This is a genomic window from Glycomyces sp. NPDC050141, from assembly GCF_055586545.1.
In genome coordinates, this window is record NZ_JBVJHZ010000014.1 from 57,672 (window position 1) to 114,339 (window position 56,668).

The 56,668-nt window shown below is 70.7% G+C and carries 47 protein-coding genes and 1 pseudogene (1 of these 48 running past the window's edge); 34 read left to right on the forward strand and 14 right to left on the reverse strand.

The features are described from left to right. The 4 genes from ACZ60M_RS11015 to ACZ60M_RS11030 all read left to right on the forward strand — a co-directional run. Positions 1–876: the 3' portion of an aldehyde dehydrogenase (NADP(+)) gene (locus tag ACZ60M_RS11015; protein WP_465416980.1), read on the forward strand. It extends 621 nt beyond the left edge of the window; the window shows 876 of its 1,497 coding nt (coding positions 622–1,497); its start codon lies off the left edge, out of view; it ends in the stop codon at positions 874–876. Beyond that, positions 873–1,646 carry a sulfite exporter TauE/SafE family protein gene (locus ACZ60M_RS11020; RefSeq protein WP_465416982.1) on the forward strand — a complete coding sequence of 258 codons (774 nt, stop codon included), beginning with the start codon at positions 873–875 and terminating at the stop codon, positions 1,644–1,646. The genes ACZ60M_RS11015 and ACZ60M_RS11020 overlap by 4 nt, the downstream gene beginning before the upstream one ends. Before the next feature lie 57 nt (positions 1,647–1,703). Beyond that, positions 1,704–2,909, forward strand: a complete 1,206-nt coding sequence (gene lhgO / locus ACZ60M_RS11025; protein ID WP_465416984.1) for an L-2-hydroxyglutarate oxidase — start codon at positions 1,704–1,706, stop codon at positions 2,907–2,909. Positions 2,910–2,997: 88 nt separating this feature from the next. Next, positions 2,998–3,879, forward strand: a complete 882-nt coding sequence (locus ACZ60M_RS11030; RefSeq protein ID WP_465416986.1) for a pirin family protein — start codon at positions 2,998–3,000, stop codon at positions 3,877–3,879. Here the strand turns inward: ACZ60M_RS11030 and ACZ60M_RS11035 are convergent. Together ACZ60M_RS11035 and ACZ60M_RS11040 are read right to left on the reverse strand one after the other, a co-directional pair. Further along, positions 3,867–4,928 (reverse strand): LacI family DNA-binding transcriptional regulator, encoded by a 1,062-nt coding sequence (locus tag ACZ60M_RS11035; RefSeq protein WP_465416988.1) that lies wholly within the window; start codon positions 4,926–4,928, stop codon positions 3,867–3,869. The genes ACZ60M_RS11030 and ACZ60M_RS11035 overlap by 13 nt on opposite strands. 46 nt (positions 4,929–4,974) lie before the next feature. Next, positions 4,975–5,970 (reverse strand): hydroxyacid dehydrogenase, encoded by a 996-nt coding sequence (locus ACZ60M_RS11040; RefSeq protein ID WP_465416989.1) that lies wholly within the window; start codon positions 5,968–5,970, stop codon positions 4,975–4,977. 267 nt (positions 5,971–6,237) lie between these two features. On the opposite strand from ACZ60M_RS11040, the gene ACZ60M_RS11045 reads away from it, so the two are divergent. From ACZ60M_RS11045 to ACZ60M_RS11060, 4 genes are read left to right on the forward strand one after another with little or no spacing between them, the layout of a single operon-like run. After that, the gene (locus ACZ60M_RS11045; protein ID WP_465416991.1) at positions 6,238–7,563 is read left to right on the forward strand and encodes an ABC transporter substrate-binding protein; all 1,326 of its coding nucleotides are present in this window, start codon (positions 6,238–6,240) and stop codon (positions 7,561–7,563) included. Positions 7,564–7,621: 58 nt separating this feature from the next. After that, positions 7,622–8,584: a carbohydrate ABC transporter permease gene (locus ACZ60M_RS11050; RefSeq protein WP_465416993.1), complete on the forward strand. Its 963-nt coding sequence runs from the start codon at positions 7,622–7,624 to the stop codon at positions 8,582–8,584. Continuing rightward, on the forward strand, positions 8,581–9,426 hold the full coding sequence (locus ACZ60M_RS11055) for a carbohydrate ABC transporter permease (RefSeq protein ID WP_465416995.1): 846 nt from the start codon (positions 8,581–8,583) through the stop codon (positions 9,424–9,426). Before ACZ60M_RS11050 ends, ACZ60M_RS11055 begins: the two co-directional genes overlap by 4 nt. Continuing rightward, positions 9,423–10,103 (forward strand): hypothetical protein, encoded by a 681-nt coding sequence (locus ACZ60M_RS11060; protein ID WP_465416997.1) that lies wholly within the window; start codon positions 9,423–9,425, stop codon positions 10,101–10,103. The genes ACZ60M_RS11055 and ACZ60M_RS11060 overlap by 4 nt, the downstream gene beginning before the upstream one ends. On the opposite strand, the gene ACZ60M_RS11065 is transcribed toward ACZ60M_RS11060, so the two are convergent. Then, on the reverse strand, positions 10,032–12,410 hold the full coding sequence (locus tag ACZ60M_RS11065) for a hypothetical protein (protein WP_465416998.1): 2,379 nt from the start codon (positions 12,408–12,410) through the stop codon (positions 10,032–10,034). The two genes, ACZ60M_RS11060 and ACZ60M_RS11065, sit on opposite strands and share 72 nt — an antisense overlap. Before the next feature lie 227 nt (positions 12,411–12,637). Between ACZ60M_RS11065 and ACZ60M_RS11070 the strand changes: the two genes are divergently transcribed. The 5 genes from ACZ60M_RS11070 to ACZ60M_RS11090 are packed head-to-tail and all read left to right on the forward strand — an operon-like array spanning position 12,638 to position 18,359. Continuing rightward, positions 12,638–13,684 (forward strand): LacI family DNA-binding transcriptional regulator, encoded by a 1,047-nt coding sequence (locus ACZ60M_RS11070; protein ID WP_465417000.1) that lies wholly within the window; start codon positions 12,638–12,640, stop codon positions 13,682–13,684. Then, positions 13,681–15,285, forward strand: coding sequence for an FAD-dependent oxidoreductase (locus tag ACZ60M_RS11075; RefSeq protein ID WP_465417002.1), 1,605 nt, complete (start codon positions 13,681–13,683; stop codon positions 15,283–15,285). Before ACZ60M_RS11070 ends, ACZ60M_RS11075 begins: the two co-directional genes overlap by 4 nt. 11 nt (positions 15,286–15,296) lie before the next feature. Further along, positions 15,297–16,556, forward strand: a complete 1,260-nt coding sequence (locus ACZ60M_RS11080; RefSeq protein WP_465417004.1) for an ABC transporter substrate-binding protein — start codon at positions 15,297–15,299, stop codon at positions 16,554–16,556. Further along, positions 16,553–17,512 (forward strand): carbohydrate ABC transporter permease, encoded by a 960-nt coding sequence (locus ACZ60M_RS11085; RefSeq protein ID WP_465417006.1) that lies wholly within the window; start codon positions 16,553–16,555, stop codon positions 17,510–17,512. The genes ACZ60M_RS11080 and ACZ60M_RS11085 overlap by 4 nt, the downstream gene beginning before the upstream one ends. Further along, positions 17,502–18,359 (forward strand): carbohydrate ABC transporter permease, encoded by an 858-nt coding sequence (locus ACZ60M_RS11090; RefSeq protein ID WP_465417007.1) that lies wholly within the window; start codon positions 17,502–17,504, stop codon positions 18,357–18,359. The genes ACZ60M_RS11085 and ACZ60M_RS11090 overlap by 11 nt, the downstream gene beginning before the upstream one ends. Positions 18,360–18,398: 39 nt before the next feature. On the opposite strand, the gene ACZ60M_RS11095 is transcribed toward ACZ60M_RS11090, so the two are convergent. Further along, positions 18,399–19,460, reverse strand: a complete 1,062-nt coding sequence (locus tag ACZ60M_RS11095) for an LLM class flavin-dependent oxidoreductase (RefSeq protein ID WP_465417009.1) — start codon at positions 19,458–19,460, stop codon at positions 18,399–18,401. A 216-nt stretch (positions 19,461–19,676) separates the two neighbouring features. On the opposite strand from ACZ60M_RS11095, the gene ACZ60M_RS11100 reads away from it, so the two are divergent. The 8 genes from ACZ60M_RS11100 (at position 19,677) to ACZ60M_RS11135 (ending at position 28,625) form a co-directional block, all read left to right on the forward strand. Then, a complete protein-coding gene (locus ACZ60M_RS11100) occupies positions 19,677–21,518 on the forward strand; it encodes a choice-of-anchor M domain-containing protein (RefSeq protein ID WP_465417011.1) in 1,842 nt (613 codons plus the stop codon). 22 nt (positions 21,519–21,540) lie between these two features. Next, on the forward strand, positions 21,541–22,185 hold the full coding sequence (locus tag ACZ60M_RS11105; RefSeq protein ID WP_465417013.1) for a choice-of-anchor M domain-containing protein: 645 nt from the start codon (positions 21,541–21,543) through the stop codon (positions 22,183–22,185). Between the two features lie 99 nt (positions 22,186–22,284). Next, positions 22,285–22,911 (forward strand): choice-of-anchor M domain-containing protein, encoded by a 627-nt coding sequence (locus ACZ60M_RS11110; RefSeq protein WP_465417015.1) that lies wholly within the window; start codon positions 22,285–22,287, stop codon positions 22,909–22,911. Between the two features lie 103 nt (positions 22,912–23,014). Then, positions 23,015–24,103: a WxL protein peptidoglycan domain-containing protein gene (locus ACZ60M_RS11115; protein ID WP_465417017.1), complete on the forward strand. Its 1,089-nt coding sequence runs from the start codon at positions 23,015–23,017 to the stop codon at positions 24,101–24,103. Continuing rightward, a complete protein-coding gene (locus ACZ60M_RS11120; RefSeq protein WP_465417019.1) occupies positions 24,100–25,596 on the forward strand; it encodes an anchored repeat ABC transporter, substrate-binding protein in 1,497 nt (498 codons plus the stop codon). The genes ACZ60M_RS11115 and ACZ60M_RS11120 overlap by 4 nt, the downstream gene beginning before the upstream one ends. Beyond that, positions 25,593–26,993 carry a TIGR03773 family transporter-associated surface protein gene (locus tag ACZ60M_RS11125; protein WP_465417021.1) on the forward strand — a complete coding sequence of 467 codons (1,401 nt, stop codon included), beginning with the start codon at positions 25,593–25,595 and terminating at the stop codon, positions 26,991–26,993. The genes ACZ60M_RS11120 and ACZ60M_RS11125 overlap by 4 nt, the downstream gene beginning before the upstream one ends. After that, positions 26,983–27,744, forward strand: coding sequence for an anchored repeat-type ABC transporter ATP-binding subunit (locus ACZ60M_RS11130; protein WP_465417022.1), 762 nt, complete (start codon positions 26,983–26,985; stop codon positions 27,742–27,744). Before ACZ60M_RS11125 ends, ACZ60M_RS11130 begins: the two co-directional genes overlap by 11 nt. Beyond that, positions 27,741–28,625 carry an anchored repeat-type ABC transporter permease subunit gene (locus ACZ60M_RS11135; RefSeq protein WP_465417024.1) on the forward strand — a complete coding sequence of 295 codons (885 nt, stop codon included), beginning with the start codon at positions 27,741–27,743 and terminating at the stop codon, positions 28,623–28,625. Before ACZ60M_RS11130 ends, ACZ60M_RS11135 begins: the two co-directional genes overlap by 4 nt. Here ACZ60M_RS11135 and ACZ60M_RS11140 read toward each other — a convergent pair. Together ACZ60M_RS11140 and ACZ60M_RS11145 are read right to left on the reverse strand one after the other, a co-directional pair. Next, positions 28,586–29,701, reverse strand: a complete 1,116-nt coding sequence (locus ACZ60M_RS11140) for a hypothetical protein (RefSeq protein ID WP_465417026.1) — start codon at positions 29,699–29,701, stop codon at positions 28,586–28,588. The genes ACZ60M_RS11135 and ACZ60M_RS11140 overlap by 40 nt on opposite strands. Then, positions 29,661–31,562 carry a glycosyltransferase gene (locus ACZ60M_RS11145; protein WP_465417028.1) on the reverse strand — a complete coding sequence of 634 codons (1,902 nt, stop codon included), beginning with the start codon at positions 31,560–31,562 and terminating at the stop codon, positions 29,661–29,663. The genes ACZ60M_RS11140 and ACZ60M_RS11145 overlap by 41 nt, the downstream gene beginning before the upstream one ends. A gap of 105 nt (positions 31,563–31,667) precedes the next feature. Here ACZ60M_RS11145 and ACZ60M_RS11150 point away from each other — a divergent pair, with 105 nt between their 5' ends. Further along, positions 31,668–32,045 (forward strand): HsmA family protein, encoded by a 378-nt coding sequence (locus ACZ60M_RS11150; RefSeq protein WP_465417030.1) that lies wholly within the window; start codon positions 31,668–31,670, stop codon positions 32,043–32,045. Here ACZ60M_RS11150 and ACZ60M_RS11155 read toward each other — a convergent pair. Next, entirely contained in the window at positions 32,032–33,447 is a 1,416-nt protein-coding gene (locus ACZ60M_RS11155; RefSeq protein ID WP_465417032.1) for an aminopeptidase P family protein, read from the reverse strand. The two genes, ACZ60M_RS11150 and ACZ60M_RS11155, sit on opposite strands and share 14 nt — an antisense overlap. A gap of 197 nt (positions 33,448–33,644) precedes the next feature. On the opposite strand from ACZ60M_RS11155, the gene ACZ60M_RS11160 reads away from it, so the two are divergent. Beyond that, positions 33,645–35,426 carry an immune inhibitor A domain-containing protein gene (locus ACZ60M_RS11160; protein WP_465417034.1) on the forward strand — a complete coding sequence of 594 codons (1,782 nt, stop codon included), beginning with the start codon at positions 33,645–33,647 and terminating at the stop codon, positions 35,424–35,426. 44 nt (positions 35,427–35,470) lie between these two features. On the opposite strand, the gene ACZ60M_RS11165 is transcribed toward ACZ60M_RS11160, so the two are convergent. From ACZ60M_RS11165 to ACZ60M_RS11180, 4 genes and pseudogenes are all read right to left on the reverse strand, one after another. After that, the gene (locus ACZ60M_RS11165) at positions 35,471–35,935 is read right to left on the reverse strand and encodes an MFS transporter (protein WP_465417036.1); all 465 of its coding nucleotides are present in this window, start codon (positions 35,933–35,935) and stop codon (positions 35,471–35,473) included. A gap of 34 nt (positions 35,936–35,969) precedes the next feature. Then, positions 35,970–36,458 (reverse strand): annotated as a pseudogene (locus ACZ60M_RS11170) (HAD-IA family hydrolase); the annotation flags it as partial. Positions 36,459–36,565: 107 nt separating this feature from the next. Beyond that, positions 36,566–37,159, reverse strand: coding sequence for a hypothetical protein (locus tag ACZ60M_RS11175; RefSeq protein ID WP_465417038.1), 594 nt, complete (start codon positions 37,157–37,159; stop codon positions 36,566–36,568). A gap of 71 nt (positions 37,160–37,230) precedes the next feature. Next, positions 37,231–38,649, reverse strand: a complete 1,419-nt coding sequence (locus ACZ60M_RS11180) for an MFS transporter (protein WP_465417040.1) — start codon at positions 38,647–38,649, stop codon at positions 37,231–37,233. A 340-nt stretch (positions 38,650–38,989) separates the two neighbouring features. Here ACZ60M_RS11180 and clpS point away from each other — a divergent pair, with 340 nt between their 5' ends. Next, the gene (clpS, locus tag ACZ60M_RS11185; protein ID WP_465417069.1) at positions 38,990–39,292 is read left to right on the forward strand and encodes an ATP-dependent Clp protease adapter ClpS; all 303 of its coding nucleotides are present in this window, start codon (positions 38,990–38,992) and stop codon (positions 39,290–39,292) included. After that, entirely contained in the window at positions 39,292–39,882 is a 591-nt protein-coding gene (locus ACZ60M_RS11190; protein ID WP_465417042.1) for a DUF2017 domain-containing protein, read from the forward strand. Before clpS ends, ACZ60M_RS11190 begins: the two co-directional genes overlap by 1 nt. Here the strand turns inward: ACZ60M_RS11190 and ACZ60M_RS11195 are convergent. Continuing rightward, complete coding sequence (locus ACZ60M_RS11195; protein ID WP_465417044.1) at positions 39,879–42,626, reverse strand: exo-rhamnogalacturonan lyase family protein; 2,748 nt, start codon at positions 42,624–42,626, stop codon at positions 39,879–39,881. The genes ACZ60M_RS11190 and ACZ60M_RS11195 overlap by 4 nt on opposite strands. Positions 42,627–42,805: 179 nt before the next feature. On the opposite strand from ACZ60M_RS11195, the gene ACZ60M_RS11200 reads away from it, so the two are divergent. The 5 genes from ACZ60M_RS11200 to ACZ60M_RS11220 all read left to right on the forward strand — a co-directional run bounded on the left by ACZ60M_RS11200 (position 42,806) and on the right by ACZ60M_RS11220 (position 49,817). After that, the gene (locus ACZ60M_RS11200; protein ID WP_465417046.1) at positions 42,806–44,641 is read left to right on the forward strand and encodes a rhamnogalacturonan lyase family protein; all 1,836 of its coding nucleotides are present in this window, start codon (positions 42,806–42,808) and stop codon (positions 44,639–44,641) included. A gap of 56 nt (positions 44,642–44,697) precedes the next feature. Beyond that, a complete protein-coding gene (locus ACZ60M_RS11205; RefSeq protein WP_465417047.1) occupies positions 44,698–46,404 on the forward strand; it encodes a DUF2264 domain-containing protein in 1,707 nt (568 codons plus the stop codon). 142 nt (positions 46,405–46,546) lie between these two features. Further along, on the forward strand, positions 46,547–47,839 hold the full coding sequence (locus ACZ60M_RS11210; protein WP_465417049.1) for an ABC transporter substrate-binding protein: 1,293 nt from the start codon (positions 46,547–46,549) through the stop codon (positions 47,837–47,839). 57 nt (positions 47,840–47,896) lie between these two features. Next, positions 47,897–48,670: an SDR family NAD(P)-dependent oxidoreductase gene (locus ACZ60M_RS11215; protein ID WP_465417051.1), complete on the forward strand. Its 774-nt coding sequence runs from the start codon at positions 47,897–47,899 to the stop codon at positions 48,668–48,670. Between the two features lie 67 nt (positions 48,671–48,737). Next, positions 48,738–49,817, forward strand: coding sequence for a LacI family DNA-binding transcriptional regulator (locus ACZ60M_RS11220; protein ID WP_465417053.1), 1,080 nt, complete (start codon positions 48,738–48,740; stop codon positions 49,815–49,817). Between the two features lie 38 nt (positions 49,818–49,855). Here the strand turns inward: ACZ60M_RS11220 and ACZ60M_RS11225 are convergent, their stop codons facing one another. Further along, positions 49,856–51,019, reverse strand: coding sequence for an FAD-dependent oxidoreductase (locus ACZ60M_RS11225; protein ID WP_465417055.1), 1,164 nt, complete (start codon positions 51,017–51,019; stop codon positions 49,856–49,858). Positions 51,020–51,118: 99 nt separating this feature from the next. Here ACZ60M_RS11225 and ACZ60M_RS11230 point away from each other — a divergent pair, with 99 nt between their 5' ends. Genes ACZ60M_RS11230 through ACZ60M_RS11240 form a run of 3 tightly spaced genes read left to right on the forward strand, consistent with a single transcriptional unit; the run spans position 51,119 to position 53,792 of the window. Next, positions 51,119–51,706 (forward strand): TetR family transcriptional regulator, encoded by a 588-nt coding sequence (locus ACZ60M_RS11230; RefSeq protein ID WP_465417057.1) that lies wholly within the window; start codon positions 51,119–51,121, stop codon positions 51,704–51,706. Beyond that, positions 51,699–52,850, forward strand: a complete 1,152-nt coding sequence (locus ACZ60M_RS11235; RefSeq protein WP_465417059.1) for a damage-control phosphatase ARMT1 family protein — start codon at positions 51,699–51,701, stop codon at positions 52,848–52,850. The genes ACZ60M_RS11230 and ACZ60M_RS11235 overlap by 8 nt, the downstream gene beginning before the upstream one ends. Before the next feature lie 15 nt (positions 52,851–52,865). Beyond that, on the forward strand, positions 52,866–53,792 hold the full coding sequence (locus tag ACZ60M_RS11240; protein WP_465417061.1) for an alpha/beta hydrolase: 927 nt from the start codon (positions 52,866–52,868) through the stop codon (positions 53,790–53,792). A 1-nt stretch (position 53,793) separates the two neighbouring features. Here ACZ60M_RS11240 and ACZ60M_RS11245 read toward each other — a convergent pair whose 3' ends face one another. After that, positions 53,794–55,410: an acyl-CoA dehydrogenase family protein gene (locus tag ACZ60M_RS11245; RefSeq protein ID WP_465417063.1), complete on the reverse strand. Its 1,617-nt coding sequence runs from the start codon at positions 55,408–55,410 to the stop codon at positions 53,794–53,796. 101 nt (positions 55,411–55,511) lie between these two features. Here ACZ60M_RS11245 and ACZ60M_RS11250 point away from each other — a divergent pair, with 101 nt between their 5' ends. Further along, positions 55,512–56,567 carry a glucose 1-dehydrogenase gene (locus tag ACZ60M_RS11250; protein WP_465417065.1) on the forward strand — a complete coding sequence of 352 codons (1,056 nt, stop codon included), beginning with the start codon at positions 55,512–55,514 and terminating at the stop codon, positions 56,565–56,567. The last annotated feature ends 101 nt before the right edge of the window (positions 56,568–56,668 follow it).

Consider the following 56,668-nt stretch of genomic DNA (forward strand, 5'->3'; position numbering starts at 1 on the left):
GCCGACCCGCACGTGAAAGCCGTCGGCTTCACCGGTTCGCTCACCGGCGGTCGGGCCCTGCTCGACATCATCAACGGCCGCCCCGAGCCCATCCCGTTCTACGGTGAACTCGCGAGCGTCAACCCGCTCATCGTCTCCGCAGCGGCGGCTTCCGAAAGGCCCGAAGCGATCGCGAGCGGCCTCGTCACCTCGATCACCGGCTCGGGCGGGCAGCTGTGCACCAAGCCCGGCATCGTCCTCGTGCCCAAGGGCACCGGCGGCGACAAGCTCCTCGGCGCGGCCGCGGCCCTCATCGCCGAGAGCGCGGCGCAGCCGCTCCTGAACGCCCGCATCGCCGAGTCCTACCAGGCGATCACCGCGTCCTACACGGCCGCGCCGGGCGTGCGGGAACTCGCCACCGGCACTGCCGCACCGGAAGGGGGCTTCTTCGGCAGCCCGCGACTGCTCGAAGTGGACGCTGCCAAGTTCACGCCCGCCGTCGCCGAAGAGTGCTTCGGCCCCAGCGCGATCGCCGTCCGCTACGGCGACGCCGCCGAACTGCGCGCCGCGCTCGCCGTCCTCCCGGCCTCGCTCGCCGCGACCCTCCACATCGGTGAGGACGACCCGGAGCTCGACGCGCTCGTCGCACTCGTCAGCCCGCTCGCGGGCCGAATCGTCTTCGACCAGTTCCCCACGGGCGTGCTCGTCTCCTGGGCGCAGCACCACGGCGGCCCCTGGCCCTCGACGAACACCCTCCACACCTCGGTGGGCGCCACCGCGATCCGCCGCTTCCTGCGCCCGATGACGTGGCAGAACGCGCCGGAGTCCGTGCTCCCGGCGGAACTGCGCGACGGCGCCGGGGTCCCGCAGCGCGTGGACGGGCGCCTGCGCGCATGACCGCGCTGCCAGACGATGCCGCCGCCTGGGCCATGCTGGCCCTCGCGGCGGCGCTGGTCGGCTTCGCCAAGACCGGCATCAGCGGCATCGGCTCGCTGCCGATCCTGCTGTTCGCCACGGTGCTCCCCGCGAAGGAGTCCACGGGCGCGCTGCTGCCGGTGCTCATCCTCGCCGACCTGTTCGCGATCCGCTTCTACTCGCGCCACGTCGAATGGCGCGTGCTCGGGCGGCTCGCGCCCTGGGTCGTGGTCGGGACCGTGGCGGGCGCGGGCGTGCTCTTCTTCGTCGACGACACGCTCATGCGGCTGCTCATCGGCGTCATCCTCCTGGCGATGCTCGCCCTGCAGGTCTGGAACCGGATGCGGACCAAGGCCGAAGAGCCGAAGGCCCCGAGCGGCCTCGCCCGCCGGAGCGCCGCCGCCGGGGCCGGGATCGCCGCGGGCGCGACCACGATGATGGCCAACGCGGCGGGCCCGGTCATGGTCCTGTACCTGATGCTCTCGGGCTTCCCGAAGCTGCGATTCCTGGGCACGATGGCCTGGTTCTTCTTCGCGGTCAACCTGTTCAAGGTCCCGTTCAGCGTCGGGCTCGGCCTGATCTCGTGGCATTCGCTGCTGCTGGCCGTGATCCTCGTACCGGCTATCGCGGTCGGCGTGGTGATCGGCCGCGCCGTGGTGCACCGCGTGAACCAGAAGCAGTTCGAGCTCGCGACCCTTGTGGTCTCGGGAGTCGGCGCCGGGCTGCTCATCCTGTCGGCCGCCACCGGCTGACGACGTTTGCAGAGGCCGTTATCCGGGCATTCCGGTGGCGAGTGGGGGAGGTCCATCATGGCTGAAGACGTGATCGGCGTAGTCGGCGCGGGGATCGTGGGGCTGGCGGTCGCCCGCGAGCTGACGCGGCGCCGCCCCGGGGCCCGGATCGTGGTGTTCGAGAAGGAGAACCGCGTGGCGGCCCACCAGACCAGCCACAACTCCGGGGTCGTGCACGCCGGGATCTACTACGTCCCGGGCAGCCTGAAGGCCCGCCTCTGCACCAGGGGAGTGGCCCTCCTCAAGGAGTACTGCACCGAGCACGATCTGCCCTATGTGGAGTGCGGGAAGCTCGTCGTCGCCGTCCGCGAGGACGAGGTGCCGCGCATGGACGCGCTCTTCGGCCGCGCCGTCGCCAACGGCGTCCTCGGCCTGCGCCGCGTCGGCCCCGAGGAGCTGCGCGAGATCGAGCCGCACGCGGCCGGCCTCGGCGCGATCCACTCCCCGGGCAGCGCCATCACCGACTACGCGGCCGTCGCCCGCGCCTTCGCCGCCGAGGTCGAGGCCGCCGGAGGCGAAGTACGCCTGAACTTCCCGGTCGACGGCATCGAACCCGAAGGCGACCGCGTGCGCGTCGCCTCCGGCGAAGCCCGTGTCACCGTCGACCACCTCGTCCTCTGCGCCGGGCTCCAGGCCGACCGCGTCGCCAAGCTCGCCGGGGACGAGCCCGGCCCCCGCATCGTCCCCTTCCGGGGCGAGTACCTGCGCGTCGTCAACGACAAGGCCGCCCAGCTCAAAGGCCTCGTCTACCCGATCCCCGAACCCGGCTACCCGTTCCTCGGCGTCCACTTCACGCGCCGCATCGACGGGACCGTGGAGATCGGCCCGAACGCCGTGCTCGCCCTCGCCGCCGAAGGCTACCGCTGGCGCGACCTCAGCCCCGCCCACCTCGCCCGGCTCGCCGCCTGGCCCGGGGCCTGGCGGATGGCCGCGAAGCACTGGCGCATGGGCGCCCACGAGGTCTACGGCTCGGTCTCCATGCGCGCCTATATGAAAGAGTCGCAGCGGTACTTCCCGTCGATCGGCATCGAGGACGTCGCGCGCGACGGCTCCGGCGTCCGGGCCCAGGCCCTCGACCGGGACGGCGGCCTCGTCGACGACTTCCGCATCCACCGCCTCGGCCCCGTCACCGCCGTCCGCAACGCCCCCTCGCCCGCCGCGACCTCCTCCATGGCGATCGCCGAGCACGTCGTGGAGCAGCTGACTGCCGACGCCCTCAGATAAGCACCGGAGGCCCCTCTGACCTCGAATGATGCCAATAAGATGAGGTATCATGTATGTTTGGGGGAGTCGAACGAACGGAGGGCGGACCGTGGACGCCGCGAAGCCGCACCAGCGGACCCTGAACCGAGTGGAGACCCGGCAGATGCTCGGCCCGGACTCGCAGGTCGACGACAAGGCGCTCGCCTTCGCGCCCAACGACCCCGCGCTGACCGACCCGTTCCTGATCATGGCCGAGGACTGGTTCTCCAGCCCCGGTTTCGAGTGGCACCCGCACCGGGGCCTGGAGACCGTGACCCTCGTGGTCGACGGCGTCCTCGAACACGGCGACAACCTCGGCAACGCCGGGGCGCTCGAGCCCGGCGAGGTGCAGTGGATGACCGCAGGGAAGGGCATCGTCCACCGCGAGCTCGCCTATAAGAACGAGCACGCGCACACCTTCCAGCTGTGGCTGAACCTGCCGCGCGCCAAGAAGATGACGGACTCGCGCTACCAGGACCTCACCCGCGAGTCGATGCGGCGGGTCAGCCTCCCGGGCGTCGTGCTCGAGGTGCACGCGGGCCACGTCGATGGCGTCACCGGCGGGGCCGACACGCACCAGCCGGTGCAGGGCGTCCTCGCCCACCTCGATCCGCTCGCCGCATACGACCTCGCGGTGCCCGCCGAGCACCGGCTGTTCGCGCACGTCGTGAGCGGCCGCGTCCTCGTCGGCGGGCGAGAGCTGGAAGCGGGCCAGACCGGCTGGTCAGAGCCCGTGCCCGGCATCGAGTCGAGCCTCAACCTCGCCGCTCCCGACGCTGACGACCCGGCGCGCGTCCTCGTCTACAGCGGTACGCCGCTGCACGAGCCGGTCGCGTTCGGCGGGCCGTTCGTGATGAACAGCCGCGCCGAGATCCAGCAGGCTTTCCAGGACTTCCAGCGCGGGGATTTCGGCCCGGTGCCGCGCCAGGCCCGCCTCGCCTACGACCGCTGACGGCGCGGCGGGGCGACCGAGTCGCGGACGACGATGTGGGTGCCGAGGACGACCCGGTCGGCCGAGGCGCCTTCGCCGGCGCGCAAGGCGAGACGCACCGCCTCGCGGCCCAGCTGCTCGTGGGGGACGTGCACGGTGGTGAGCGCCGGGGTGAGTTCGGCCGAGATCGGGATGTCGTCGAAGCCGACCACGGACATGTCCTCGGGGACGCGGACGCCCTTCTCCCGCAGGGCTTTCAGGACGCCGATGGCGACCATGTCGGTGCCTGCGAAGATCGCGGTCACGTCGCTGCGTTCGGCCAGGAGCCGCTTCGTGAGCTCGTAGCCGGTGTCGATCTGGAACCTGCCCGGCAGGATCAGCGTCTCGTCGAGTTCGACGCCGTGCTCGGCGTGCGCGCGGCGGAACCCCTCGATCCGTTCGTCCGAAGTGGAGAGCCCGATTTCGCGCCCGAGGTAGCAGATCGTCCGGTGCCCGGCCGAGAGCAGGTGCGCGGTCATCCCGTACGAGCCGCCCACGTTGTCGTACTGGACGTTCAGCGCCGGGACGCCTTCGCCGAGCGAGGGGCGCCCGCACAGGACCAGGTGCGAGCCGGACTTGTCGAGCGCCTTCGCGAAGTACGCCATGCGCTCCTTGTAGACCTCGTTGTCCCAGGCCCCGCCGACGAGGATCACGGCCTCGGCGCGCTGCTCGCGCATGAGCTCGACGACGGCGAACTCGCGCTCGGGGTCGCCGTGCGTGGTGCACAGGAGGCACAGGCGCCCTTCAGAAGCGGCCTGCTGCTCGACGCCGCGCGCGATGTAGGCGTAGAACGGGCCGGTCACGTCGTCGACGACGAACGCGATGGTCTTGGTCGTCGCGCCCGCCAGGCCCCGGGCGTGCGCGTTGACGACGTAGTCGAGGTCCTTCATGGCCCGCAGCACCTTCGCGCGCGTGGCCGGGGCGACCGGGTAGTTCCCGGCGAGGACGCGGGAGACCGTGGGGGCCGAGACGCCCGCGGCGGCCGCGACGTCCTTGACGGTGGGCCGCCTGCCGCCTGAAGAATCGCGCACCTGGTGCCCCTTTCGTTTCCGGACCGTTCACAAGGCTAGGGGGTGCTCACGCCCGCCTGCCGAGGAGTTCGGGGTCGACCCGGTTGACCAGGGGCAGCCCGGCCGCGAGCCGTTCGGCTTCCTCCACGATGCACAGTCCCATGCGGGCCAGCTCGTTGCCCTGCGAGCCCGCCACGTGCGGGGTCAGGAACACGTTCGGCAGGTCGTACAGGGCCGATTCGCGCTGCGGCGGTTCGGGGTGCGTGACGTCGAGGACGGCCGAGAGGCGCCCGGTGCGCAGCTCGGCGACGAGCGCGTCGGTGTCGACCAGGCGCCCGCGCGAGGTGTTCACCAGGACGGTGCCGTCCTTCATCGCGGCGAGGCGCTCGGCGTTGATGAGGTGCCGCGTCTCGGGCAGGTCGGGGGCGTGGACGCTGACGACGCGGGCCTGCGTGACGAGGTGGTCGAGGTCGACCAGGCGCGCGCCGAGCGCGGCCGCTTCCGCTTCGGTCACGTACGGGTCGGCGAGCAGCACTTCGATGTCGAAGGGCCGCAGCAGTTCGGCGACGCGCCGCCCGATCGCGGAGGCCCCGATGAGGCCCACACGGAGGCCGAAGTTGCCGACCTCGGGGTGGATGTAGCCGAGCTCGAAGGACCGCTCGGCCCGGAACCGCTCGCGGAGGTTGAAGATCCCCTTGCCCGCCAGGAGGATCGCCGCGAGCGTGTACTCGGCCACGGGTAGCGCGTTCGCGCCCGCCGCCGAGGCGACCTCGACGCCCCGGTCCCACACGGCCGTGCCGACGTGGCCCTTGACCGACCCGGCGGCGTGGAGGACGGCCCGCAGCTTCGGCGCGCGGTCGAGGACCGGCGCGTCGAGTGCCGGTGAGCCCCAGCCGGAGACGATCACCTCTACCTCGGCGAGGTCGGCGCCGTCGAAGCTCCGGGCGACCGTGCCGGGGTCGATGTCGAGCACGGCGCCGAGCCGGCGCAGGAGCGGCTCGGGGAAGAGCTGCGGCAGGAACACGGGGTCCATCGCGAACAGCGCCTTGGGCAGATCGGCCACGGGAAGGGTCCTCCGAACGGTTCATGTAGAAATCGATTTCTACTCTAAGGGAGCCCGATTGATTTGTCGAGCCCGTACCGAGGGTGGCGGCTACCGCTCCGAAGAATGCGGTTTACCTGCTGTTTCATGGCCTTCCGCAACTGCTTCGACCTCCGCGTGTAACGATTCGGCAAACTCGGCTTGCGCTCGTGACAGCGCTCACCTAGTCTCACAGAATCCGGTTTCTATGCGAGCGGCCCACTCGCTCGCCCCCCTGAAGGAGATCCCATGAGCAACCTCTCGCGCCGCACGGTCGTCAAGGCCGGGGCGGCCGCCGCCGTCGCGGCCCCGGCGCTCGCCGCGTGCGGCCCCTCGGCCGGAGGCGACGGCGGCGGCAAGACCCTCATCCGGTTCCTGTACGCCACCGGCGACGCCACCTGGAACGAGGTCGTCGCGGCCGTCACCGACGCGTTCAACGCCCAGAGCGACACGGTCGTGGTCGAGCCCGAGCCCCTGCCCTCCGGCGCCGACTACGCGACCGCCCTGAAGACCGTCGACGCCACCGGCAACTGGCCGGCCCTGGTCGACATGCGCGACACCCTCACCTACATGGAGGCCGGGAAGATCGCGCCGATCCCCGAGAGCGTCACCGCGCTCCTCAGCGACGAGGTGTACTCGCCCGCCGAGGACGGCAGCGTCTACATCGTCCCGAGCACCGCCCTCAACGGCGAGATCGGGTTCAACATCGTCTACGACAAGGACTACTTCGAGGCCAACGGCCTCGCCGTGCCCACCACCTACGCCGAGTTCATCGCCCTCATGGACGCGATCAAGGCCAACGGCGACGTCCCGCTCGCCATGGCCGCCGCCGAGATCTGGCCCTCCGACCAGATCTGGAAGCCCCTCGCCGCGCCCACGTTCGCCGAGTACAGCGAGGGCGGCGGCTTCTGGAACGCCGTCGAGGCCGGGGAGGCGACCATCGCCGACCTGCGCGACCCCATGGACCGCTTGAAGACCATCACCGACACCTACGCCCTCGAAGGCTGGCAGTCCACGCAGGACGCCCAGACCTCCACGCTCATCATCAACGGCCAGGCGATCATGGCGACCTCATCCGCCGGGCTCGGGCGCCTCAACGACATCGCCAAAGTGGACCCCGAGTTCAACGCCGGGCTGTTCGTGATCCCCGCCGACGACGGCACCCTCCACGTCCTCAAGAACTCCGTCAACGGCGACACCGCCTCCGGCATCGCGATCTCCAAGCAGGCCGAGGAGAACGGCAAGGAGTACGACGCCGCCGTCGAGTTCCTCGAGTTCTACTACTCCGTGGCCGCGTGCGACCTCATGGAGGCCACGGGCGTCGTCTCCCCGAACATCAAGGCCGCCGCCGAGGTCACCCGCAACTCCAGCATCCCCGGCGCCGCCGACTACTTCGGGCTCCTGGAGAACCCCAAGCTCTCCTGGTACGAGAACGAGCCGACGAACCCCAACCACTCCACGTTCCAGACCTTCTTCCGCCAGAGCCGGATCGAGATGATGGACGACCAGATCACCATCGACGAGTTCATCGAGAAGTCCCAGGGCGAGTTCGAGAAGAACATGGCCGAAGGCTGACGAACCTTTCGGCGGCGCCCACCCCGGGGCGCCGCCCGAACCGCCAGAGAGGACTCCCGTGACCGACCAGCAAGTGCTCGTCAAAGCGCCCCCGGCCGAGCCCCCGCCCGCCGCCCGGCCCGCGCCGGGCCGCCGCCGGGCCCGCTTCGACCGGCAGCGCCTCGCGATGCTCCTGTTCATCGCGCCCGCCGCGATCCTGTACGCGCTCATGATGATCGTGCCCTCGCTGCAGTCGATCCAGTTGAGCTTCACGAACTGGGACGGCATCAGCGACACCTTCCAGTACGTGGGCCTGCGCAACTACGAGGACATCCTCACCGGCGGGCGGTTCTGGAACGCCGTCAAGAACACCCTCATCCTCGGCCTCGGCTCCGCCGTCATCGTCAACGTGATCGCCCTCGCCGTCGCGATGATGCTCGACAAGCTCGACCACGCCCAGGGCCTCTTCCGCACCATCGTGTACCTCCCGGCCCTGGTCAGCGGCTTCATCGCCGCCACCATCTGGAAGTACGTGCTCAACTTCAACTTCGGCGCCGTCAACTCGACGCTCAAGAGCCTCGGCCTGGACGCGCAGACCCGCGACTGGCTCGGCGACCACGACATCGTCATCGGCGTCCTGCTCTTCATCATCTGCTTCACCCTGGGCGGCAACACGACCCTGATCTACCTCGCGAACCTCCAGTCGGTGCCGCAGGAGCTGGTCGAAGCCGCCCGCATCGACGGCGCCTCGCGCGCCCAGGTGTTCCGCTACGTCACCTGGCCGATGCTCGCCGGGGCCGTCACCGTCAACATGACCCTCATGATGATCGCCGGGTGGACGATCTTCGACCAGATCATGGTCCTCACCCTCGGCGGGCCCGGGTTCATCTCCGAGACCATGGCGTTCTTCATCTACAAGGTCGGCTTCGGCGAGTACCGCGCCGGGTACGGCAGCGCCGCCGCCGTCGTCCTGTTCATCGTGGTCATGGCGACCACGGTGATCGCCAACCGCTACATGCGCAGCAGGGAGATCCAGGCGTGACCACCTCGAAAACCAAGCGCCGTCTGAAGCCCGGCGAGGTCGTCGTCATGGCCGTCCTCTCAGGTCTGGTCCTCGCCGTGTCCTTCCCCGTGCTGTACGCGCTCCTCAACTCCTTCCGCAGCTACGCGGACATCACCAAGGACCCGATGGGCCTGCCGACCTCGCTCGACTTCGGCAACTACGTGACCCTCTTCCAGACCACCGAGTACGGTGAGGCGCTGCTCAACACCCTGATCATCACCGGCGGGACGCTCGCCATCCTCATGGCCCTGGTCCCCATGGCCGCCTACGGGATCGAACGGGTCGGCGGCCGCACCGGCCGCTGGATCTACCTGCTCTTCATCGCCGGGCTCATGATCCCGTTCCAGGTGCGCATGATCCCGCTCGTGACCTCCATGAACGAGGTCGGCCTCTACTCGACCCTCACCAGCGTCATGCTCGTCCACTTCGGCGGGTCCGCCGCGTTCGGCGTGCTCCTGTACTGCAGCTTCATCAAAGGCGTGCCGCGCGAGATCGAAGAGGCCGCGAACATGGACGGCGCGGGCCGCCTGCGCACCTTCTGGTCCATCGTCTTCCCGATGCTCCTGCCCGTGACCTCCGCGTTCGTCATCATCCAGGCCCTCGGGCTCTGGAACGACTTCTTCATCCCGCTGGTGTTCCTCGACGCCTCCTCGGCCGGGACGATCAACGTGGCGCTCAGCCGCATGTCCGGGCTCATGGCCTCCCAATGGGAGCTGATCTACACCGGCGCGATCGTCGCCACGGTGCCCTCGGTGATCCTCTTCGCCGCGTTCCAGCGCTACTTCATCAAGGGCATGTCGATCGGGGCGGTGAAGGGATGACCGCGCTCCTCTCCTACGACGGGAGACTCGCCCGGGTCCTCCTCTCGGTCTTCCAGTGCTTCGCGGTCTCGGCGCTGTTCCTGGCCACCGCACTCCCGGCGGTCATCGTCGACCAGGCCTCCGGCACCGTTTCGCACGCCGCGATCTGGCTCGGCACCATCGCGGCCCTCCCGATCGGGCCCGGCGTCTACGCATGCCTCGCCGGGATGCGCGGCTTCATCGCCGCAGGCGGCTACGAAGGCGGCCTGTTCCGCCGCTTCTGGCGTGACTTCGCCACGGGCGCAACGCGCCTGCGCTGGCTCTGGCTCGGGACCGCCGCGATCGAACTGCTGCTGGCCTACAACGCGGCCCTGTACGGCAGCGGTGACGGCGCGTTCCTCGCCGTCACCGCCGGGGGAGCAGTGGTCGCGCTGGCGGGGGTCGCGGTCTGCTGCGCTGCGCTGCAAGGCGCCTCAGGCAGACCTCTCGAACTCCTCACCCTCGCGCTCCACGCCGCGGCAACCCGCCCCCTGGCCCCGCTTGCGTGGCTCGCCGTCCTCGGGGCCGCCCTCGCCGCCACGCAGCTGCCGCTCTTCGGCACGAACCTCGCCCTGTTCCTCCCGGCCCTAGCGGCCTGGGCGGTCCTCGCGGTGAACCGGGCGGCGGGCTTCAACCGGAAGGCCGCGGCCCTCCGCTAGGGCCCAGGCCAGGTCGGTCCCGATGAACAGTCGCGGCGCGCCGTCGAGCACGACCGAGGCGCGCTTCGCCTTGGCCTGGAAGGTCTTCGGCCGACCGATGCAGTCGAGCTGCCGCAGCGTCGCACCTGCCGTCGGGACGCTCAGCGTCGTCTTGGTCGGCCAGTGGTCGACCCAGACCTCCGGTGCCGGGAAGTGCCAGCCCGCGGGGTCGTGGTCGGCGTTGAGGATGTATCCGTCCGCGCGGTTCCACAGCACGGCGGCCTCGCCCGCGGGCGTGTCGAACAGCAGGCCCTTGGTCTCGGGGTCGTCGAACGCGAGCCAGCCCAGGGGCACCGCCTCGTCGAGGGCCCGGGCCGCGTTGGCGTAGGCCAGGAGCGAGGGCTTGGCGCTCACGTCCCGGTTCATGAGTCCGAAGTGGTACTCCACGTTGTCCGGGTCCGCGACTTGCGGCATGCCGAGCACGCTGTCGTGGAACTGGTACCAGAGCACGCCTTTGATCCCTTCGGCCTTGGCGATCGCGAGGGTGAGGAAGACGTTCTCGGCGGCCTGCCGGTAGGTGTCGTTCCACCAGCCGTTCGGGCGGGTGCAGGCGTACGCCTCGGTGAGCCAGACGTCCTTGGGCCCGTGCTGGGCCATGAGCGCCTGGAGCCTGCGGAGTCCGCCGAGGAAGTTCCAGTACAGCCCGTGCGCACCGGCCTCCCATTCCGCTTCGGCGGGAACGTAGTCGGGGGTGAAGTTCCCGCGTCCGGGGTGGTAGGCGAAGCCGTCGATGAGGTCCCAGCCGCCGCCCGCGATGAAGTTCTCGACCCACGGCTCGTCCATGCCCGCGAGCCCGTTGTTCAAGAGCTTGAGCCCTGAGCCGGTGGTGGTGACGTGGTCGCGCACCGGTCGTAGTGCCTTGTCGATGTACGCCTGCGCCGCGTCGCCGGTGTTGAAGGGGCGGTTGAGCTCGTTGCCGACCTCGAAGTAGTCGGCTCCGGCGGCGGCCGCCTTGTCGGCGTTGGCCGCGGCCCACTCGGCCGCGACCTCGTCGGTCACGTCGAGCGACGGCTGCAGCTCGATGTTGTGCGCCATCCCGCGGGCGTCGAAGACGGAGGGCGGGAGCCCCGGCCCGCCGTCGTAGGAGATCCGGACCCGGTTGATGCCGACCTGCTGCCACAGGTCGAGCAGCGCGTCGGCCGAAGGCACCTGGAGCCACGGGTAGTTGGCGATCCCGAACATGCTCTCGGCCCCGGCCCGGTACGTGTGCGGGGCGAGGACGGCGAGGTTGGTGCGGGCGAACGCCGTGTCGCCGCCTGAGACCGCGGTGACCTCGGCGAGGGCGATGCCGTGCGCGGGGGCCGCCACGGTGAAGACGTGGTCCCAGGTGGATTTCGCGGGGACGGTCCCGGTCACGGTGGCGCGTGCCAGCTCCGCGCCGTCGAAGTCCTTGGCCCACCAGGAGAGTGCGACGTCGCGCGCGTTCGACGAGCCGTTCGCGACCTGCACGTTGAGCGCCATCGGCGCCCCGGCGGCCTCCCAGAGGTTGAACGGCTGGTCGGTCCAGATCTCCACGCCCAGTTCGCGACTCGTGCCGATCGAGGCCGCCGCCACCGGGCGCCGGGAGGTGAAGAAGAACGCCGCCTCGCTGACGAGGCTCCCGTCCGCCTGCGCCGTGCCGGGCGCGTGCACCCAGGTGGCGTTCGTCCACGCCTGCTTCGACCTGGCCAGCAGGAACATCCCGTGCAGGTCGGCGCTCCAGGTGGAGGCGTGGGCGACGCCGACCGTGTCCTCGAAGGGGATGCCGCCGCCGGGGTCGCGGACCCATTCGGTGACGGCCACGTACTCGTCGGGCTCCGCGGGGGCCTGGATCGCCCGGCTGAAGAGGAAGCCGTCGGGGATGAGCGTGGCGGGGCCGGTGACGTGCCATTCGAGGTGCACGTGGTCGGTGGCGACGGTGAAGAGCCCGTAGACGGCGACGGCCCCCGCGGCGGCCGGCATCGTGTAGTCCATCCGGATCGCGGGCGTCCCGTCGGCGAGGGCAGTGAGGGACGGGGTGCCGCCCGTGGAGAGCTGGATGCCCGCGGCGGCGTCCTTGATCTGGAACTTCGAGCCCGCCGAGCGGACCGTGCCCTGGCCGTCGCGGATCGCGACGCGCCCCCCGACGCTCGCGAGGACGCTCACCCCGCTCGCCGAGAGCACGACGTCGCCGTCGGCGGCCCAGGCCCGGACCGGGCTCGGTTCCGCCACGAGCAGGACGCCCGCGGCGAAGGTGGCGCCGAGGAGGCCGCGGCGGGTCACCTCGGGTGTGTTCTGGTCAGACGCCATCGTCTGTCTCCCATGCTGTTGGGCGGCTCCGCGGCGGCCGGGGAAGGGCCGGGCGGAGCGGCCGTCGACACCGCCAAGTTGATAATTCGCATTATCAGCGGTACATCGAACATCCTGCATGTCCCCGAACTGCCGTGTCAAGGGTGCTTGCGGAATTTGATGATCCGTATTATCGTTCCGAGGACCCGCTGCTAATGCGCATTATCGAGTTCGATGGGAAACGACAGATGACAGGGAAGCCCGGCAAGGTGACGCAGCGCGAGATCGCGCGGATCGCCGGAGTCAGCCAGACGACGGTCTCGATGGTGCTCAACGACCGGGACGGCTCCAACGTCCGCATCCCCGACGCCACCCGCGAGCGGGTGCGCCGCGCCATCGAGCAGTCCACCTACGTCGCCGACCCCGCCGCGCGCCGCCTCGCGGGGCTCGACAACAAGATCCTCGGCGTCTTCACCTACGAATCGGCCCTGACCCCCGAGAGCATGGACTTCTACGGGCCGCTGCTCAACGGGATCGAACGGGCCGCCGAGAACCTCGGCTGCGACCTGCTGTTCTTCACCGGCTCCCCGGTCGAGGAGGGGCGGCGCCGCCTGTTCCACCGCAGCACCCGGCTGCGCCTGGCCGACGGCTGCGTCCTCCTCGGCCAGCAGATGGACGGCGACGACCTCGAGCGCCTGGTCGACGAGGCGTTCCCGTTCGTCGCGGTCGGCCGCCGCGACGAGACCGACGCCCCGGTGCCCTACGTCGGGATCGACTACGGCGCCCTCACCGAGACCCTCATCGCCCGCGCCGCCGAACTCGGCCACGAGCGCGCGCTCTACGTCCACCGCGACCGGGACAGCCCGACCGCCCGCGACCGCCTCGCGGCCGTCGCCCGCGCCGCCGGGGGGCAGGTCGCCTTCACCCTCGCGCCCGTCGGCGACGACCTCACCGGGCTGCCCGGCCTCATCGCCGAGACCGGCGCGACCGCCGTGTTCGCCGAGGACGCCTTCCTGATCGAAGATCTCGCCCTGGTCCTCGCCCAGACCGGTGTCGGTGTTCCAGAAGCGGTGTCGCTCGCGGCCCTCGGCGAGGTGCGCGGCCACCGCATCGCCGGGCACGCGCTCTCGGGATTCCAGGTCCCCCGCCAGCAGGTCGCGGCCGAAGCGCTCGCCCTGCTCCAGCAGCTCATCTCCACACCCGCCGAAGAGCAGGAGGGGATCGTGCGCCAGCGCCTGCTCCAAGGCGACGTCGAGTTCGGCGCCACCCTCGCCGCCCGGGGCGGTGCCCGATGACCCGCATCCGAACCGATATCGCGGTCGTCGGCGGCGGGCTGGGCGGCGTCGCGGCCGCGCTCGCGGCCCTGCGGCGCGGCCGCCGCGTCGTCCTCAGCGAGGAGTACGCGTGGCTCGGCGGCCAGCTCACCTCGCAGGCGGTCCCGCCCGACGAGCACGTCTGGGTCGAGCAGTTCGGCGTCACCGCCAGCTACCGCGAACTGCGCGAAGGCATCCGGCAGTACTACCGGGACGCCTACCCGCTGACCGACGCGGCCCGCCGCGACCCGCAGCTGAACCCCGGCCGGGGCCGCGTCAGCCGCCTCTGCCACGAACCGCGCGTCGCGCTCGCGGTCCTCACCCGGATGCTCGCGCCGCACCTGTCGAGCGGGCGGCTCACCGTGCTGCAGCCGCACGTGCCCGTCGCCGCCGAGACCGTCGACGGCATCGTCCGCTCGGTCACCTTGCGGCACACCGGCACCGGGGACGAGACCGTGGTCGAGGCCGCGTTCGTGCTCGACGCGACGGAGACCGGCGACCTGCTGCCGCTCACCGGAACCGCGTACGTGGTCGGCGCGGAGGCCCGGTCCGAGACCGGGGAGCCCAGCGCCCCAGAGGAGGCCGACCCGGGCAACGTCCAGTCCATCGCCTGGTGCTTCGTGTTCGACCATGTCGAAGGCGACCACGTGATCGAGCGCCCCGACGACTACGGGCACTGGCGTGCGCTCGCCCCGAGCTTCTGGGGCGACGCCATGCTGTCGTTCACCGCGCCCAACCCGCGCACCCTGCGGCCGGAGACGCGCACCTTCAACGTCAACCCGCCGTTCGCCACCGTGGGCGGCGACGAGGACCCCCGCGAAGACCCGGGCGACTCGGACCTGTGGGTGTTCCGCCGCATCGCCGCGCGCGAGACGTTCCTGCCCGGCAGCCTCGACAGCGACATCGTGCTCGCGAACTGGCCGCAACTGGACTACCTCGGCGGGTCCGTCATCGACACCCCGGACCGCGCCGAGCACCTGCGCGCCGCGAAGGCCCAGTCCAGGGCGTTCGTGTACTGGCTCCAGACCGAGGCGCCCCGGCCCGACGGGGGTACCGGGTGGCCCGGCCTGCGCCTGCGCGGGGACGTCGTCGGCACCGACGACGGCTTCGCGCAGGCCCCGTACATCCGCGAGTCCCGGCGCATCCGCGCGATGCGCACGGTCGTCGAGCAGGACGTCTCGGTGGCGGTGCGGGGCCACGGCGGCCCGGCCCGGTTCGAGGACTCCGTGGGCGTCGGCATGTACCGCATCGACCTCCACCCCTCGACCGGCGGCGACAACTACATCGACGTCGAGTGCGCCCCCTTCGAGATCCCGCTCGGTGCGCTCGTCCCGGTCGCCACCAGGAACCTCCTGCCCGCCGCCAAGAACATCGGCACCACGCACATCACCAACGGCGCCTACCGGCTCCACCCGGTGGAGTGGAACGTCGGCGAATCCGCCGGCGAACTCGCCGCCTTCTGCCTCGAGCGGTCGCTGCACCCCTGCGACGTCGCCTCGAAACCGGAACTGACCCGACGGTTCCAGGCCGCCCTCGTCGAGGCCGGCATAGAAATCCACTGGCCCGAGATCCTCGGCTATTAAAGGAAGACATCATGCGCACAGCAAAGAAGCTGGTCAGTGCCCTCGCACTGGGCACGGTCGCCCTCGCGTCCGGCTGCGGCGGCGGCCCTGCCGCCCAGGACGGCGACGTCGAGCTCCGGATGACCGTGTGGACCTCCAATGAGGACCACCTCGCGCTCTTCGACACGATCGCCGACGCCTACCTGGCCGACCACCCCGAGGTCGAGTCGATCACGTTCGAGAGCCTGCCCTTCGAGGAGTACAACACGACCCTGACCACCCAGATCGCGGGCGGCAACCCGCCCGACCTGGCCTGGATGGGCGACCTGTCGGCCGACCTCATCGACTCCGGCGCCCTCGTCCCGCTCACCGACGCCTTCGAAGGCACCGAAGGGTGGGCCTACGACGACCTCGTCCCGAGCGTGACCGCCGAGTTCAGCCGCGACGGCGAGCTCTACGCCTACCCGTTCTCGAACTCGCCGTTCGCCCTCTACGTCAACACCGACCTCCTCGCCGAGGCCGGGCAGACCCTCCCGGCCGAGCCCGCGTGGGACGACGTCTCGGCGGTCGGCGCGGCGGTGCACGAGGCCACCGGCAAGGGCGGCTTCGTGGTCAACGACTTCAACTACTCCTCGTGGAACACGCTCGCGACCGTCTGGACCGGCTTCGGCGCCGCCGCCTGGAACGAGGACGGCACGGACTGCGGCTTCGACAGCCCCGAGATGGCCGAGGCCTTCCAGTTCCTGCACGACGCCGCCTTCACCGACGAGTCGATGCCCGGACCGGGCACCACCGCCGACTTCTTCGCGGGGGACGCGGCCTTCGCCGTCGCCCAGGTCTCGCGCGCCGGCAACCTCGACGGCTCCTTCGCCTACGACCTCCACCCGCTCCCGCAGGGGCCGGTCGGCTCCTACTCGGTGATCGGCCAGGCCGGTATGGGCGTGCTCCAGTCGAGCGCCCACGCCGAGGAGGCCACCGGCTTCCTCGCGTACCTGACGAACCCGGAGAACGCCGCGCAGCTCGCCCAGTACTTCCCGCCGCCGCGCCAGTCGCTGCTGACCGGAGAAGCGCTGGCCGCGAACAACACCAAGTTCACGGCCGACCAGCTGCAGAACGTCGTGGTCGACCAGATCCCCGGCGCGGTGACGCTCCCGAACCACACGGGCCCCGCCGAGATCGCCCAGAAGGCGAAGACCGCGCTCGACGCCATGTGGACCGAGGGCGCCGACGTGCCCGCCGTGCTCGCCTCGGTCTGCGACGCCATCGACCCGCTCCTGGCCGGCAGCTCGTGACCGACACCCGAACCACCACCCGGAGGGCGTCGGCCGACGCCCTCCGGGGCCGGGCCGCACCGCGGCGGCGCCCGTTCTGGACCCTCGGGCGCGCCGACGCGCTCACCGGCTACCTGTTCATCGCGCCGCAGCTCCTGGGCGTCGTCGTCTTCGTCCTGGTCCCCGTCGGCCTCGCGATCTGGTACAGCCTCAACCAGTGGAACCTCTTCACTGGCGAGACGGTGTTCGTCGGCGGCGACAACTACGCCGCGGCCCTGAACGACCCGCAGCTGCCGAGCGTGCTCGGCGCGACCGCGGTCTTCTCCGGCGGCGTCGTCGTCCTCAACATCGCGCTCGGACTCGCCTTGGCGGTCATGCTCAACCGCCGCTTCAAGGGCGTCACGCTCTTCCGGACGCTCTTCTTCTCGCCGGTCGTCGTCTCCGTGGTCGCCTGGACCCTCGTGTGGGGCTTCCTCCTGCAGGACAACGGCGGCCTGAACGGGGTCCTCGCGCAGCTCGGCGTCGACGGTCCGAACTGGCTCCAGAGCGGCCCGACCGCGATGATCGCCGTGACCTTCACCCAGGTGGTGCGCAGCGTCGGCATCAACATGGTGCTCTTCCTCGCCGCGCTCCAGGGCGTGCCGGGCGAACTGTACGAGGCGGCCCGCCTCGACGGCGCCTCCAGCCGCCGGGTCTTCACCCGGATCACCCTGCCGCTCATCTCGCCGACGCTGCTGCTCACCGCGATCATCACGATCGTCGGCGCGCTCCAGTCGTTCGCCCAGATCGCGGTCCTCACCGAGGGCGGGCCGGGACTCTCGACCACCGTCCTCGTCTACTACGTCTTCCAGCAGGCGTTCAGCTTCAACGACATCGGGTACGGCTCGACGCTCGCCCTGATGCTCCTCACCTTCGTGATGGTGCTGACGATCCTGCAATGGCAGATGCGCCGAAAGTGGGTGTTCTATGAGGACTGACCTCAGACCCGGGGCCGGACCGGTCCTGCGACGGATCGCGCTCTACGCCGCGCTGACCGTCATGGCGGTACCCTTCGTCGTACCGACACTGTGGATGATCTCCTCGTCCTTCAAGCCGCTCAACGAGATCTTCGCGTCGCCGCCGTCGTTCTTCAGCGAATCGCCCACCTTCGCGGCCTACACCGAGGCGTTCACCTTCCAGCCGTTCGCGAGGCAGTACCTCAACAGCGTCTACATCGCGCTGGCGGTCATGGTGATCACGCTGCTGGTCTCCGCGCTTGCCGGGTACGCCTTCGCGCGCATCCGCTTCCCCGGCAGGAACCTGCTGTTCATCGTGGTGCTCATCGGGCTGCTGGTGCCGAGCGAGGTGACGATCGTGCCGCTCTTCCAGATGTTCAAGCAGTCCGGGCTGGTCAACACGCACTGGCCGCTGATCCTCGTGACCGCCTTCGCCGCGCCGTGCGTGCTCGCGACGTTCATCATGCGGCAGTTCTTCATCGCGCTCCCGGTCGAGCTGGAGGAGGCGGCGCGGCTGGACGGCCTGGGGCGCTTCGGCATCTGGTGGCGCATCTGCGTCCCGCTGGCCAGGCCCGCGCTGTCGGCGGTCGCGATCCTGACGTTCCTCGCCTCGTGGAACCTCTACCTCGAACCCACGGTCTACCTGACCTCGCCGGAGCTGTTCACGCTCCCGCAGGCCCTGACCAGGTTCACCGACGCCTACGGCGGCGAGATGTGGAACACCCAGCTCGCGGCGGCGACGATGACCGTCGTCCCCGTCCTGGCGGTCTTCCTGATCGCCCAGCGCCAGTTCGTCGAGAGCCTCGCCCACTCGGGGCTGAAAGGCTGAGCGCGGTGATCGGCTCCGATCTGGAGCCGATCACCGGGGTCAGTCGCGCAGGAGCGGCAGGAGCCGGTCGCCCTGGCGCTTGATCTCCGGCAGGTACGGGGTGTCGGAGAGGACGAAGTGGCTGACGCCCAGCGCCTCGTACTTGCGCAGCGACTTCGCGACGTCCTCGGCCGAGCCGACCAGCCACGTCGTGCCCGCGCCGCCGCCGCCCACTCTGCCCGGGGCGGTGTAGAGGTTGTCGTCGAGCACGTCGCCGCGCGCGGCCAGGTCGAGGAGCCGGCGCTGGCCGGTGGCCTTGTGCCAGTCGTGGTCGGTGGGGGTCTTCCCGGCGTTCGCCATCTGCGCCACTTTCGCTTCGGCGTCGGCCCAGGCCTGCTCGGTGGTGTCGCGAACCAGCGTCGTAACCCGCAGCCCGAACTCGAGCGGCGCGTGCTCGCGGCCCAGCTCCGCGCTGAGGCGCTTGAGCCTGTCGATGCGCTCGGCGACGCCGTCGAGCGGTTCGCCCCAGAACAGCTGCACGTCGGCTTCGGCCGCCGCGACCCGCTCGGCCGCTTCGGAAGCGCCGCCGAAGTACAGGCGGGGGTGGCGGCGTTCGCCGTCCGCGACCGGCTTGAGTTCGAGGCTCGCGTCTTGGACGCCGAAGTACTCGCCGTCGTACGTCACGTGGTCCTCGGTCCAGAGCCGCCTGGCGATCTGGATGAACTCCTTCGTCCGGGCGTACCGGTCCGCTTGCGCGCCTTCGGTATCGCCGTACGCCGCCTGGCCGTCCCGGCCCGACACGATGTTGACGAGCACCCGGCCGCCGGTGAGGTGGTCGAGCGTCGCCGCCGCTGAGGCGAAGTTCGCCGGGCGCCAGTAGCCGGGCCGGATCGCGATGAGCGGTTTGAAAGTGGTGGTCCGCGCCGCGAGCGCGGTGGCGACGGTGAACGTGTCGGGCCTGCCCCAGCTCGTGCCGAGCAGCGCGCCGCCCCAGCCGTGGGCCTCCAGCGCTTCGGCCTGATCGGTCAGGGTCTGCAGGCTGTTGTGGCCCTCGACGACGTCGTCGCCGCGGTGCCCGGGGCGGGCCTGGTTGGGGATGTACCAGAGGTGTTCGCTGCTCACGGGGGTCTCCGCATCCGTAGATCATATATATCCTATCGACATAGTATAGAAACTGGCGGGCGCCGTCCACTTCCGCAGTGATGCGCGGGTGCTTATATGCGCATCCCGTTGGTATTCAAGGTCACCGGAACCGAAGGTGCATTAGGACTTCATGTTGACAATGGTTTCCGTTACCATAATCAACAGGCCCCGCCCCCTGATGCCGAAGGACCCCCGATGACCCTGACCAAAGCGCTGCCGCGGGCCGGAGCTCTCGCCGCCGCGCTCCTCCTCACCGCACTGGCGGCGCCGGCCTCGGCGCAGACCGACCGGACCGTCCTCTCGGTGGGGCACACCGACGCGATGCAGGTCCACCTGGACGGCGACCGCCTGGCCCTGCGGGTCAAGGACGACACCGGCGACGAGCCGGTCTACCGCCACCCCGACGACGTGCTGTTCCAGGTGCTGCCGGAGGCCGAGACCGCGATCCCCGACAGCGGCGTCCTGGACTTCCTCGGCGAGCCCGGCGACCCGATCTGGGTCCTGCCGTTCACGCAGGACCACAGCCTGCTGTGGCCGGGCTGGAGCACCGAGCCGCTCAACAGCGGCCAGTTGCAGGGCAACAAGATCCAGCTGACCCTCGCCGCCATCGAGGGCCCCGGCGACCTGGCCCTGTGGGCCCCGGGCAACCTCGGCGGCACCACCGTCCACTTCAACACCCGCGACGGCCTGCCGGACTCGATCGACGTCAGCGTCAACTCCCACGTGCACGCTGCCTGGGCCTTCACCGCCGCAGGCGAGTACACGCTGACCTGGAAGGCCAGCGGCACCCTCGCCGACGGGACCGCGGTCGACTCGCAGGAGTACGCCTACCAGTGGGTGGTCGGCGAACTCCCGAGCGACGACCCCGACCCCGACCCCGATCCCGACCCGGGCACGCCCGACCTGGACGGCCGGCTCGTGCTCGACCGCGGGCACGTCGACGTCTTCAACGGCGACATCGAGGCAGACGGCACCCTGACCATGGACATCAAGGACGGCAGCAAGGTCCACTCCGCCGACGTCGTCTACCGGGACCCCGACGACGTGGCCTTCCACGCGCCTCCCGGGACCGAGACGACCCTGACCGAGGAGCTGGTGTCGCAACCGGGCTGGGACATGCTCGGCAAGGCCGGCGACATCGTCTGGCAGCTGCCCGACACCGAGCAGAGCGGCAAGCTGTTCGCCGGATGGAGCACTGAGGACATCGCCGCCACCGAACTGGCGACCGACTCGATCTCTTTGAACCTCAGCGCAGTCGAAGGCCCCGGCGATTTCAAGATGTACCAGGTCGACGACTTCGGTTCGATCATGCCGCTCGCCGACTCCGCCGACGGCGTCCCCGACCGGATCGCCACCGGGGCGCACGCCCACGCCCACGCCAACTGGGTCTTCACCGCGCCCGGTGTCTACACCCTCACCTGGCAGTTCGAGACCACCCTCGCCAACGGCACCACCGTCGCCTCCGACCCCGAGGCGTACGTCTTCGTCGTCGGCGAATGGCCGACCGACGACGGCGGCGAGGACCCGGTCGACCCCGGCGACCCCGAGCTCGAGAGCACCCAGACCATCACCGCCACTGTGGACACCGATGCGGGCGGGCTCGTCATCAGCGTCGACCCGGACGACCGCGACGTGGTCCTCCCCGCGATGGCGCTCAACAGCACCGCCACCCGCTGGACCACCGAGGGGGAGCTGCGGCCGGTCACCGTCACCGACACCCGGTCCGCCGACCCCGGCTGGAACGCCGCCGCGCAGGTGAGCGAGTTCGCCAGCGACGCAGGCGGATTCAGCAGCTCGCACCTCGGCTGGCTCCCCGGCGTCGTCTCCTCCGGCGACAGCCAGCAGGTCGCGCCCGGTGCCGCCGTGCAGGGCGAACTCGACGGCGGCCCGGGCCTCTCCACCTCGCAGATCCTCGCCGCCGCCGCGGCCGGAGCGGGCAAGGGCACCTGCGTGCTCGGCGCCGACCTCCGGCTCGACCTGCCCACCGACGTCGAGTCCGGTACCTACACCGCGCTCGTCACCTTCACCGCCATCTAAATAACCCAGAAAGGCAATTCCCTTGCGAACCATCGCGAAGTACGCCGCCGTCGCCGCAGCCGCGGCTGCGGTCCTGGCCGCGACCGCCGCCCCGGCGACCGCCCAGACCTCGAACATCACCGTCCTCGACCACGGCCACGTCGACGTGTTCGGCCTCGCCTACGAGAACGGCGTGCTCGACCTCCACGTCCACGACGAGGAGAGCGCCACCGAGTACGCGCCGAGCGAAGTGCTCCTCAAGGCCAACAACGAGGCCAAGACCACCGTCCCCGCCGGATACGACTTCCTCGGGACCGCCGGTTCCGACGTCTGGGTCCTCCCCGACACCGAGGTCGAAGGCCTGCTCTTCGCCGGTTACGGCGCCGAGGAGATCCTGCCCGGCGACTTCGTCGACGACAGCCTCCAGATCACCGTCCACGACGCCGAGGGCCGCGGCGACGTCGCCCTGTACACCGTGGACGACTTCGGTGCGGCGAACGTCCTGTTCGACTCCAACGACGGCGCGGGCTCCTGGGAGGCCACCGCGGGAGGCCACGGCCACATGAACTGGGGCTTCTCCAAGTCCGGCCTCTACAAGCTCACCGTCGAGGCTGAAGGCGTCGACGCCGCCACCGGCCAGGCCGTCTCCACCGGCGAGGTCGACTACTGGTTCTGGGTCGAGGCCTAGCCCCCACTGCGACCACCCCATGAGGACGGGCGGGGCGGCCCGACACACTCCCCGGACCGCCCCGCCCTCCCCGCTCCACACCGAAGAAAGGGAACCCCCATGCGAACCCTCGCGAAATCCTCCATCGTCGCCGGTGCGGTCGGCGCCGCCGCCGCGCTGCTGTTCTCCGGCACCGCGCAGGCGCTGACCACGGTCGGCTCCGGCCACGTCGACGTCCTCGCGCTCGCCTACGACGACACCGCTAACAAGCTCGACCTCAACGTGGAACTGGCCGACGGCTCGACCGCGGAACCCGCTGACGTCCTCTTCGACGTCCACAGCGGCCACCAGGTCACCCAGGCCAGCGCCACGGCCTGCCGCTGGGACGCCGGCACCAACTGGGTCCTGCCGCGACTCTCCGCCACCGGGAAGCTCTGGGCCGGTTGGAACACCGACGGCCTCGTCCTCGCCGACTTCGGCGGCTCGGTGACCGCCGACCTCCTCTCCTACACCGCGCCCACGGGCGGCCAGGTGTCGGTCTACGACTCCGCCACCGGCGTGACCCGCCTGCACACCGACCCGGCCTGCGACGACGGCACCATCGCCGTCGCCGAGACCCACCACCACCCGACCTGGGTCTTCACCGAGCCCGGCACCTACACGCTGACCTTCCAGCTCACCGGCACCCACACCACCGACGGCGCGGTGACCTCCGACCCGGTCACCTACACCTTCGACGTCGGCTAATACCGAGTTCTCCTTCCACAGGAGCGGGGCGGCCTGTCAGCCGGGCCGCCCCGCGCCCCCGCTCCGCCTCTTCGCTCCGCCTCCTCAAGCTGAAAGTGCCCCAGTGAAACCCATCCCCGCGCTGAACCTCAAAGCCCTGAGCGCCGCCGCCGCGCTTGCCGCGTCGCTGGCGGCCGCCGCCCTCCTCGCGGTCGACTCGGTCGCCGCCCAGGAGGCGACCGAGGAGGAGCCCGCCGCCGTCACCTGGGGCGTCAACCCCTCCAGTCAGGACGGGCCGGACGGCCGGGCCGCGTTCGACTACGAGCTCGACCCCGGCGAGACCCTGATCGACTTCGTGGGCGTCTCCAACTTCGGGACCGGGCCGGTCACCGTGCAGCTCTACGCATCCGACGCCTACACGACCGAGACCGGGACCTTCGACCTCCTGCCCTCCACTGAGGACCCTGTCGACGTCGGCACCTGGGTCGGCTTCAACGAATCAGCGCTCACCATCGCGCCCCAGACCCGCCTCGACGTGCCGTTCGCGCTCACCGTCCCCACCGGCGCGACTCCCGGCGACCACGTGGGCGGCATCGTCGCGGCCGTCACCGAGACCGCGACCGACGCGAACGGCAACGAGATCCAGGTCGAGCGGCGCGTCGGCGTCCGCATCCACCTGCGCGTCACCGGCGAACTCGACCCGAACCTCGTCCCCGAGACCGACGACGAGGCCTTCCACTACACGTGGAACCCGGTCGAACCCGGCGACCTCAGCTTCGACTACGCCGTCGAGAACACCGGCAACGTCCGTCTCCAAGGGACGCTCGTCGCCCGCATCTCCGGCCCCTGGGGCCTCCTGAAGCGCGAGTTCCCGGTAGCGGAACTCCCGCAGGTCCTTCCCGGCGACCGGTACGAGGGCACCGCCCGCCTCGAAGGGGTCTGGCCGCTCCTCTACGAGCACCTCGAACTGACCGTCCGGCCCGAAGCGGTGAACGAGGCCGACGCCGAGGCGCGGCTGCCGTCCCGCTCCGACGAGACCGGCCTGTGGGCCCCGCCGTGGACCCAGGCCGCCGTGCTCGCACTGCTCGCCCTCCTCACGTGGATCTGGGTCAAGGCCCGCAAACGCCAGCGGCGCAACGCGATCCAACCCGCGCCCGAACCCGCCGACCCTGAGCCCTCGAACGACGTGGAAAAGGAGCCCGCCGAAGCATGAGAACGATCCTGACCGCCGCGACCGCAGCCGCCGCGCTGCTGCTCACCGCCTGCTCCGGCGCGGGCGGCGCCAGCGACGGCGTCGACGTCGTCGTCACCACCGAACTCATCAAGAACTGGACCGAAGTCGTCGGCGGCGACCGCGTCAACGTCGAGACGATCGTCCCGCCCGGCGGCGACCCGCACTCCTACGAGCCCAGCCCGAACGACGCCGCGAAAGTCGCCCGCGCCGAGCTCGCCCTCACCAACCACCTCCTCCTCGAAGACCACCCGCTCATCAAGCTCTTCGACGCCAACGTCCCCGAAGGCGTCCCCAACCTCTCCCTCGCCGAGAACGCCGAACCCTACGGCGCCAAGCTCATGCCGCTCGTCGAGAACATCACCCTCGACACCGTCTGGCTCGGCTTCGGCGTGCGCGGTGAGACCGAGACCCGCTCGGCCGAGATCGGCGTCCAGCTCACCGAGTTCACCGGCCCCGGCCAGGCGGCCATGTTCCTCACCGACGCCTTCGGGCAGCCCGAGATCTACTGGAACACCGCCGACGGACTCGACGCGGCGGACGTCATCACCTTGCCGCCCAACGCGCACACGCACGTCAACTGGACCTTCACCGAACCCGGTGTCTACACCCTCACCACTGTCGCCACCCTGAATGAGAACGGCGCGGCCACCGAGGTCGGCACCGCCACGTTCACGTACGCGGTCGGCGTCAACCCGCGCGAAGTCCAGCCCGGCGCCACGGTCCTCGACAGCGGCCACGTCGACCTCACCGTCGACCTCGACACCAAGGGCTTCATCGCCCGCGACGACGACCGGGGCGAACTCGCCACCGACACTGTCGTGATCGACGTGCCCACCAAGGCGATCGAGGAGATCCCCGAAGGCGACCAGTTCGCGTTCCTCGGCGCGGCGGGGGAGGAGATCTACCAGCTCCCTCAGGCCGTCCTCGGCAAGCACGTCCACGGCGAGATCGACCCGCACCTGTGGCAGGACGTCGCCAACGCGAAAGCCTACGTCCAGGTCATCGCCGACGCCCTCATCGAACTCGACCCCGACGGCCGCGACACCTACGAAACCAACCGAGACGCCTACCTCGCCGAACTCGACGCCCTCGACACCGAAGTGGCCCAAGCGATCGCGTCCATTCCCGAAGCCGACCGCCAGCTCATCACCACCCATGACGCCTTCGGCTACCTCGCCGACGCCTACGGCATGCAGATCGCCGGGTTCGTCGTCCCCAACCCCGCCGCCGAACCCAGCGCCAAACAGGTCGAGGCTCTCACCGAGACCATCGCCGACCTGCAGGTCCAGGCCGTCTTCGTCGAACCCAACCTGCACGCCCGCGCCTCCGTGCTGCGCCAAGTGGCCGAGGACCAGGGCGTCCAGGTCTGCACCCTGCACGGCGACGCCCTGCCCCAAGACGCACCCACCTATATCGACATGATGCGGCAGAACGCCTCCGAGCTGAGCCGCTGCCTGGGAGGAGACCAATGAGACGACTGCTCGCTCTAGCGGGGGCCGCCGCGCTGGCGGCCGCGCTGTACGCCGCGCCCGCGAACGCCCAACCGGCCGAAGGGCTCGCGGAGTTCGAGTCCTCCGGTTCGCGCCTGGAGATCGACGCGCCCGCCGAACTGGCGACCGTGCCGTCGCTCGTCCCCGAACGCGAGGACTTCGTGTTCCTCGGCGAGGCGGGGGACCTGGTGTGGGTCGCCGGGACCGTGGACGGCCAGACTTTCCCGATGCTCGACGCGACTGGGGCCGACGCCGATGTCGAAGTGTCCCTGAAGAAGACCGAGGGCCCGGGCGAAGCCTGGCTGTACACCTTCGAAGGCACCGGGACGGCCGCGCCGCTCGCCACGACCACCGAGTCCGCCGCGTTCACGCTCAAGGCCGGGACCGCGACGCCCGTGGTCCTCGCCGTGAACGCCCCGGGGGAGTACACACTGGAGCTGGTCGCGAGCGAGAACGCCAAGGGCCCGGTCGCGACGACCGGCCGCGGCCAGGCCGGCACCGCCGCGCGCGCCACCTACAGCGTCACCGCCGAGGAGGCCACTACCGAAGAGGCCCAGTCGATCGCGACCGGTGAGAACAGCGGCGGCGCGCAGGCCGACACCGCCTGTACGGTCATCAGCGACGGCCACATCGACATCGGCCCGCGCTTCGTGGACGGCACCTGGACCGCGCAGCTGCGCGACGACACCGCCTCCGAATCGGTGTGGCGCGACCTCGAAGACGCCGTGCTCCAGGTCCCCGACGCCGCGCTGTTCCCGATCCCCGAGGGCGACTTCGGGTTCCTGGGCGAGACCGGCCAGGAGATCTACATGCTCCCGCAGGTCCAGGCCTCCGGCATCGTCTGGCCCGGCTGGAACACCCAGGACAAGAGCGTGATCGACGGCGTCCCCGGCGCGGTCGACTGGAACCTGACCGAAGTAGACGGTCCGGGAGAGTTCACGATCTTCCTCACCGGCACGTTCGGCGGCGCCGAAGTCCTCTTCGACTCCTCCGAGGCTCTGCCGCAGACCGTCCCGATCCCGCGCAACACCCACGCGCACGGCAACTGGACCTTCTCCGAGCCGGGGGTCTACCGCCTCACCGTCGAGTTCACCGCCACCACCGGCGACGGCAAGACGGTCACGGACACCAAGGACATCCAGGTCGCCGTGGGCGGTTCGGCCGACCCGAACGAGGCCTGCCGGGGCGACGGCGGTTCGGGCGACAGCGGCTCCGACTCGGACGGCGACGACGACAAGGGCGGCTTCCTGCCGACCACCGGCACCGGCTGGCTCCTGTGGGGCCTCGGCGCGGCGGCGGTCGCGGTCGTGGTCGGCGTCGTCATCATGGTCGCGACCCGCAAGCGCCGCAACAACACTGAGGCTCCCGATGCGGGCTGACCTCGAAACCGCGGGCCTGGAGGTCGCCGGGCTCGCGGTCACCCTGGGCGGCAACCAGGTCCTGCACGACGTGGAGCTGGCCGTCGCCCCCGGAGAGACCGTGGGGCTCATCGGCCCGAACGGCGCGGGCAAGACCACGCTCCTGCGCACCGTCCTCGGCCTCCTCGCTCCCGACACCGGGTCCGTGAGCATCGCCGGACGCGCCCCGCGCGCCGCGCGCGGCAGCTTCGGCTACGTGCCGCAGAAGCACGAGTTCGCCTGGGACTTCCCGATCACCGTGGGCGCTGCGGTCCTCAACGCCCGCACCGCCACCCGGTGGGCGGGCCCGCGCAGGGCCGACCGCGAGGCCGCCGCGCGGGCCGTCGACCGGGTCGGCCTCGCCGACCTCGCGCACCGACCCATCGGGGCGCTCTCGGGCGGCCAGCGCCAGCGCGTCCTCGTCGCCCGCGCCCTGGCCCGCGAACCCGGGCTGCTGCTCCTGGACGAACCGTTCACCGGCGTCGACGTCCCGACCCAGGAGCTCCTGGTCGGGCTCCTCGCCCAGCTCGCCGAGGAAGGCACCGCGATCCTCATGACCACCCACGACCTGGCGCAAGCCCGGGCCGTCTGCACCCGGCTGTGCCTGCTCAACCGCACCGTGGTCGCGGACGGCCCGCCGTCCGAACTGGATGATCCGGCGTTGTGGCTGCGGGCCTTCGGGGTCGCCGAGTCCGAGCTGCTGCTCACCGGTACCGCGCGGGAGGCGTCATGATCGAGTGGCTGACCGAGCCGTGGCAGCTCGCGTTCATGCAGCGCGCCTTCCTGGTCGCCCTGATCTCAGCCGTGGTCTGCGTCGTCGTGGGCGCGTTCGTCGTCTTGCGCGGCATGGCATTCATCGGCGACGCCGTCGCCCACGCGGTCTTCCCCGGCGTCGCGGTCGGGTTCGTGATCCACGCGAACCTCTCGCTCACGGGCGCGGCCGCCGGGATCGTGACGGCGGTGGCGATCGCGCTGATCAGCCAGACCCGGAGGCTCAACGAGGACACGGTGATCGGGATCTTCTGGGCCGGTTCGTTCGGCCTCGGCATCGTGATCGTCTCGACCCAGGACGCCTACACCGGCGACCTGACATCATTCCTCTTCGGACAGATCCTGGCGCTCGGCGACAGCGACGTGATCGCTGTGGCGGTCGTCGGCGCGGTCCTGGTCGCGCTCACGTTCCTCCTGCGCCGCCAGCTGATCGCGGTGAGCCTCGACCGCGAGACCGCGAAGGCCTCGGGCCTGCCGGTCCTCGTCCTCGACATGGTTCTGTACGCGATGGTCACGGCCGCGATCGTGGTGGCGCTCCAAGCGGTCGGCAACGTCCTCGTCCTCGCGCTCCTCGTCACCCCGGCGGCCACGGCCCGCATGGCGACCGAGCGCCTCGGCGCGATGACCGCCGCCGCCTGCGTCCTCGCCGCCTTCGGCTCCGTTGCGGGCCTGTACCTCTCGTACCACTACAACCTGGCGGCCGGAGGCATGATCGTCCTCGTCCTCACCGGCATGTTCCTCCTCGCCTGGCTGGCAGCCCCGAAGCACGGCCTCCTCTGGAAGCTGTCGGCGTCCTTGCGAAGTCACGACCAGCCGAGGGCGGCGGCCCAGTCGGGGAAGTAACCGGTGAGGAAGGGGTGCAGGAGCATCACCTCGAGCTGGACGATCGCGACGGCGGCGACCGCGACCCGGGTGCGGGTGCCGACGTACTTCGGCATCGTGGTGATCGCGACGAGGCACAGCAGGAAGTAGGCCAGGCTGAGGCTCATGAAAGGCAGGTGCACCAGACTGCCGAAGCCGACGGCGAAGAGCGGTACCAGGTAGACGAGGACCGTCACGGTGGAGCGGGTCGAGACGGCGACCGCCACCGCGACGGCGGTGTACACCGGGGTGTACAGCCAGGCCTCGCCCATGAGCCGCAGCGCGCCCTCGAACCCGGTGCCGGAGAAGTTCTCGAAGCTCGACGCCATCAGGTACCAGGCGGTGCCGAGGTTCCCGACGAACAGCCACACCAGGTACACCCACCAGCCGGTCACCACCACGATCGGGAACAGCAGCACCGCCAGCATCGCGGGCAGGGCCCGGAAGGACCGCTTCCGCGCCACCAGGTAGAACGGCAGCGTCGCCGCGAACATGACCGCGAACACCATTGCGATGGGGCTGAAGCACATGCACACCGCCAGCGCGATGCCCGCCGTGATGCCGCCGTCGGTGTGGTCGGCGTTCGTGAACCGCAGCCACCCGGCCATGGCCATGGTCAGCAGCGCCAGCGACACGATCGTGTCGAAGCGCTGGCTCGCCTCGTACCAGACCGCCGGGACCCCGAGCCAGACGGCGAGCAGCGGCACCATCAGCACCGGGCTGATGTCGCGGCGGTGGTTCTGCCACAGCACGAGCTGCAGCAGCCACCCGAACGCGAGCGCGGCCGCGATCCCGTACGTGAGGGTCGCGTCAGGCAGGACCGCGACCATGACGGCCATCGGCGGGTACCCGTATTCGAGACCGGACAGGCTCCAGCCGCCCGCCAGCATCTGCTCGGCGTAGTTGTGCAGCCCCACTGTCGTGGGGTTCTGCCAGCCCTTCGAGTCGGCCCAGACCGCGAGGCCGATGAACGGCAGCGCCAGCACGAGCCGGAGCGCCCACCGCCGCCCGTGGCGCTCAGGCCATGGTCGGGCGACGTTCTCCCAGTACTTCGCCATCGTCGGCAGGGTTGCGCTCGCTGAGTCCATGCGTGGTCTTCTCCCAGTAGTGCGGGCGGGTGACGAGCTGCCACAGCGCCTTGTACGCGGCGACGGAGTGCAGGAGCCAGTAGACCGGGTTGAGCAGCGCCCACAGCACCAGCGCGTAGTTGCGGCGCTTGAACGCCCCGACCATCGCGATGTACACGGAGATCCCGTTGCCGAGGATGAGGTTCGTGATCCCCACGGCGACAACCCAGTTCGGTAGCACGGGCATCCACTCCAGACTGGAACCGAGCAGGTACAGCACGAACACCAGGTACAGGGGCGGCATCGCCAGGAACGTCAGCGGCGTGCCGCCGATGAGCATCGCGAACCCGGCCAGCGCGCGCGGCCCGGCCTCCTTGAGGAGCCGCACCGGGCGCCTGGAGTGGACGAGCACGGTCTGTATGTAGCCCTTGATCCACCGCGAGCGCTGGCGGATGAAGTTGCCGTACGCGCGGTTGGCCTCCTCGAACGTCGTCGAGTCCACGATGCCGACCCGCCAGCCGTGCATGGACGCGCGGATGCCGAGGTCGGCGTCCTCGGTGACGTTGAACGGGTCCCACCCGCCGAGCTCGCGCACCGCCGACGTCCGGAAGTGGTTCGACGTGCCGCCCAAGGGGATCGGCAGGCGCATCGCGTACAGGCCGGGCAGCATGTAGTCGAACCAGAACGAGTACTCGAGGGTGAACATGCGGGTGAGCGCGTTGTCGCGCACATTCCAGTAGTTCAGGGCCGCCTGCAGGCACGCGACCTCCTCGCCCGAGCCCCGGAACGCGATCACGGCCTTCTTCAGCTGGTCGGGGTCGGGCCGGTCCTCGGCGTCGAAGATGACCAGGAACTCGCCGGTCGCGGCGATGAGGCCGACGTTGCACGCCTTCGGCTTCGTCTTCGGCTGGGCGTCCGGCAGCACCACGGTCTTGATGAACGGCGGCGGGTTCGCCGCGACGAGCGCGCCCCAGGTCTCCTCGTCGTCGGACTCCATGAGCACCAGGACTTCCAGCTTCTCGGGCGGGTAGTCGAGCCGGGCGAGGTTCCCGACGAGGTCGCCGATGACGGCCGCCTCGCGGTAGACGGGCACGAGGATCGTGTACACGGGCAGGTCGGCGTCGTCGAGCGCGGCGAGGGCCTCCGCGCTGATCCCGCCCGTGCGCTCGAACTTGGACCCGACGTAGCAGGTGGCGAACTTGAACGCGATCCCCACGAGGTAGCCCAGGCTCAGCAGGATGATGGCGATGTAGAGCACCGGCTCGGGCCAGACCACGGCCGCCGCGACGACGAGCAGCAGCCCGACCGCCCCGGCCCACTGCTGCCCGCGCGAGAGCACCTGCTTCGCCGAGAGCGCCGAGGTCCGCCGCCACAGCCGCGAGACGGCCAGGTCCTGCACCTCGGGGCTCAACGCCGCGAGCACGGCCGTGGTCAGGTCCCAGGTGAGCGTGATCGCGAACGACAACTGCTCCGGTGCCACCCCCAGCCGGTCCGCGATCGCGGTGCAGGAGGCGTCGGCGCGGCGGTGGTCGGTCGCGACCAGGATGCCGCCGTCCTCGGTGCGGCGCACCGGAGCCCAGCCTTCGCGCAGCAGCTCCTCGGGGTCGAGGTCCTTGTACAGGGACGGGTCGGGCGAGGACTGCTCGAGATCGACGGCCGGGAGCCCGATGATCTCGCTGAGCAGGTCGTACAGCGGCTCGCGGTCGAGGACCCTCGTGGCGAGGAGCACCGACCCGAGCTTGGTGCCGGTGCGCGAGGCCGTCGACTGGGCGTCGTGCAACTGCTCGGCAGTGACCATGCCGCGCTCCAGCAGCAGTGTCCCGAGCCTCGCGTCGATCTCCGGTACGTCCATTGCGTCCCCTTTGAGCGTACTGAGGACGTTAATGTAGTACAGCGTCCACACTGAACGGTGGATGCGGACGCCGCCCGGGATCGGCGCTTCGTGGAAGGACCGCTCATGCTCGTACTCGCGATCGTCGTCATCACCCTCGCGCTGGTCTTCTACACGGTCGGCGCCTGGTCCGAACGAATCCAGGGCACCCTCAAGCGCTGGCACGCGGCGGCCTTCGGGCTCGGCCTGACCTGCGACCTGACCGGGACCTTCCTCATGAGCCGCATCGCGGCGGACACCTCCGGCCCGGCTTCGGGCCTGACGATGGTGATGGTCGTCAGCGGCACGATCGCCCTGCTGCTCATGGCGGTCCACCTGACGTGGGCGGTCATCGTGCTCGTCCGCGACCGTGAGGCGGAGCGCGCCAACTTCCACAAGTTCAGCATCGTCGTCTGGGCGATCTGGCTGGTGCCGTACGCGGCCGGAGCCGTCAGCTCGATGTGACGCCTTGTTGGAGCCAGGCCTCGACGGCGTCCGGTGTGCGCGGCAGTGCCGCCGAGAGGTTCTCGCTGCCCGCATCGGTCACGATCAGATCGTCCTCGATGCGGACCCCGATGCCCCGGAAGGCCTCGGGGACGGTGCGGTCGTCGCTCTGGAAGTACAGGCCCGGCTCGACGGTGAGCACCATGCCCGCCTCCAAAGCGCCGTCTACATAGTCTTCGGTCGGGGCCTGGGCGCAGTCGTGGATGTCGAGTCCGAGCATGTGCCCGGTCCCGGCGAGGGTGTAGCGCCGCTGGAGCCCGAGCGAGTAGGCACGGTCGGCGGGGCCCTCGATGAAGCCCCACCCGACCAGCGCCCCGGTCAGCGACCGCTGCGCCGCTTCGTGGAAGTCCCTATACGCCGCACCGGGTTTCACCGCCGCGATCCCGGCCTCCTGCGCGGCGAGCACGGCCTCGTAGACCTCCCGCTGCACCCCGGTGAACGCCCCGCCGATCGGCAGCGTCCGCGTGACGTCCGCGTTGTAGAGGGTCCGGGTCTCGACTCCGGCGTCCATGAGCAGCAGTTCACCGGGGAGCAAGGGCCCTGAGTTGGCCGTCCAGTGCATGATCGTGGCGTGCGCTCCGGCCGCGCAGATCGGGTGGTAGCCGGGGCCGTTGCCCTCGAAGCGGGCCCGGCGGTGGAAGGTTCCCTCGGCCCATCGTTCGCTCGCGGTCCCGGGGCGGCCCAGCTCGGCGGCCACGTCCGTGAACGCCCGCACGGTCGCGTCCACCGCGAGGCGCATCTGCTCCTGCTCCCAGTCGTCCTTCACCAGGCGCAGCTGCGAGACCGCCGTCTCGAACTCGGTGTCGCGCGCGGGATCGGTCGGCACGAGCCGTTCCAACCGCGCGTCCGCGCCCCGCAGGATGCGGGTGGGCGTCCGCGAGGAGCGCAGATCGGTTTCGGCCCTGCGGATGTCGCGGCACGCGAGGCCCAGCAGCGTCTCGGCTTCGGCGAGGGTGCGGCGCGGCCCCATCCACAGCTCGGCGGTCATGTCGAGCCAGAACCCGTCGCTGTCGCGGTCGTCGCGGGGCAGCTGGTAGCAGTACGCCTCGTGCCCGCCGCCCGGGGCCGGTTCCAGGACGAGCGCGCCGTCGCGCTGCGTGTCGCCGGTGAGGTGCACGTACGCCGAGTGCGGCCGGTACGGGTAGGCGGTGTCGTTGGACTTGAGCTTGATGCCGCCCGCCGGGATGATCAGCCGCTCGCCGGGGAACCGCGCGGCGAGCGCTTCGCGCCTCGCGGCGGTGTGCGCGGCCTGTTCGAGCGGGGCCGTCCCGGCCGGGACGGGATCGGCCCAGCCGGTGCGCATGAGCGCCGAGAGTTCGGGGGTCACCGTTCTGTAGAGGCCGTTCTTACGCTGCTTCGCCATTCGCGGCCGCCCTCCCGTGGGTTGAAATATGTGACATATTACTGGGTTGATCAGGGGATGCTCAGTTCGTCTCAGCCCTCCCGGGCCTGGTCACCGCCGTGATCGAGGCCTTTTCGGGCTGAGTAATATGTGATATGTTACCTATCCCTGAATTCCCATTCGCCCCTTCCCCTCGGATTTGCACAGGAGCAACCCCCTTGCCCTACAAGCGTTTTCGCCGTGCTTCAACGGCGGTACTCATCACCCTGCCCCTCGTCGCCGCCCTCGCGTCGCCCATGTACGCGCAGGCCGAGACCGAACCGGACCCCGCCGCCCCGGCCGCCGAACCGAGCGCGCACGAGATCCCCCTCAACGCCGAACAGCGCCAGCACCAGCACGACCGCGCCGACGAAGTCTCGGCCGACCTCGCGAAAGCCGAGGCCGTCGAACCCGAGACCGACACCGGCCGCGTGCTCGTCCTCCCCGTCGAGTTCGGCGACACCGTCGACCCCGCCTACGGCGGCCTCGCCGGACCGGCGCACAACCAGATCCCCGAGCCCGACCGCGCCTACGACACCTTCCTGCCCTGGGAGCCCGACTACTCGCGCGCGTATTACGAGGGCAGGATCTTCGGCGGCTCGGACAGCCTGAAGTCCTTCTACGAGGACCAGTCCTCCGGCGCCTACACCGTCACCGGCGAAGTCGGCGACTGGATCCGGATGGACTACTCGATCTCCCACTACGGCACCGACGCGTGCAAGAAGAACGGCGCGTCGATCTCCACGTACTACTGCAACGAGCAGCTGACGATCGACGCGCTCAACGCCTGGTACGCAAAGGAACTCGCTGCAGGCGCGACCGCGGAGGAGCTGGCCGCGCACCTCGCCTCATACGACCAGGCCGACCTCTACGACTGGGACGAGGACGGCGTGACCGCCGAGCCCGACGGCTACCTCGACCACATTATGATCGTCTACGCGGGCGAATCCCAGACCACCGGCGGCGGAGCGTGGGGCACCGACTCGATCCGCAGCCACAAGGGGTACCTGTCCTACCTGCGCGGCACCAGCGGTGTCGCCGGCCCCGACAACGGGAACCTCTACGGCGGCGAAGAGGTCGCCGACACCGGGATCTGGGTCAACGACTACTTCATGTTCAACGAGAACGCCGGGCTCGGCACCATCTCCCACGAGTTCGGCCACGCCCTCGGCCTGCCCGACCTCTACGACACCTCCGGCGGCGAGAACTCCACCGGGTTCTGGTCGCTGATGAGCAACGGCTCGCTGCTGTCGAGCCCCACCGAGTCCTCGGCCTACCCCGGCGACCTCGGCGCCTGGGCGAAACTGCAGCTGGGCTGGCTCGACTACGCGACCGCCGAGGCCGCCACCGACGGCACGTACGTCCTCAACCCGGTCTCGGTCGACTCCTCCGCGAAGGGCGCCGAAGCCCTCGTCGTCAACCTGCCGCCCGACGCGGCCGGGAACGAGCGCTTCTACGTGGTCGAGAACCGGCGCTACACCGGCTACGACGCCGCCCTCGGCGGCGGGGTCTACCAGCTCGGCTGGCCCGTCGGCTCCGAGAACGAGTGGAAGACCGAGCTCCTGTCCTATGAGGAGGGCGTGATGATCTGGTACTGGAACACGGCCTACACCGAGAACCGCACCAAGGCCTACAACGGATACGGCCTCATCATGCCGATCGACGCCCACCCCGAACCGGCCTATGCGGCGGACGGCACCACCCTGATCCGCAACCGCCTCCAGTCCTACGACGCGCCGTTCGGCCTGCGGGACACCGGGGGCCTGGCATTCCACGTGAACGGCACGGAGCAGGCGATCCCGTCGCTGCCGGGCGTGGCCGTCTTCGACGACACCGCGACCTGGCATTACGACGCGAACCCTTACGGTTCCAGCTACACCGCCGCATCGGGCACCGTGATCACCGTGAAGCACGAGTACCGCGACGGCCGCGTCAAGCTCACCATCGGCGCTTCCTCCTGATCACTGCAGGCGGCCCCGGGCCCCGCCCGGGGCCGCCCGCCGCTTCAGGAACGGGCCGGAACCGGAAGCGGCTCGCCCGCAACGCGCTTCGGGTTCCTGTCGAGCGCGCCGGACCAGGCGGTGACGCCGAACGCGAGCACGGCCATGACCGCGCCGACCCACAGCGGCGAGGTGTAGCCCAGGCCCGCGCCGATCGTCAGGCCGCCCGCATAGGCGCCGATCGAGATGCCGAGGTTCGCGCCCGAAGCGGCGATCGTCGAGGCGAGTGTCGGTGCGCCCGAGGCCTTGTCGATGGCGCGGGTCATGAAGCCGGGCACCGTGGCGAAGCCCGCGCCGCCGAGGAGCATGAGGGTCGCGGCGGCCGCGACCTGGAAATGCGCGGTGAAGGTGAACGCCACCAGGACCACCGCGAGCAGCGCGGTCGTGACCAGCAGGGTCGGGATCTGGGCCCGGTCGGCGAATCGGCCGCCCAGCAGGTTCCCGACGACGAGGCCGACGCCGAAGAGCACCAGCAGCGGCGTGAGGGCACCCCAGGCAGTCCTCGGGCGGCACCACCAGTCGGCGGGCCGCCTCCAGGTAGCCCTCCGGATCGGGCTTGCCCTTCGACACGTCGTCCGCGGTGACCAGTACTTCCGGTATCCGGAAGCCGGTGGCGCGCAGGCGGACCGTGGCGGTCGGGCGGCTGCCGGAGGTGACGATCGCCCAGGGGACGCCCGGAAGCCGCGAGCTCAGCTCCTCGGTGAGCGCGACGGCGCCCGTGCAGGCGCGCACCCCGTCGAGGTCGGCGGCCTGGACCCGTTCCAGTTCGGCGCCTTCGGCTTCCGCGTCGAGATGCGGCGTGAGCAGCTGGACGGTCTCGTAGGCCCTCCGCCCGGGCAGCAGCACCGCCACGTGCTCCCAGGGCAGGCGGTGCCGGGCCGCCCAGGCGCGCCATACCCGGTCGATGACGGCCGAGGAATCGACGAGGACGCCGTCGAGGTCGAAGAGGACGGCTCTCGCCGAGGCCGCCGCGTCGGTCGTGCGGGTCTCCATGTCGGTGCTCCTTGCGTTCAGGGTCCGGGCCCGGCCGGTGCCGGGCCCTCGGGGCGGGGTCCGGGCGCGGTCGGCCCCGGTGCGTGCCGCCGACCGCGCCCGGGGATTCACTCGAGGAGGCGGAGGGCGGCGTCCTGGTCGACGGCGCCGGTGGTCTCCAGCTGCCGCACCGCGTCCTCGAGGAACAGCACGCCGTACAGGTAGTGGCCGATGGCGAGGTCGATCGGACTGAGCGCTTCGTCCTCGTCCTCGCCGGTGCGCTTCTTGATGTCCGAGAGGCGGCAGGCCGCCTCGCCGAGCAGGTGGAAGGCGTGGCCGAGGAGGTACCGGCTCTCCCAGCCGGGGTCGTCCGCGGTCATCTCCCGGAACGGCTCCAGCGAGCGCATGAGCGGCAGGAGCCCGTGCGTGGCGGCGGTGTACGCGGGGTAGTTGCCGCCCCTGATTGCCACGGTCCATCCGTCCTCAGGGGAGGATTCGATGTCGAAGCCCTTGCGCAGGCCCGCATCCCACACGGTGAAGCTGAACAGGATCTTCGCCAGGTCGTAGGCCGGGTCCCACTGCTCCAGGGTGCCGCGCGGGTCGATGATGCGGTACCCGCCCTCGCCCGCGGCGGCGGCCCGCGGGATCGGTCTCGGTAGAACAGCGGACGCTACCTGCCATCCGGCTAGTTGGGTCGTTGGTGTCGGGAATCCGACACTCACGTGGCGTGCCGAACCGGTGGCGGGCAGCGTAAGGGGGAGGCGTCGCCGCCTCCCCCTTTCGCCGCGACCGATCAGGCCGCCTTGACCAGGTCCGGTTTGCGGGAGCGGATCGTCGTGAGGGCGAGGAGCACTCCCGCCAACGCGATGGCCGCCGCGGCGGTGAACGCGGCCGAGAAACCGTCAGTGAGGGCTGCCGCGTCGCCGAGCTCGTTGGCGCCGAACGGGACCGCGATCGCGGTGACGACGGCGAGGCCGAGCGCCGAGCCGATCTGGTAGCTCGTGTTGACGATCCCCGAGGCCAGGCCGCCCTGTTCGGGGGCGGCACTGGAGATCGCCATCTGCAGCGACGGGATGAACGCGAGCGACATGCCGAGCGCGGCGACGAGCGAGGCCGGGAGCACGTCCACCGCGAACGACCCTTCGGGACGGACGAACGAGAGCCAGCCCAGGCCCGCGCCCAGCAGCACCAGGCCCGTCGCGATCATCGCCTTGGGCCCGAACTTCGCCGTCAGGCGCGGGGCGATGACGATCATGCCGAGCATGATGAGCGCGGTCATCGGCAGCAGCGCCGCGCCCGAAGGGAAGGCCGAGTACCCGAGGACCTGCTGCAGGTACAGGTTGAGGAAGAACCACATCGGAATCCAGGCCGCGCCGAGCAGCGCCTGGGCGAGGTTGGCCGCGCCGAGGTTCGCGGCGCGGAAGACCGCGAGCGGCATGAGCGGTTCGCGCCGCTTCGCCTGCACGGCAATGAAGATGCCGAGCAGGACGGCGGCGGCGACCAGGACGCCCCAGGTCTGGGCGCTGCCCCAGCCGGTCTCGGGCGCCCGCACGATCGCGAAGACCAGGCCGCCGAGGCCGAGCGTGGCGGTGGCCGCGCCGAGCCAGTCGATCGAGCCGCGCGTCCCCGCGCCGCCGGGGAGCAGGGCCGGGGCGGCGGCCACGGCCAGGACCGCGATGGGCAGGTTGATGTAGAACACCCAGGGCCACGAGGCGTACTCGGTGATGACGCCGCCGAGGAAGACCCCGGCGGTGCCGCCCGCGGGGGCGGCCGCGCCGTAGACCGCGAAGGCCTTCATGAGTTCTTTCGGGTTGGCGCCGAACAGCATCATGAGCAGCGTCAGGGCCGAGGGCGCGATGAGCGCGGCGCCGACGCCCTGCACGGCGCGGCCGGTCAGTTCGACCGCGACGTCCTGGGCGAGCCCGGCCGCGAGCGAGCCCGCGCCGAGGACGATCCAGCCGAGGCTGAAGACCCGCCGCGCGCCGAGGAGGTCCGAGAGCCGCCCGCCCAGGAGGAGCAGGCCGCCGAGGACGACGACGTAGGCGTTGAAGACCCAGGACAGGTTCTCCTGGGTGAAGCCGAGGTCGGCCTGCATCTTCGGCAGGGCGACGCCGATGATCGAGGTGTCCATGATGACCATGAACTGGGCCAGGGCGATGAGCCAGAGGGCGACCCAGCGCCGCGAGGCGGGCGGCGTCGACGTGCGTGACATGACTGCTCCTAAATACCGGTAGGGGGTATAGCGCGAGCGCACTGCACCCTTTGGGGGCGAACCGTTCCGGGATTGAAACGGCGGCGGCCCGGGAGCCGCCCGCCATTTCTAACATACCCCCAGGGGGTATATCAACCCGCCGGGGCGGGTGACGCCGAGCACGCCGCCCTGCTCGAACACGCCACGCCCATCCGGGACGGTGCGAAGGACGAGGCCATCGCGCGCGGGCTGGCGATCTCGGTGCGCACCGGGCCCCGCCCGGGGCCGCCACAGTTGTTCGACTCCTCGCCGCTTCCCCGCGAAGGGATGGCAGCATTGGCGTGTGCCAGCCCGAACGCCCATGCCCGTCCGCTGCGCCGCGGCCGTGGAGACCGAACGAGCCGCGACGCCCGCCGCGACCGCCGATCCCGACATCCCGTGGATCACGCTCGTGCACAACGACCCGGTCAACCTGATGAGCTACGTCGCCTACGTCTTCCAGTCGTACTTCGGGTTCTCCGAGGCGAAAGCGAACCAGCTCATGCTCGACGTCCACAACAAGGGCCGCGCCGTCGTCTCCAGCGGCACGCGCGAGGAGATGGAGCGCGACGTGCAGGCCATGCACGGCTACGGCCTCTGGGCGACCCTGCGGCAGGACCGCTGATGGGCCGATTCTTCGAACCCGAGCACGGCGGCGCGGCCGCCTCCTTCGACGAGGTCGAGGCCGGGCTGCTGCGCGCCTACGCCGGGCAGATGCTCGAACTCGTCGACGCCCGCGAGGGCACCGGCGGCACCGCCGAGGACCTCATCGCCTCGGCCTTCAGCGAGGGCCCGACCGAGCTCCCCGAGGACCCGGCGCTGGCCCGCCTCTTCCCGGACGCGTACACCGATCTGGGCCCGGACGGTGATGCCGCCGCGGCCTCGGCCGAGTTCCGCCGCTACACCGAGCACGACCTGCGCGCCCGAAAGAGGGACGACGCGCAGGCCGTGATCAGCTCGCTCGAAGCGCTCGCCCCCGAGGGGTCCGGGCGCGAGGTGCTGCACCTGGACCCGGACGAGTGCCGCCACTGGCTGGGCGCCCTGAACGACCTGCGGCTCGTGATCGCCTCGCGGCTCGAGATCACCGCCGACGAGGACTTCGAGGAGCTGCTGGAGCTCCCCGAAGACGACCCGCGCCACCCGCTCGCGCTGGTCTACGGGTGGCTGACCACGTTGCAGGACACGCTCGTCGAGGCGATGATGCGCTCCCTCTAGGCGTCGGGGGCGAAGTCGCCGACCATGTGGAGGATCTGGATGGCGGCGAGGCCCCATTGGGCGATGTCGTTGGTGCCGCCGTTGGGCCACCAGGCGATCGGGTTGAGCGTCGTCTCGACGGCCTCGGTCTCGCGCGGCGTGTAGTCCGGCGCGTCCTTGGCGCCCCTGAACCGCTCCCAGGCGAGCCGCGCCTGCGACTCGTCGCCGGTCCGCTGGTACACGAACGCGTTCGCCCGCGTATACGAGTAGAGGAACAGGTCGCCGAAGCGGCCGCCGTACTCGGCCTCCTGCTCCGCGCGGGTCGCCGTGTAGAACCGGGAGTACTTGAGCCAGTCGGCCTCGAACGCCGGCATGTCGACCTGCTGGATCAGCTCGGCGCAGATCTCGATGCGGCCGAAGGAGTTCGAGAGGTTGCTGCGCTCGGTCACCGGGGTCTCGGCGATCGCGTACCGGCCGGTGTCGAGGTCGTACAGGCCCGAACCCTGCGCGAACCCGTTCGGCTGCGCCGCAATGGTCTCCATCGTGCCGAGCACCTTGTCGCGGCAGAACTCCCAGTCGGGGCCGCGCCGCTCCCACTCGGTGAGCCACGCGGCGGCGAGGGCCGCCCAGCTCGTGCCGAAGCCGATGTCGACCGCGTTCCGGTCGGGGTTCCACGGGTCGTCGGCGGCGCGGATCTTGCGGCCGGTGTCGAGGACGAGCGCGGTCTCCTCGCTGCTGGCGAGCATGTGGAGCATGTCGCCGGTGCGCTCGTCGGCCGTCAGGTAGTAGAAGTACCTGCGGTAGTTGGCGTTCGAGACGCGCACCTGCTTGGAGGAGTCGCCCCAGTGCTGGACGCCGTGCCGCGTGCCGAGCCCGGCCCACTCGCCGATGTGGTAGCAGTTGACCTCGCTTGTCTTGCGGGTCATGGCCTCGGCGAAGCGGAACACCTCGGGCCTGTTGGTGTGCAGGTACGCCATCCAGATCCACTGGTCGGGGGAGATCTCGGAGTTGTCCCACGCGTACCCGCCGACGTCGTACCGCCAGATCTTGCGGTCGGTGTCCTTGGAGTGCATGAAGTCCCCGAAGTCCCAGAACCCGTACCAGTGCCGCTGGTCCTGCTCGGTGCGGTAGTGCTCGAACAGGAAGTCCAACGTGTCCTCGACGTCGGCCTTGACCGGGTGGGACCGGTCGACGGGCCCGAAGAGCCCGCCGAAGGCCCCGGCGGCGCTCATGTGCTCGGTCGGGGCGATGACCTGCGGCTGGGCGCGCACGACGTCGGCCATCGCGCCGAGACGCTCGTGCGTAGGCGTCGCTTCGGTGACCCAGAACTGGAGCTCGGAGGTGCGGGCGACGCCGTACGGGGTGCCGAAGCCCGGTTCGTAGTCCTCGTAGGTGATCTCGAGGGCGTCGAGCTGCTCCGGGTAGGTGTCCTGGCCCATCCCGTCGTGGTAGAACCGCGTGTCCATCGGCTGGGCCTCGGGGGACCACATCCACACGGTCACCGTGGCCTCCTCGGTGTGGGCGCCGCGGATGTCGAGCCCGGTGGGGTGGCGCTGCCAGAAGTCCTTCATGCCGAACCCGAACCCGCCGGAGGGCCCGCCGACGTACCCGAACCCGGAGGCGCGGCGGCCCTGGTCTACGGGCACCCAGCCGTGGCCTTCCTTGGTGCGCTTCTTGACCGCGTACCCCTCGCTGGTGAGCTGCGCGAGCGAGTAGTCGCCCCAGTTCGGGATCCAGTGCAGCCGCGTCGTCACCCGCTGGTCCCAAGTGGACGGATCGGGCAGCTTCTGGCCCGCGACCTGGGCGGCGCGCACGGCCGCGCCGGGGTCGCGGCGCAGACCGGTGATGCCTTTGACCGATTCGGTGAGCTGGCCGTGGCCTTCGCCGACGAACCGCACGTGCCGGTCGTAGAGCGCATCGGTGAGCGACACTTTGAAGCGCACGCCGAGCCCGGCGATGTAGGCGTCGTCGCCGTCGGAGTCGTAGACGAACGTGTGCACCATGCGGAAGGACTCGCCGCCCGCGTAGAAGTACAGGCGCACGGTGAACGGCAGCCACGACTCCCCGCGGCTCTTGCGGTGCGTCCCAGTCACTTTGAGGACGGCGCGCACGGGGCCGTCCTGCTCGACCACGACCTCGTCGATGTCGCTGGTGTAGCGGTCGCGGCTGACCGAGCCGGTCTCGGGGTCGGGGGCCTCGTCCTGGGTGATGTTGACGAGGTGCCCCTCTTTGACGAGGGTGCGGTCGCCTCGCTTGATGTGCTTGACGAGGTCCTTGCCGCCCTTGCCGATCCGCGCGGTGATCACGCCCGTGTTCACGTCGATGTGGTGCTTCGACTCCGAGACGCTGACGGCGAACGCGGGCGCGGCGGGCTCCCCGGCGCTGAGCGTGAACGTCTCGGCGGTCGCGGCCGGGCCGACGGCGTGGGCGGTCCACTTCAGCGACCCGTCCGGCCAGTACGCGAGCGGCCAGGTCTGGACCGGCACGGTGGCGCCGTCGTCGGCGACGAGCTGGAACTGCTGGTCCTCGGGGAAGCAGCCCTTGCCCCACGGCACGCCCCAGGTCGAGCCGGGGGACTCGGCGGGTTTCCCTTCGAGCCAGCGCAGTTCGACAGCGTCCAGGCCTGCATTGTCGGCGGTGTCGTTCTGCGCGTGGGCCGGTGACGCTTCGAAGAGCGCGGCGGCGGCCGCGACTCCGGCGGTGGTGGCGAGGACGCCGCGGCGGCTGACGCCTGGGGTTCCGGTTTCCGGGGCGGGACTGGTCAAGGTTCCTCCAGTGAGATGGGTGCACCGCAAGGGGTTTAATCGTTTTAACTCAAGGGGTTCAATATAGTCATGCGTCGATGTATAGTCAAGCCTTCGAGGAAGCGCCCGATACGGTCGGTTCAAGGCATGACGACCGGCCCGCAGTCGCTTCCGTTCCAACCGGCATACTTGGAGCCGTCATGGAAACGTTTACGCGAGTTCGGGTCGCTGGGGCGGTGGTCGGACTCCTGGCCGCCTCCGCCGCCTTCGCCCTGAATGCCACGACCACCCACGCTCAAGAACCCGTCACCGTCCAGCAGACCGTCCGCCCCATGGAAGACCTCGGCCGCGGCGTCGTCGCCGTCCGGTCCAGCGCCGCCAGCGTCCTCGTCAGCTGGCGCCTCCTCGGCCTCGATCCGAGCGGCACCGGCTTCAACGTCTACCGCTCCACCGCGGGCGGCGCCTGGACCAAGCTCAACGCCTCGCCGCTCACCGGCGGCACCAACTACACCGACTCGACCGCGAACCTCGCGCAGGCCAACGCCTACCGCGTCACCGCCGTCACCGGCGGTACCGAGCAGCAGCCCAGTACCGCGTTCACCTTGAGCGCCAACCACGCCGAGGAACCCGTCGTCCGCATCCCGCTGCGCGACGGCGGCCCCGTCAAGTTCACCTGGACCGGCGACCTCGACGGCGAGTACGACTACGTCGTCGACCGCCAGACCTCGCCCCAGTCCATCGAGGCGTACAAGAGCGACGGCACGTTCCTGTGGGAGGTCGATCTCGGCCCCAACAGCACCAACCAGGACAACATCGAACCCGGCTCCGCCACCGTCGACGTGGGCCACAACGACGGCGTCACCGTCTACGACTTCAACATGGACGGCCGCGCCGAAGTCGCTCTGAAGATCGCCGACGGCGTGACCTTCGGCGACGGCGCCACCTGGACCCACGCCGACGACAACCGCCAGTTCATGGCCGTCCTCGACGGCCAGACCGGCGCCCTGCGCAACTGGTCCGCCGTCCCCACCGACTACCTCGCCGACGGCCCCCTGGCCGCCCGCTTCGGCGTCGGCTACCTCGACGGCGTCACCCCCAGCCTCGTCGCGTTCATGAAGAACCGCAAGGACGACGGCTCCTTCAACCTCATGATCGCCGCCTGGAACTGGAGCGGCCAGAACCTCACCCAGCAATGGAAGTGGCTGCGCGGCTCCACCGACGCCCCCGACGGCCACAACACCCGCATCATCGACGTCAACGGCGACGGCAAGGACGAAGTGGCCGAGATCGGCTTCGTCCTCAACGGCGACGGCACCCTCCGCTACTCCCTTGCGAGCCAAGGGATCATCCACGGCGACCGCTTCCACATCGCCGACATCGACCCCGCCCGCCCCGGCCTCGAAGGCTACGGCGTCCAGCAGGACAACCCCAGCGGACTGCGCGAGTACTACTACGACGCTTCCACGGGCCAGATGATCTGGAAGCACACCCTCAGCGGCACCGCCGACGTCGGCCGCGGCATGGCCGGGGACGTCGACCCCCGCTACCCCGGCATGGAGGTCTGGTCCTTCGACGGCCTCTACAACGCCTCCCAGAACACCCTCACCGAACCCGATACCGGGCTGCGGCCCTGGCCGCAACTGGGCCTGTGGTGGGACGGCGACCTCACCATGGAACTGCTCAACGCCGGCAAGATCGAGGAGTGGGACCCGCTCAACCCCACCCCCACCGGCAGCCTGCCCCGCATCGAGAGCACCTGGAACTACGGCGCCGTCACCGCCGCCCAGAGCGGCCCCACCCTCGTCGGCGACCTCTTCGGCGACTGGCGCGAAGAAGCCGTCTACACCAACGCCGCCTACAACCAGCTCATCGTCTTCACCACCGACAAACCCACGACCACCAGGCTCTACACCCTGGCGCACAACCCCGCCTACCGCAACGCCATGACCCTCCACGGGTACATGCAGTCCCACCACCCCGACTACTTCCTCGGCGCGGGAATGAATACCCCGCCCGCGCCCCGCATCACCTACTGACCGCAAGGCGGGGGCGCACCGGCGGCCCCGCCCCACGAACCGATAGCGAGTGCTCTGTGACCACCCCACTGCGGGCCTTCGGGCCGCTCGAACCGACCTACACCGGCTGGCAGGAAGCGGCGGTCGCCCTCGGCCGACCCGCCGTCGACCTCGCCGCCCGCGGGCCGGACGAGATGCCCGTGACCATGTCGAACCATTCCCACCTGGAGAACTGGTTCGAACTGGTCACGCGGCCGCTGTGGGGCCTCGCACCCGCCAAGGACGCCGTGCCGGACGACCTCTGGCACCGCCTCGCGCACACCGTCGCGCTCGCCCTCGACCCGAGCGGCGAGTGGTACATCGGCGACGTCGGAGCCCGCAACCAGCGCTGCGTCGAGTCCGCCGCCCTCGGCTGGGCCCTCACCCTCGCCCCCGAACAGCTCTGGGACCCCCTGGCGTCCAAGGACAAAGACCACGTCACCGCCTGGCTCACCCAGGCCTACCAGGCCGAGGTCATCGACAGCAACTGGCGGTTCTTCCCCGTCCTCGCCGGGCACGGCCTCGACGCCATCGGCGCCGAACGCGACCCCGCGATCGCCGACGCCCACCTCAAACGACTGGGGGAGTTCCATCTCGGCGACGGCGTGTACGAGGACGGCCCCGGCAACCGCGTCGACTACTACAACCCCTTCGCCTTCCACACCTACGGCCTGCTCCACTACCGCATCACGGGCGACGACCGCTTCGTCGAACCGGCCGCCGCCTTCGCCCGCAAGTTCCGCTCCTGGTTCGCCGCCGACGGCGCGGGCGTCCCCTATGGACGCAGCCTCGGCTACCGCTTCGCGCAGGGCTGCCTGTGGGGCGCGCTGGCCGCCGCCGACGTGGAGGCGGTGCCGTGGGCCGAGGCCGCCGGGTTCAGCCGCCGCCACCTCGCATGGTGGTGGGACAAGCCGATTCTGGAACCGGACGGGCGCCTCAGCATCGGCTACGGCTACCCGAACGACGCCCTGGTCGAGCAGTACCTCACGGCAGGTTCCCCCTGGTGGGCCTCGAAGGTCTTCACGGGCCTGCTCGCCGGAACCGACCATCCCTTCTGGACTGCCGAGCCAGCGCTGCCCGGCCCGGTGGTCGAGCCGCACCCGCCCGCGCGCGCCGTCCATGTGCGCGACACCGGAGGCCACGTCACTCGCCTGAACGGCCAGGCCTGGCGGGCGATGATGCGCGGCGGCAAGGACACCTACGGCAAGCTCGCCTACTCGACCCTCACCGGCTTCTCGCACTCGGTGGACGGCCCCGGCCTGGAAGCGGCCGCCCCTGACGGCGCCCTGGTGTTCTCGGAGGACGGCCGCCACTGGCGGGGCCGCGAGGACTCCGACGACGGCGTCATCGGCGCCGACGGCACGGTCACCGTCACCTGGCACCCCTGGGAAGACGTGCGGGTCACCACCACAATGGAGGCGACGCCCGACGGCTGGCACACCCGCACCCACGAGATCGACACCGCGCGGCGGCTCCACACCGGCGAAGGCGGCTGGTGCGTCCCGCGCGACGGCCACGACGCGGCAGTCGCGAACGACCGCGTCAGCGTTGTCTCCCAAGGCATCCGCAGCGAGATCGTGGACGACAGCGCCTCGCAAGGGCGTGGGAACCGCTGCGCCGGGCTCGTCTCCCCGATGCCCGGCACGCACCTCTACTGGCCCGCAACGGTGCTCCCGGTGCTCACCGGCGTGCTCGAACCGGGCCGCCACCTGCTCCGCGCCCGGATCTACGCCGGGAGGGACTGAATCTCGACCCGAGCACCTTGACAGCGTTGGAAAGCGCGATCTAAGGTGACACATCGAAAGTTAAAACGATTTAACAATGCCGATGCCCCACCCCCGCCCGCTTCCCCCCATCCCCTCCCCTCACACCAGAAGGAGTGCATCAATGTCGATCCACAATCCCCTCCGCCGCCGGAGCCTGCTCGCGGGCGCCACGGCCGCCGCCGCGCTCGGCGCGGCGGCCGCGTGCGGCGACGACAGCCCGGCCGGGACCGCCGAGGACCCGGTCGAGATCGGCTTCGAGTGGTGGGGCGACGACGCCCGCGCCGAGGTCACCAGGCAGGCCGTCGACCTGTTCATGGAGAAGCACCCGGGCATCAAGGTCCGCGCGAACTTCGCCGACTACCCGGCCTACTGGGAGAGCCTGACCGGCCGCATGGCCTCGCGCGACCTCCCCGACGTGTTCCAGATGGACTACCCGCGCCTGCGCCAGTTCGGCGCCACCGGGATGCTGCTGCCCCTCGACGGCGTCGTGGCGACCGACGACTTCCGCGACGGCGTGCTCGAGACCGCCAAGCTCGACGGCAAACTCGTCGCCGTCCCGGTGGGCAGCAACATGTTCGGCCTCATCTACCGCCCGGACTGGTTCGAGGAGCACGGCATCGCCGCGCCCGAAGCCGGGTACTCGTGGGAGGAGTACGGCGCGCTCATCGCCCAGATGACCACGGCGCTCGGCGAAGGCAAGTGGGGCGGCAGCGACTGGGCCAGCTCGTACCTGCTCATGGAGTTGTGGCTGCGGCAGCAGGGCGGCGCGTTCTACGCCGACGACGCCGCGAGCCTCGCGTTCACCAAGGACCAGCTCGTCGAGTGGTGGTCCTCGACCACCGCGCTCGTCTCCTCGGGCGCGATGCCCACGCCGGACGTCGCCGCCGAGGCGACCGCGCCCGGCGTCGCGGGCGGCGTGATGGCCAGCGAACTGCGCTGGGACACCGCGATGAGCGGCTACTGGGCGGCCGTGGAAGAAGGCGGCGGCACGCTCGCGCTCGCCCCGCCGCCCTCCGCCGACCCGAGCAACCTCGCCCTGCACCTGCGCCCGTCCGTGCAGTTCGTGATCGCAGCGAACTCCGAGTTCCCGGCCGAGAGCGCCAAACTCATCGAGTTCATGCTCTCCGACCCCGAGGCCGCCGCGATCCTCGGCACGAACCGGGGCATCCCTTCGACGAAGACCGGCCTCGCCAGCGTCGAGATCGACGAGGCCTCGCAGGTCGTGCTCGACTACGAGGCCACTGTGGAGCAGTACCTCATCGAGGCCCCGGTGGTGCCCCCGGCCGCCGCCGGTTCCATCGAGGCCAAGTTCACCGAGATCTACGGCCAGGTCCAGTACGGCGAGATGACCCCGGCCGAAGCGGCCGACCTCTTCTTCACCGAGGCCGAGACGCTGTTCCAGAGCGAGCAGTAAGGAGCGGGGGAGCGGCGCCTGAGAGGAGGGCCGCTCCCCACCCCATAGACTCGGCCGATGCACGCCACCCCCACCGCCCTCGTCACCGGCGCCGCCTCCGGCATCGGGGCCGCCTTCGCCCAGGCGCTCGCCCGCGAGGGCTACCGGCTCGTCCTCGTCGACCGCGACACCGAAGGGCTGCAAGCCATCGCGGCGACACTCGACACCGAGACCGAGACCGTCACGGCCGACCTCACCGCCGAAGCCGACATCGCCCGCATCGAGGCACACTGCCGCACAGGCCTCGACCTCCTCGTCAACAACGCCGGATTCGGTCACCCGACAGAATTCCTGGACACCCCGATCGAAGCCGAGATCGCCATGTCGCGGCTGCACGTCGAAGCGGTCCTGCGCCTCACGGTCGCGGCCCTGCCCGCCATGATCGAACGAGGCAGCGGCGGCATCGTCAACACCGGCTCGGTGCTCGGGTTCTTCCCCAGCTCGACGTATTCGGCGAGCAAGGCGTGGGTCATCAACTTCAGCCAGTCGGCGGCCGTCAAGGCCCGGCCGCACGGCGTGAAGGTCATGGTCCTGTGCCCCGGTTTCACCCGCACCGGGTTCCACGACACCGCGCGCATGAACATGACCGCCGTCCCGCGCTTCCTCTGGCTCCAAGCCGACACCCTCGTCGCGGCCGCGCTGCGGGACCTGCGCAAAGGCAAGGCCGTGAGTATCCCCGGCTGGCACAACAAGGCCATCGCGGCCCTCAGCCGCCTGCTGCCGATGCGCCTGATCCTGCGTATCCACTCCAGTGGCGGCAAAGGCTCCATGGCGGTCCGCGAAGCCGCGTGAACTTGACACGCCCTCACCAACCGGGAATCATGGTTTCAGTAACCGTTCTTGAAACTGTTTAACCGAGGTGAGTTCTTTGGCGCGCAAAGCGAGTGCTTCGGGCGACGGGACGCGCCACACCACCATCCGCGAGGTCGCCGAACGGGCCGGCGTCTCGGTCGCCACCGTCTCGCGCATCCTCTCCGGCACCTACCCGGCCGCGCCCGCGACCCGCAGCAAGGTCATGCGCGCCGTCGAAGAGCTCGACTACGTCGCCAACCACCACGCCCGCGCCCTCCAGGGCACCACCCGCAAGAGCATCGCCATCATCGTCAACTCGGTGATCTCCCCGCACTACGCCCATGTGGCCCAAGGGGTTCAGACCCAGGCCGCCGAGGACAGCCGCCTGTGCCAGATCGGCACCACCGGCGGCGACGCCGAACGCGAACTCGCCATGGTCCAGTTCATGCGCGAGCAGCACCCCGAGGCCGTGATCCTCGTCGGCAACGTCAACGCCGACGCCGAGTACCGGGCCCGCATGAGCCGGTACGCGCACGCGCTCGCCGCGATCGGCTCCCGCCTCGTCCTGTGCGGGCGGCCCCCGCTCGGCCCCGACGTCCCGGCCGTAGTGGTCGAGTACGACAACACCGGCGGAGCGTTCGCCGCCACGAGCCACCTGCTTTCCAACGGCCACAAGCGCATCCTCTACCTCGGCCGCCGCCCCGGGTTCACCACGGCCGACGCCCGCATCGAGGGCTACCGCAAGGCCCTCGCCGCCTACGGCGTCGCACCCGACCCCGGGCTCGAGGTCGACGGCACCTTCGAGCGCTTCGAGGGCTACCGGATGATGAAGGAGCGCCTGGCCGCCGGGCCGCCCGACTACACGGCGGTCTTCTCAGGCAACGACCAGATCGCCGCCGGGGCCCGCCAGGCCCTCCTCGAACACGGCCTCCGCGTCCCCGAGGACATCTCCATGGTCGGCTTCGACGACCTGCCCCCGGCCGCCGACATCGACCTCACCACCGTCTACCAGCCCCACGAGGAACTGGGCCGCACCGCCGTCCGCCTCGCCCTCGAACACGCCCGCCAAGGCGGCCCGCCCCCGCACACGATCCTCGGCACCCACCTCGTCCTCAGGGGCTCGGTCCGCCCCCTCGTCCTGAGCTGATCCGCGATCGCGGCGGCGGGAGCGGCGAGCGCGAACCGCTAGCGCGCCTTCTCGATCGAACGGCGCACCAGCGTGCTGACGCCGGGGAGGGTGATGGCGCGCATCATCATGTCGCTCATCCACACGTGGAACGCCGTGGGCGGCGCGAACTGGGCGATGCCCCTGCGCGCCAAGGCCTGACGCTTCACGACCTCCGGGCGCAGGCCCGCTTCCCATTCGGCGAGCGCGGCATTGACGTCGTCGCCGTGGCGTTCCAAGGCCCCGCCGAGCCGGTCCGCGCCCGAGAGCGCCAGGCCCGCACCGTATCCGGCGAAGAGCGTTACGCACCACGCGGCGTCTCCGAGCAGGACGACCCGGCCGCTGCTCCAAGCGTCCATGCGGATCTGGCTCACCGAGTCGAAATAGGCGCCTGATGCGACACTCCGGAGCTGATCCAGCGCATCCGGGACACCGCCGCCCAGGTCCCCGAAGACCTCGCCCAGCGCGGCGGCCGGGCCGCGTTCGAGGTCCGTCGCGGGGCCGCGGTAGGCGAAGAACGCCGACGACCGGCCGGGCCCGAGGTTGATCACGGCCGCCGTGCGGTGCGGGCCGATGAACGTGGTACCGCTGCCTTCCGCGAGACCTTGAGGGACCCGGCTGAGCGGGAACGCGCCGACCATATGGTCCAGGTCGACCCGGAATTCCGACTCCTCGCCGAATGCGAGGCTACGGATACACGAGTGCAGTCCGTCCGCGCCGATCAGCAGGTCCGCGTGCTCGGTCGAGCCGTCGCTGAGCGTCGCGGTGAGACCGTTCGCGTCCTGCGCCACGGCAGTCACGGTGACGCCGAAGCGGAACTCGGCGGTGCCCTCGACCGCCTCGAACAGCACCGACTCCAGGTCACCCCGGAACGCCGACATCGCCCGCGCGCCCTGCGCGGCCTCCACGATCGCCTGCGGCACCGTGAACTTCACCGAGCCGTCCGCCCGCACGAGCACCGACGTGAACGCGCCGAGATCACGCTTCCCCAACTCCGGCAAGAGTCCCAGCGCCTCGACCGCGTCGAAGCCGCTCCCGAGCAGATTGAGCATGTACCCGCTGCTGCGCCGCTCGGGCGCGCGCTCGACCACGACCGCGTCCCAGCCCGCCCGGTGCAGCCGCAGCGCCGCCGCCAGCCCGGCGATCCCCGCGCCCACCACGATCGCCTTGCGCTTCTTCCGCATCTTCGCCTCCGATCAGTTTGAACAAGTGTTCATCATGAGTATGAACGATTGCTCAAACTCGCGGCGAGGCCCCCTCCGCAGCCCGATACACTGGGCCCCGTGCCACGAGGAGTCGCAATACCCGAGCTGCGCCAGCAGCTGTTCACCGCCGCCGAGCGCGTCATCCTCCGCGACGGCCCCGGAAAACTCAGCGGCCGCGCCGTCACCACCGAAGCCCGCGTCGCCGCCGGACTCCTCTACGCCCACTTCACCGACCTCGACGACTTCCTCGCCGCCTACGCCGTCGACCGCTCCTTCGTCGTCATCGCCGCCGCCCGCACGCTCCCCGAACAGGCCGGAACCGGCGACCCCGCCGCCAACCTCGGCGACACCCTCCTCGCCATCCCCCGCGACACCCTCGCCGCGCTCGCGCGCCTCCTCGTCCTCCGCCCCGAACTCGCCGACCGCGTCCACGACGTCCTCGGCGGCGACACCGCCCTCGACACCATCGAGCAGGCCGCCGCCGACTACCTCGAAGCCGAACGCCGCCTCGGCCGCACCGCCGCCGACCCCCGCACCGTCGCGCTGGCTGTCACCGGCGCCCTCCACCACCTGGTGCTCACCGCCGAGGACCCGGACGACCGACTCCGGCCAGCGATCGAATCGCTGGTCGGCTCCACCGCGAACGAACGGAGCGGCAATGGCTGACCTGCCCCCGCGCATCGGCATCGACCGGCCCGGCTCCTTCAGCCGGGCCTGCTTCCACGAGCGCCACCCGGTCCTCATCGCGAACCTCATCGCCGACCTCCCGTACCCGCCGCGCATCCGCGCCCGCCTCGAAGCCCTGCTCGAGGAGTCCCTGAATGGCACGGTCCCCGCCGAGGTCCCGCCCGGCCCGAACCGTGAGTTCTGGGAAGCGGAGATCGCCGCCCGCGCGGGCACGCCCTGGAGCGCCCTGCCGTACCTGTGGGCCGAGTCGTACTTCTACCGCCGCCTGCTCGAAGCGACCGAGTACTTCGACGCTGAGAGCCCCTGGGGCGGCGTCGACCTCTTCGCGCCGCAGAAGCACGCGCAGCTCGCAGGGGACGAACTGCGGTCCGACCTCGACACCTACGCCGCGCTCAGCGAACGCGAGCCCGAGGAGCGCCGCCGGGCCCTGCTCTTCGCGAGCCTGTGGGGCAACCAGGCCGACCTCGGCTTCCGCACGACCACTTCCATTGCGGGGCAGAGCGATGTCGTAGTCGACGACAGTGCCGCGATCGGGGACCTCGTCGACGGACCCGGCAGCGGACCCGTGATCGTGGTGGCCGACAACGCGGGCCGCGAACTCACCGCCGACCTCGCCCTGATCGACGCGCTCCTGGAGACGGGGAAAGTGGAGCTGCACCTCAAGCCGCACCCCTACTTCGTCTCCGACGCCACCGGCAACGACCTCCTCGCCACCCTCGACACGTTGGCCGCCAACCCGAACAAGCCCGTGCAGGCCCTCGCCCAGCGCCTGCGCGACGCGATCCGTGACGACCAGCTCATTGTCCGCACCCACGGCTTCTACGCGCTGCCCTCGACCTACCGGCACCTCCCGGCAGGCCTCGCCCGCGATTTCGCGGCCGCCCGGCTCGTGATCGTCAAGGGCGACTTGAACTACCGCCGCCTCGTCGGCGACCGTGAATGGGACCCGACCACGCCCTTCGGCGAGGTCGTCGCGTACTTCCCTGGCGACGTGGCCGCCCTGCGGACCGCGAAGTCGGACCTCGCCATCGGCATCGACCCGGCCCGTCTCACCGAGTTGGATACCGCTTCCCCCAAGTGGCGCATCAGCGGCACGCACGCGATGATTCAGGTGCTGCACTGATTCGAGGAGGCGACGTTGCCGGTCGACGAGTACTTCACCACGATGTTCCAGGGGATCGCGGAAGCCACCGCGCCAGGCGGTTCTGACGAGGAGAAAGGCGCGCTCGCGCAGGCGTACATGCGCGAGTACATCGGCGACGCCCTCGCCTGGGACGCCACCGGGGTCGCGATCGAGGACACGGTGATCGACGGCCCGCACGGCCCGATCCCGGTGCGCTTCTACCGCCCCGAAGGCCCGCTCAACGGCGCCGTCCTGTGGTGCCACGGCGGCGGTTTCCGCCACGGCGACCTCGACATGTTCGAGGGCCACGGCGTGAGCATCGAGCTCGCCCGCCGCGCCGGAGTGGCGGTGGCCTCAGTGGACTACCGGCTCGCCGACGGCACCGTCAAGTACCCGGTCCCGATCGACGACGTGCACGCCGCCTGGAACTGGTGGACCGAGAACGCGGGCACCGAAGGTCCGATCGGCCTCGGCGGCGCCAGCGCCGGTGCCGCGCTCGCCCTCTCGGCCGCGTTGCGCACCAGGGACTCCGGCGGCCGTGCGGCCGACGTGCTGCTGCTCGCCTACCCGTTCGCGCACTACCCGAACCCCTCGCTGAGCCCGGCCATGAGCGTCGAGATGAACGCCGTGCCGTTCCGGTTCGAGCCCGAGGGCGTCGAGGACATGGTCCGCAACTACGTGGGGCGCATCAGCGACGTCCCGGCGGACGCCCTCCCTGGCGCGGCCCGTTTGGACGGTCTGCCGCCCGTGCGCATCGTCGTCTCCGAGTACGACGACCTCCGCGCCTCCGCCGACCTGCTCGAACGCCAGCTCCGCGAGGTGGGCGTCCCGGTCGAGTCCTACCTGGCCGCAGGCATGACCCACGGCCACCTCAACCATTCGCCGAACCTCCCTGAGGTCTCGCACTCCCTCGACTTCTTCGTCAAGGGCCTCAACGCCTGATTCAGGCGGGCAGGTGCCGGGCGACGATCGCCGCCGCCATTTTTGTCTGCGCCGCACCGTAGTTCAGGCCCCGGTCGGGGCCGAGACGGGTGGCGCAGAAGGCGTCGGCGACTTCGGCCGGGGAATGGCGGATCAGCAGTGAGGCCTGGAGGGCCAGGCCGAGGTCTTCGGTGAGGCGCCGGGCCCCGGCGGGTTCGGCGCCCTTGAGGCGTTCCTTGAGCCCTTTGAGGTGCGCGCCGAGCCGGACGTCCGCTTCGGCGGAGGGCGTGACCTCGGCGAGGAACGCTTCGGCGGCTTCGGGCGCGGTCGCGAGCGCGCGCAGCACGTCGAGGCAGATGACGTTCCCCGAACCCTCCCAAATGGACAGGAGAGGCTGCTCGCGGTAGCGGCGGGCGAGCGGTGCTTCTTCGATGTACCCGTTGCCGCCCAGGCATTCCAGGGCCTCGGCGGCGTGCCCCGGGCCGCGCTTGCACACCCAGTACTTCGCGACGGCGGTTGCGAGCCTGCGGAACGCGGCCTGGCCGGGGTCGTCGTACGCCGAGGCCAGGCGCATCATCGTGGCGGTGGCCGCCTCGGACTCGACGCAGAGGTCGGCGAGCACCTGCGTCATGAGCGGCTGGTCGATGAGCTTGGCGCCGAAGGCGCTGCGGTGCGCGGCGTGCCAGACCGCCTCGGTGGTGCTCTGCCGCATCCCGGCGGCGGTGGCGATGACGCAGTCGAGCCGGGTGTGGTTGACCATCTCGATGATGTGGGCGACCCCGCGGCCCTCTTCGCCGACGAGGTGCGCGACGGCGTCGTGCAGTTCGATCTCGGCTGAGGCGTTCGAGCGGTTGCCGAGCTTGTCCTTCAAGCGCTGCAAGCGGATCGCGTTGCGGGTGCCGTCGGGCATGACGCGGGGGAGCAGGAAGCACGAGAGCCCGCCGGGCGCCTGGGCGAGCACGAGGAACGCGTCGTTCATCGGCGCGGAGCAGAACCACTTGTGGCCGCGCAGGGTGTACGTCCCGTCAGTGGAAGGCGTTGCGGCCGTGGTGTTCGCGCGCACGTCCGAGCCGCCCTGTTTCTCGGTCATGGCCATCCCGACGAGCACGCCGGCCTTCTCCTGCGGCGGGCGCAGGCCCGGGTCGTACTCGGGCGCGGTGATGAGCGGTTCCCACTCGGCCGCGAGCGCGGGGCTGGCGCGGAGGGCGGGGACGGCCGCGTACGTCATCGAGATCGGGCAGCAGTGCCCCGGCTCGGTCTGGGCGAGCAGCGACAACAGCACTGCGCGCCCGGCGTGCGCGCCCGGCCCGGGTTCGGCCCACGGCATGGCGTGCGCGCCGTGCTCCACGGCGAGGCGCATGAACCGGTGCCACGACGGGTGGAACTCGACCTCGTCCACGCGGTTCCCGTACCGGTCGTGGGTGCGCAGCACCGGCGGGTACCGGTGCGCCTCGTCGGCCCACCGCGCCGCCTCCGCGCCCGCGAGGGCGTCGCCGAGGGCCCTCGCGCGCGGGGCGATCGCGTCGGCTCCCGCCCACGCGGCGGCCTCGCGCAGCGGCGCGTTGGACTCGAACAGGTTGCGATCCACCAGCGGCGGGACCTGATTCGTGACAGTGTGGGTGTCGGCGGCACCGGTCATCGCGCGCTCCCTTGCTCGGCAGATCCCACATGGTAGTACCGATGACGCGCCCGGGGAAGCGCCGTTCGCGTCCGCCGACCGACGAGAGGGAGAGGGTCGCCATGCGCGCCTTGACGTTTGCCCCCGGAAGCGGGGGCACGCTGGAAGTCACCGAGGTCGACGATCCGTCGCCCGGCGTGGGCGAGCTGCTGGTCGAGGGGCTCGCGCTCGGGGTGTGCGGCACCGACAAGGAGCTGGCGAACGGCGAGTACGGGTGGGCCCCTGACGGAGCCGAGCGGATGGTCATCGGCCACGAATCGCTCGGCCGGGTCCGGTCGGCCCCTGAGGGCAGCGGTTTCGCCCCTGGCGACCTCGTGGTGGGCGTGGTGCGCCGACCCGATCCGGTGCCGTGCGGGGCGTGCGCGCGCGGGCAGTTCGACTCGTGCCGCAACGGCGACTACATGGAGCGCGGCATCAAGCAGCTCGACGGTTTCGGCAGTGAACTGTGGACCGTCGAGGCCGAGTACGCGGTGAAGCTCGACCCGGAACTGTCCGATGTGGGTGTCCTGCTGGAGCCGATGAGCGTCCTCGCGAAGGCCTGGGACCAGATCGACAGGATCGGCTCCCGCGCCTGGTTCGAGCCGCGCACGGTCCTGGTCACCGGTGCGGGCCCGATCGGGCTGCTCGCCGCGCAGATCGGCGCGCAGCGCGGGCTCGAGGTGCACGTCTTCGACCGCAACGAGAGCGGCCCGAAGCCGAAGCTCGTCGCCGAGCTGGGCGCGGCCTACCACTGCGAGACCATGGCCGAGGCGGTGGCCGCGTCCGAACCGGACATCGTCATCGAGGCGACGGGCGCCTCGGCGCTCGTGTTCGACGCGATGGCCGCGACCGGGGCGTTCGGGATCACCTGCCTGACGGGCGTCTCGCCCGAGGGCCGGTCCGTGGCGGTCGACGCGGGCGGCGTGAACCGGCGGATCGTGCTGGAGAACGACGTGGTCTTCGGGACGGTCAACGCCAACCTGGACCACTACGCCGACGCGGCGCGCCTGCTCGCCGGGGCCGACCAGGCCTGGCTCGGCCGCCTCATCACCCGCCGTGTGCCGTTGAGCCGCTACGCGGAGGCCTTCACGAGCGAGCCCGGCGACGTCAAGGTCGTCATCGACCTCACTGCGGCGTAACGGAACAGCGGGGGGGGGGGGGGGGGGGGGGGGGGGGGGGGGGGGGGGGGGGGGGGGGGGGGGGGGGGGGGGGGGGGGGGGGGGGGGGGGGGGGGGGGGGG

Excerpts from the sequence above, each read along its gene's own strand:
- ACZ60M_RS11065 (WP_465416998.1), bottom strand. The coding sequence starts at position 12,410 with ATGGCGTCTGACCAGAACACACCCGAGGTGACCCGCCGCGGCCTCCTC.
- ACZ60M_RS11155 (WP_465417032.1), bottom strand. The coding sequence starts at position 33,447 with ATGGCGAAGCAGCGTAAGAACGGCCTCTACAGAACGGTGACCCCCGAA.
- ACZ60M_RS11130 (WP_465417022.1), top strand. The coding sequence starts at position 26,983 with ATGCGGGCTGACCTCGAAACCGCGGGCCTGGAGGTCGCCGGGCTCGCG.
- ACZ60M_RS11135 (WP_465417024.1), top strand. The coding sequence starts at position 27,741 with ATGATCGAGTGGCTGACCGAGCCGTGGCAGCTCGCGTTCATGCAGCGC.
- ACZ60M_RS11090 (WP_465417007.1), top strand. The coding sequence starts at position 17,502 with ATGAGGACTGACCTCAGACCCGGGGCCGGACCGGTCCTGCGACGGATC.
- ACZ60M_RS11100 (WP_465417011.1), top strand. The coding sequence starts at position 19,677 with ATGACCCTGACCAAAGCGCTGCCGCGGGCCGGAGCTCTCGCCGCCGCG.
- ACZ60M_RS11060 (WP_465416997.1), top strand. The coding sequence starts at position 9,423 with ATGACCGCGCTCCTCTCCTACGACGGGAGACTCGCCCGGGTCCTCCTC.
- ACZ60M_RS11045 (WP_465416991.1), top strand. The coding sequence starts at position 6,238 with ATGAGCAACCTCTCGCGCCGCACGGTCGTCAAGGCCGGGGCGGCCGCC.
- ACZ60M_RS11145 (WP_465417028.1), bottom strand. The coding sequence starts at position 31,562 with ATGGACGTACCGGAGATCGACGCGAGGCTCGGGACACTGCTGCTGGAG.
- ACZ60M_RS11020 (WP_465416982.1), top strand. The coding sequence starts at position 873 with ATGACCGCGCTGCCAGACGATGCCGCCGCCTGGGCCATGCTGGCCCTC.
- ACZ60M_RS11215 (WP_465417051.1), top strand. The coding sequence starts at position 47,897 with ATGCACGCCACCCCCACCGCCCTCGTCACCGGCGCCGCCTCCGGCATC.
- ACZ60M_RS11110 (WP_465417015.1), top strand. The coding sequence starts at position 22,285 with ATGCGAACCCTCGCGAAATCCTCCATCGTCGCCGGTGCGGTCGGCGCC.
- ACZ60M_RS11250 (WP_465417065.1), top strand. The coding sequence starts at position 55,512 with ATGCGCGCCTTGACGTTTGCCCCCGGAAGCGGGGGCACGCTGGAAGTC.
- ACZ60M_RS11190 (WP_465417042.1), top strand. The coding sequence starts at position 39,292 with ATGGGCCGATTCTTCGAACCCGAGCACGGCGGCGCGGCCGCCTCCTTC.
- ACZ60M_RS11200 (WP_465417046.1), top strand. The coding sequence starts at position 42,806 with ATGGAAACGTTTACGCGAGTTCGGGTCGCTGGGGCGGTGGTCGGACTC.
- clpS (WP_465417069.1), top strand. The coding sequence starts at position 38,990 with ATGCCCGTCCGCTGCGCCGCGGCCGTGGAGACCGAACGAGCCGCGACG.
- ACZ60M_RS11180 (WP_465417040.1), bottom strand. The coding sequence starts at position 38,649 with ATGTCACGCACGTCGACGCCGCCCGCCTCGCGGCGCTGGGTCGCCCTC.
- ACZ60M_RS11245 (WP_465417063.1), bottom strand. The coding sequence starts at position 55,410 with ATGACCGGTGCCGCCGACACCCACACTGTCACGAATCAGGTCCCGCCG.
- ACZ60M_RS11150 (WP_465417030.1), top strand. The coding sequence starts at position 31,668 with ATGCTCGTACTCGCGATCGTCGTCATCACCCTCGCGCTGGTCTTCTAC.
- ACZ60M_RS11235 (WP_465417059.1), top strand. The coding sequence starts at position 51,699 with ATGGCTGACCTGCCCCCGCGCATCGGCATCGACCGGCCCGGCTCCTTC.
- ACZ60M_RS11080 (WP_465417004.1), top strand. The coding sequence starts at position 15,297 with ATGCGCACAGCAAAGAAGCTGGTCAGTGCCCTCGCACTGGGCACGGTC.
- ACZ60M_RS11120 (WP_465417019.1), top strand. The coding sequence starts at position 24,100 with ATGAGAACGATCCTGACCGCCGCGACCGCAGCCGCCGCGCTGCTGCTC.
- ACZ60M_RS11140 (WP_465417026.1), bottom strand. The coding sequence starts at position 29,701 with ATGGCGAAGTACTGGGAGAACGTCGCCCGACCATGGCCTGAGCGCCAC.
- ACZ60M_RS11210 (WP_465417049.1), top strand. The coding sequence starts at position 46,547 with ATGTCGATCCACAATCCCCTCCGCCGCCGGAGCCTGCTCGCGGGCGCC.
- ACZ60M_RS11125 (WP_465417021.1), top strand. The coding sequence starts at position 25,593 with ATGAGACGACTGCTCGCTCTAGCGGGGGCCGCCGCGCTGGCGGCCGCG.
- ACZ60M_RS11075 (WP_465417002.1), top strand. The coding sequence starts at position 13,681 with ATGACCCGCATCCGAACCGATATCGCGGTCGTCGGCGGCGGGCTGGGC.
- ACZ60M_RS11070 (WP_465417000.1), top strand. The coding sequence starts at position 12,638 with ATGACAGGGAAGCCCGGCAAGGTGACGCAGCGCGAGATCGCGCGGATC.
- ACZ60M_RS11225 (WP_465417055.1), bottom strand. The coding sequence starts at position 51,019 with ATGCGGAAGAAGCGCAAGGCGATCGTGGTGGGCGCGGGGATCGCCGGG.
- lhgO (WP_465416984.1), top strand. The coding sequence starts at position 1,704 with ATGGCTGAAGACGTGATCGGCGTAGTCGGCGCGGGGATCGTGGGGCTG.